The organism is Serratia aquatilis, from assembly GCF_044865145.1.
GTDB lineage: Bacteria > Pseudomonadota > Gammaproteobacteria > Enterobacterales > Enterobacteriaceae > Chania > Chania aquatilis.
In genome coordinates this window covers 2,075,210-2,132,880 of the sequence record NZ_CP173186.1, presented here as the reverse complement: position 1 = coordinate 2,132,880, position 57,671 = coordinate 2,075,210, and the positions used below count along the sequence as shown (strand labels likewise).

Sequence of the window (57,671 nt, the reverse complement as noted above, 5' to 3'; positions counted from 1 at the left end):
CCCAGTAACCCCCGTCCAACCATGTAGGTCAGATAATCCGGCGCTATCGCGATAATCATGCCGGAGAGCGCCATTAACAACGTCAGCCCCAGCAGCAGGATCTTACGGTCAATATTCCTGGCAAGTGCAGAGATCGACAGGCTGGTCAATACCGCCAGCGCACCAGAAATCCCAATTCCCTGCCCCGCTAAACCTTCGCTGACGCCCAGTTCCCGAGCGATGGGGGTCAGCAGGCTGACCGGCATAAACTCCGATGCCACAAGAACAAACACGCACAGTGTCATTGCCAGCACGCCGCTCCAATAAGTGGTTGGCTGTCGGGCCGATATCTCGTTCGCTAATGGAGTCATAACGCTCTGTCTCTCTTATTCCGGTGTACAAGTTCAGGCAAATCAGATCTGCGTTTTTACTTATAGGAGCAAAATTCAAGTATTAGAAAATTAATGAGGAAACGCGGGCACGGAATTCATTGACCCGCTTTGCGCTATCGATGGATGAAAATTCTACACGTGTGAGGCATTCTGACTATCTAATGAATACTTAATGGGCTTATAAGTTACAATTATGAATACCGACAAGGAGAGGCGATGAAACGCAACATTAATGATCTGATCTCGTTTATAGCAGTCGCGCGCGAGGGAAGCTTTACCCGAGCCGCCGCGCAACTTGGCGTCACGCAGCCGGCCCTCAGCCAGGCGATCACCGGTTTGGAAAATCGTCTGAAAATCCGTCTACTTACCCGTACCACACGCAGTGTTTCCCTCACTGCCGCCGGGGAGAGACTGTTGCTGGCGATTGGCAACCGCTTTGATGAGATTGAAGCAGAACTGGACATGCTGACGGAGTTACGGGATAAACCCGCTGGCACAGTGCGGATCACCTGTGGACCCAATGTTCTGCATTCCCTGCTACTGCCGAAATTGTCCTCGTTACTGCGCGACTATCCCGACATAAAATTGGAATTCGATGCCAACCACGGATTCCGTAACATCGTGGCCGACCGGTTTGATGCAGGCGTCCGGCTGGGGGATACCATTGATAAAGATATGATAGCGGTGCCGATTGGCCCGCCATTGCGCATGGCAGCAGTGGCATCCCCCGACTATTTTACCCGTCATCCGCAGCCACAAACGCCAAACGATCTGGTTCATCACAACTGTATCAATATGCGTATGACAACCTCTGGTGGGCTCTATATCTGGGAATTTGAAAACCAGGGTGTACCGGTCAACGTGCGTGTCGACGGGCAATTAATTTTCAATACCTCAGCTCATATGGTCGATGCCGCAGTGGCTGGACTGGGTATTGCCTTTCTACCGGAAGAAGAATTTGGCTCACATATTGTAGATGGGCGGTTGATAAGCGTCTTGCAGGAATGGTGTGCCCCTTTTCCTGGTTATTACCTTTATTATCCTAGTAGAAAGCAGCCTTCCCCAGCATTTTCGCTAGTCGTTGATGCGCTGCGCTACCGGGGCAGCAGCCGTGATTGAACTGGCCTATCTCAGCCAACGGGACGAAATCGTTTTGCTAGCGCGCGAAAATGTGCCTAGGTTGTGTTTTGAAACGGCCTGAGACTGATACTGGGCGAGATTTGGAAAATTATTCTATTTATCCTTTTGTGACTAGTATCGCACCGATGATGAGCAAGGGAAGAAATTAAAAACCAACTAATTGTAATTTATAGATTTTATATTTCTTTCACTGTTTTTTTACATTTTACACCAAGAGAATAAAATTCCCATGAAACGTCAAATGAAGAGAAAAAATGAAAAGTATTTCTCTCGTTTAAATAATAACATTGAAGGCAAATAAACCAATATTTAAATAATGAAAATGCAAAAAATAACCTATCAGCAATTGCTTAATTGGTTAAAGAAAGAGGTTAGGGTTTCATTAGGTTGTACGGAACCAATATCTATAGCCTTTGCCGCTGCGGTGGCCGCCAAGCACCTTAAGGAACCGGTACTAAAAATTACGGGGAAGATATCTGAAAACCTGTATAAAAATGCTATCGGTGTTACCATTCCTGGAACTCATTATTCAGGAGTGAATCTTGCCGGGGCAATAGGTGCTATTGGTGGTAATGCTGATGCCGGACTAGAAGTTTTGAAAGGGATCACTAGCTCACAAATTTCCGAGGCTTATTCGCTTAATAAATCAGGTAACGTATGTATATCAGCGATAGAAACGACAGATTTTATCTTTATCGACATTACCTTATATAGCCAAAGCGAACAGTGCCGAGTTATTATTCGAGGCAGTCATACAAACGTTACGGAAATTTATATTAATAATATTCAACAAACTGTAGCGAAAGACTTAATTACCGAGCGTGACAATGATTCATTACCTCATTTTTCACTCAGCGAGGCTTTCAACTTCGTTAATCATGTTGCCGCAGAAGACATCGCTTTTATACTGAAAAGTGCAGAGGTTAATACAGCACTTTCCAACGAGGGTCAAAGGAAAAGCTATGGCTTAAACGTCAATGGTTCATTATTGCAAGCAAGGAAAAATGGCTTTATCAGCACAGACGTACTGAGCCAGATGTTAATTAATACGACCGCTGCTTCAGACGCTCGCATGGGCGGAGCCCCTTTGCCGGCGATGTCGAATTATGGCTCAGGTAATCAGGGTATTACCGTAACGATGCCGGTAGTAACCCTTGCCAGACATCTGAAAACTAGTGATGAAACACTGGCCCGGGCGTTAACATTAGCCCATTTGGTAGCCATTTCCATACATGTGCGTTATACCCGATTGTCTGCACTGTGTGCAGCCTCTACGGCGGCTATGGGGGCTGCTGCAGGTATGAGTTGGTTACTGACCAAGGATTATCAGGCTATGTGTTATGCTATCGGTAATATGATCAGTGATATCAGTGGGATTATTTGTGACGGTGCATCAAATAGTTGTGCTATGAAAGTCTCCACCGCAACAGCCTGTGCGTTTAAATCAGTACTAATGGCTCAACAAAACAGTGCTGCTGACGAATGCGATGGGATCGTCTCCTGTAATATCGAAGACTCCATCAATAATTTATGTAAATTAGTTTTATCCCCGATGAAACAAACGGATAAGGAAATTATCAGCATAATAATGAATAAGTAAGTATTGATTCATAAGAAAATCGCAAACCACAGCCGATATAAATGTAGCTATTTATAATAAAATTTCAGGAACATAAAAATGAAAAAATCGAAATCAATTGCAACGATTGTCATCCATGGTGGAGATCAAGTTGACCGTGGTAATAATGCGATCCCCCCCCCATCACCACCGCCAGTTCTTTTATTCAACCTAACCTAGGAGAGGAAGGCGAGTTTTGTTATTCCAGGTGCAGTAACCCAACAAGATATGCGTATGAAACTGCTTTAGCTGATTTAGAAGGCGGGATTTATGCGACAGCAACAGCTTCAGGCATGGCGGCAACTGCTCTTATATTGGAATTGTTGCCAAAAGATTCCCATATCTTGGTAATGAAAGGGGTTTATGGCGGTACTTATCGATTGTTCGAGAGACTGCGTAAACAAACATCCGGTATCACATGCAGTTATGTTGATCTGAACAATCTAGAGGCCATCAGTAGCCATATTGAGGAAAATACCCGCCTAATCTGGATTGAAACCCCAACTAACCCGCTTTTAGAGTTGGTTGATATTGAGGCTGTTTGCCAAGTGGCGAAAGGCCGAGGCATTATTACCTGCGTGGATAACACCTTTGCCAGCGCCTGGAATCAACGGCCACTGACACTTGGCGCCGATATTGTCATGTTGTCGACCAGTAAATATATTGGGGGACATTCCGATTTAATTGGTGGCGCAGTTATTACTAATGTCAAAGAGATTGCTGAACGGCTAGACTTTTGTAAAACCACTGTCGGGGCTATTGCTTCTCCGTTTGATGCCTATTTGGCCTTGCGCGGTATGAAAACCCTAGATGTACGTATGGAGCGTCAATGCAGTAATGCTTTAGAAATTGCCCGTTATTTAGCACAACATCCAAAGGTGCTTGATGTTCATTATCCAGGGCTGGAATCGCACCCTCAGTATCAATTATGCAAAAAACAGATGCGGTCAGGTGGTGCAGTCGTAAGTATCCGCCTGAAAGGCGACACCGCTGAGGTAAAAACCTTTATTGCCAAATTGAATTATTTTGTTTTAGCCGAATCACTGGGTGGCGTTGAGAGTATGGTTAACCATTCCGCATCGATGTCCCATGGCACTATGTCTCAGGATGAAAGAGAGGACATCGGTATTTACAACACCACGCTTCGGCTCTCGATAGGCATCGAAGATATCAATGATTTAATAGCAGACGTAGAGCAGGCCCTTGCCTTTATACAATAATTAAGAGGGTAATAACATGCATGATTATGGTGTGTGGACAATTATAACTCCATTAGTTACCATTTGCTTGGCAATATTTACCCGGCAGGTAATACTGTCGTTACTCATGGGGATCGTAGTTGGGTTTACCGTTATTAATGGCCACAATGTGTTTCACGGAATAAGTGGCACATTAAATGGTATTATTAATACATTTGCTTCTGCAGGGAATACCCGCACCATCATTTTTATGGTGATGATTGGCGGGATCATGCGTCTAATTGTGGTTACCGGGGGCGTAAGAAGTTTAGTTCGATTATTAACCGAAAAAACTCAGTTTGTAACGAATAAAAAAGCAGTCCAGCTCTTGGCAATGGTCATTACTTCAATCATTTTTATTGAGAGTTCAATTAACCAACTCATTGCCGGAGCATCAACTAAAGATTTAGCTAAAAGATATGGCCTATCACCTGAAAAAATGTCTTACATCATTCAGACGTCGTGTGTCTCTGTCTGTTCATCAGCAATGATTAACGGTTGGGGGGCTGCAATGATGGGGGTTATCGGTGTTCAGATAGCTAAAGGCTATCTCGACGGTCAGCCATTTGGAATTCTGGCCAGTTCTATGGTGTGGAATCTGATGGCGTGGTTTTCATTAGCCTCGGTGTTATTTTATATTTTCTCTGGCGCATCATGGGGGCCAATGAAGAAAGCTGAAACCAACTTCATCAGAGAAAGTGAACATCATGCTGAGCAACTAGAAGATGAGGTCATTGACCATCCTGCCAGTAATTCATTGCTGAACTTCCTTATTCCAATCCTTTCAACCGTGCTGGCGGTACCCATTGCACTTTACGTAACAGGAGACGGCGACTTTACCAAAGGCAGTGGCTCTATGTCGGTGTACAGTGCAGTTATGCTTGGCACCGCAGTTTCGTTCGTATGGTTCTGTGGCCGAAGGCTCCTGAATATAGAGTCGTTCTTTAAAGAATTATATATCGGCTATGCCAGCATGATAAAAATCAGTTCGATCATGGTATTGGCATTTTTGATGGGTGATGTTTCGGCTGACCTTAACACCGGGCAATATATCGCCGCAATCACTTCAGGGATCATCCCTCCAGGGTTCTCCATTGGTTTTATATTTATAATCAGCGCGATCATGTCGTTAGCGACCGGAACATCATGGGGCACCTTTGCCATTATGATCCCGATTGGTGTCCAGCTTGGCGTCTCCGTTGGAATGCCTGTTGAATATATGATTGGCGCCGCCATTGCGGGGTCTATTTTTGGGGATATGACGTCACCTATCTCAGGTGATGCCATTGTGGCTTCTATGGCGACAGATTGCGATCATATTGAACACATCCGAACACAAATGCCCTATGCCATTGCCACAGCCAGCATTGTACTGGCAATTTATCTCTATCTGGGGTTCACGGTCTAATCAATAAACTTCAATCTGCAGGAACGTAGTTTCAACGGCCCACGGATGGGCCAAATAGTAACACCAACGTCGATTTAGTACGGTGTGAAATGGAGTTGCTTCAGTTGCAATCATTCTTCGGGGACAATGCAGTTTCAGCAAGAACATGAATTCATTCTTCACAGCCTGGCGAAAAAACTCAGACGCTGTCCGTAGCAAAACGATTATACCCAAAATAATTCGAGTGGCATGACAAAAACGCAATGCGTTTTTGAACAGCGCTTGCGCTGGCCCCGCAGGGGCGAGGCCCAACATGGGCCGAGTAACGCAGCCAACAACCAAGCAATTTGAAGTATGAAGGGTATAGACATCTTATTTCTACCAGCCAGATATTGCAGGATTTCATCAGCAAAAATTCCGTTTTCCAAGCGGTCCTCAGCTTCATTGACACGGTTCAGTCCTCTGGTACTATCTGAATCCTCACAAGCCAGTCGACAGGATTACAGTGTTGGAAATCTTTTTTTAACCCACTGAAAAATATAGATTAAATATTTTTCACATATAAAAAATTATGGCCCGCTTAATGCGGATCCGATTTTGTATGGGTTAAAAAAGGCATTGTATGAAAGTAACATGGACCGTCAGCCCCGTAGGGTACCAGCTCATTGCAAAACGCTGCCCTGCGTGCAATGTAAAGCGAAACTTTACACCTTCAGGGGCATTCAGAATCAATTCACAGAAAAAAGTTCTCGATGTCTGGAGCATCTATAAGTGTACTTTTTGCGAATATACTTGGAATATCAATTTGTTCTCACGCCTGCCCGTCAGCAAAATTAACCACGAGCTCTACGACCGGCTTATCGCGAATGATGAAGTCACAGTACAGTATTTTTCTCATGATCATCAGCTCCTGAAACGTAACGGTGCTGAATTGTCTGGTAAGTCTGACTTTAGCATTCAAGAACGATGGCTAGTAAATATCATCATGAGCCAAAGCATAAGAGTCAGCATCCAGAGCACTTGTTCTTTTCAGGTCAGCTTGTTATCCACTCTGAAAAAACAGCTTTCACTGAGTTCCGGAGAAATTAAAAAATTGATTGATACAGGGGATATTCGTGGTGTAACTATGAAGGAACTCAAATCCCGGAAGCTAATGCCTGCGGGATATGAACTTCTGATGTCTACCGAGTCTTTTTATGCCCGAAGACGGATCGTTCTGAAGCATAGTTAAAAATCGTCAATACGGCGGTAATTCAAAGGAACGACGAATACGCTACATTGGTAACCCGATCCATATTGGGAAGCTGCTTAGCCTAGTACAAAAGAACCGCCGTTATTGGCGGTTCTGACTGTTTGTATTTGAATAAGCTTTATTAAAAATGTGATTTTCGTTCAATACTGCGATTCACATCTGCCGTGTTAGTCCGAAGCGGAAAACCAGCAGCAGCCCCGATAGAATAGCCACCATCCCTAACAGGCTGAGCATCGGCAACACATTCCCCAGAAACAGGTAGTCCATGATGGCCGTCACGACAGGCACCAGATAAAACAGACTGGTCACATTAACCAAGTTTCCAGCACGGATCAGCCGATATAGCAGCAGCTGCGCCCCGACCGAGATCACCAATCCCAACCACAACAGGGGAAAAATAAACCCAACGCCCCACTCTATTTCGAAAGGCTTGAAAGGTACAAAAAGCAGGCAGAGCATCAGGCTGATAAGATACTGGAGTGGCAGGGCATTCAGTGGCGGCTGTTGCACACGCTTTTGCAGTACGGCTCCGGTTGTCATGCTCACCAAGGCAAGCAAGGCAAAAGTGAGCCCCAGCATTGAAACATTGGCAAAGGTTAGGCCTTGGAACACGACCAACGTCAAACCACCCAATGCCAGTAATAAACCGGCAAGACGAGTCGGCGAGAAGCGGCGTTCTATGAACACCAACGTCAGGATAGGTTGTGCGCCGAGCAGCGTTGCAAGCACTCCGGGCGTGATCCCATACTCCAAAGCCAGGAAGTAACAGATCGAATATCCACCGATAAGCAGCACACCTGCCAAGGCAACCTGCCAGCGAGTCCCAGGCTGCGGCAATAGAGTGCCATGGAGAAGCGCAATGCCAACCAGCGCGAACAAGGCGAGCAAAAATCGTAAGGTAAGAATGGCGAAGGCTGAGCTGTGGTCAAGGCCCCAGCGTGAGAATATCGCGCCGCTGCCCCACAGCAGGACGAACAGAGCGGTCGAGCCATAAGAGGCCCAGACATTTTTGGTAAGCGTCATATTTAACCTGTCTAAATCGTTTTCGTTGAACAACGTTCAGACGTACCGGGCTCGCCAAAGGCAAGAAAGGTCGAAGCCGAACGTAAGTAGCGGAACGGTTGCTAGAACGGGCTAATGGGAGGCGGTGGCGATACGCTGAAAATGCGCATAGCAGAATGTGCCGACAAGTGGCCGGACCCTATTCTGCGATTGTATGCATCTTGAACCATGAGCGTATCACCGAGTATTGAAGTTGCGTCAAAGCTATTCTTTTATCTACACCAAGTCAAACAGGTAAAACAGTACCAGAGGTTGTTTGTCCGTTCAGTTAAGCTGAGGCTGTGTCCCTATTCCCGAGGAATAACCAGTTTCTGTGAGCAAATTAACCGTCGTCTGCAAAAAACAGGGCATGAGCGTTTCAATAATGCGCCAGTCACTTTTTGTTAGTTCATCGGCGAGGCTTTTACGCAGCCGAATCAACGCATGACTGAGCGCAGACGTACTCAATGCCAAGGTAGCGCGGCTAACCGAACGCAGGCGGTAAACTGCCTCAGACACCAGTAACAGATTAAGATCGATATGTCATAAATCCAGATGCATAATATTCATTATCTATTGATAAAAATGCAGTTTATACAATATTAGCCAAGTATTATGCTGGCAACCAGGTTCACTCACTCTCTTTAGGAAACATAATGACGATTAGCATTCGCCCAGCAGAAAGGTCTGATAGCAGATTAATTCTGGATATGATTATTGAACTGGCAGTATATGAAAAGGCCCGCGATGAGGTCCTCACCAATCAGCTCGAGATAGAAGAAAGTCTGTTTGGTGAGAACGCTTGTGCAGAAGCATTGATCTGTAGTGTGAACGGTGAACCGGCAGGCTATGCAGTTTTCTTTATGAGTTATTCGACCTGGCTGGGCAAAAATGGGATTTACCTGGAAGATTTATATATTGCACCCAAGTTCCGTGGCGCAGGGGCTGGCAAAGCTTTGTTGCGTCACATAGCCCAACTCGCCTGCGAGCGCCGTTGTGGGCGTTTGGAGTGGAGCGTGCTGGATTGGAATCAACCGGCCATTGATTTCTATCTCAGCATTGGTGCCGCGCCGCAAGATGAATGGGTGCGTTACCGCATGGAAGGAAAAGTGCTGGAGCAATTCGCCAGATCCTAACTTGGCCGCGACTTTGGTCCGCTAAGTTGCGGCCAAGAGTTGTCTGGCTGACGCCTCAGGCGGCTGAGTTTTCAGCTAATGCCGCCGTTTCGAAAATACGAAATCCACTTTCAACGCACCTGATATCCACGCTGCTGAATGATTGACTGTAGACCGGTTAAGCGCCGGTCGCAACGGCAGGCAGTACTATGCCCCTTTGCACCGCCGGTCTGGCGGCCACTCGCTCGTGCCAGGCACTCAGATGTTGGTATCTGCTGAAATCGAAGCTGATGACCCGCGCAATATGCGTCCAGCCAAAATGAGCGATAAGCCCTGGCCTGCACGGTTTGCCTACTATGTGGTGACAAATCCCGATGCCAGGTGGCGACCAGAGATAAAGGCTTTCATAGATTGGGTGATGGAAGAAGTGCAAGGCATGCATTAATTGTTAAAAAACCGATCCCAATTGTAGGAAGAGCGCCGGGTTCGTCAAACTCAGCCCTTACCTGTCTACGCGCCTTATGGCGCTGAGTCTGGAAATGTCTTCATCCTGTCACCAAGTTAAAATCCTTAGATCACGCTTTCAATATTTAACATGAAAAGTACAATTTTTTACCTGAATGTTACATTCCATTAAAATATTTTTCCCACATACTCACCAGATAACCACGATACAAGGCTTAACACCTGCTCATCTCCCTGTCCGCTGTGACAGGCGGTTGGTCAAAGGATTAAAAGCCGCCTATTCACCCTTATTGAGGGAATCTGATGATGAAAACCGTGAACCCGCTGTTGGAAAAGTTGCTGCCTATTCTACCTCTGATTGCTGCAAATGCTGCCGAGGCAGAAAGTGAGCGAAAAGTACCAGAGGAAAATATCCGTCTCTTGAAACAGATAGGCATGCACCGTGCCTTCCAACCCAAAAAGTTCGGTGGTCTGGAAATATCGCTGCCTGAGTTCACTGATTGTGTTGCCGCTCTGGCTGGTGCCTGTGGCGGGACAGCCTGGGCTTTTAGTCTGCTATGTACCCACAGCCATCAATTGGCGATGTTTTCCGCCAAGTTGCAGCAAGAGATTTGGGGTGAAAACCCTGATGCTACCGCCAGCAGCAGTATTGCCCCCTTTGGCCGGATCGAAGAGGCCGAGGGCGGCGTCTATCTGAGTGGCGAAATGGGTTGGAGCAGCGGTTGCGATCATGCAGAGTGGGCAATTGTTGGCTTCCGCCGGAAAAATGCCAGTGGCGAACTGATTTACAGCTTTGGCGTACTCCCGCGAAGCGATTATGAAATACGTGATGATTGGTATGCCGTGGGAATGCGCGGCAGTGGTTCCAAAACGCTGATTGTAAACAACGCCTTTATTCCCAATCACCGTATTGAAGCCGCTCAAGACATGATGCAAGGGCGCTCTTCCGGCTACGATCTTTACCCGGACAGCAATATTTACTACACGCCTTATCGCCCCTACTTCGCCTGCGGTTTTGCCGCCATCAGCCTGGGCGTGGCAGAGCGCATGCTGGTTGCCTTTAAAGAGAAAACCAAGAATCGGGTGCGTGCCTATACCGGAGTCAATGTTGGCACGGCAACGCCTGCGTTGATGCGTCTGGCTGAGTCGACCCACCAGGTTGCAGCAGCAAGAGCCTTTCTGGAGAAATCCTGGCAAGAGCAGGCCGAACATGGCAGACGCCATCAATATCCTTCCCGCGAGACGTTAACTTACTGGCGAACCAATCAGGCTTACGCGGTAAAAATGTGTATCGCGGCGGTAGATCGCCTGTTCAGTGCCGCAGGGGCAACCAGTTGGATGGAAAATAATGAAATTCAGCGTCTGTTCCGCGATTCCCATATGACAGGGGCGCACGCCTATACCGATTACGATGTTTGTGCCCAGATCCTGGGGCGCGAGTTAATGGGATTAGACCCCGATCCGACCATGGTGTAATACGCCGGAGAACTTATTGAATGACACATCACTCAGACGCTGCATTGGATCCCCGCGCATTTCGTCGTGCGCTCGGTAATTTTGCTACCGGTGTAACTGTTGTCACAGCCGCGACACAGCAGGGAACCCGCGTTGGCGTAACGGCCAACAGCTTTAACTCTGTGTCGCTGGATCCTCCACTGGTGCTGTGGAGCATAGATAAACGTTCCGGCAGCTACCCTGTATTTGAGCAGGCTGACCACTTTGCCATCAATATTCTGGCCGCCGATCAGGTAGAGTTATCCAATCGATTTGCTCGCCCTAGCGAGAATAAGTTTGCCGGGATTGAAATCGACATTGGTGTGGGTGGCGCCCCCATGTTTGCTGACTGTGCCGCTCGTTTTCAATGTGAGAAATACCAGCAGATTGACGGCGGCGATCACTGGATCCTGATTGGCAAAGTGGTGGCATTTGACGATCTCGGCCGTGCACCTCTGGTTTATCACCAAGGGGCTTACTCCATGGTGCTGCCTTATCCGCAATTGTCTGAACGCGTTACGGATAGCTCAGCGGGCAGCGCACGGCAAGAGCGCCTTAATCAAAATGTCTACTATTTGCTTACTCAGGCGCTGCGCAGTTACCAGGCCAGTTATCAGCCCAAGCAGCTCTCCACCGGGTTGCGTATCAGTGAGGCCAGAATGCTGTTGGTATTGGACAGCAATGCTCGCCTCGATATGCCGGGCCTGATGGCAGAAGTGGCGATGTCGAGCCGAGAGATTGAAGAGGCGCAAGAAACGCTGTGCCGTAAAGGTTTTGTTTCATGTACTGACGGCGGCTACCACTTGACTACCGCAGGAGAACGCCAGGCCGATGTACTAAGAGATATCGCCGCCAAGCAGCAGGAGCAGATGTTAGCCGCCTTTAGCGAAGATGAAGTGGCGATTTTGAAAAAGCTGTTACGCGGTATTGTTGCCAGCGCCGATTGAGGCCTGCCGATCCCCCTGCTCCATCGGTCAGCAGGGGGATTCAGCTAATCTGGGGTTTAGATCTGATGCACTTTCGAGCGTAAACGGCTGACAGACATACGTTGCCCTATCCACCCCAGCGCAGCACAGACCGCCATAACCAGCGTCATGGCAAATGGAGTATCATCCTGTAGCCATGAAACCGCCAGGCTAGCCAGCGCACCGGCACCAAACTGCAGCGAGATCGCCAAGGCGCTAGCACTCCCCGCATGTTGGCCTCTTTGCTGCAACAACAGCGACAGGCTATTGGTCCCAATAGCATTCACCAGCGACATAAATAGCACCACCAGAATAACCAGAACGCTCAAACTTTGTTGATGAAAAAACAGCAGCAACAGGCCGAACAGTACCTGAGCACTGCTTTGGATCATTAATAAGCGAGGTAAGCTGTAAACTTTTAGCATCCGAACGTTGAGTAACAGCACGGCGATCATACCGATGATATTGCAACCAAACAGTAGCCCGTAATACTGCGCAGGAACCTGAAAATAGCTGATGTAAACAAAGGGTGAACCACTGATAAAGGCAAACATCCCCGCAAAGGAAAATGCCAGCGTGGCGATAATACCCATCGCCTCTTTGTCCTTCACTAACACGCCGTAATTGCGGAATGCTTTCAGTATGTTACCAGAATTCTCAGACTGTTTTTTTAATGTCTCTGGCAATATCCATAGCACGATTAATCCGCTGATACAGCCAACAACCGCCAGCAGCATGAAGATGGCTTGCCAGTCGAATACCACCAGCAAAGCGCCCCCTAACAAGGGAGCCAAAAGCGGTGCGGCCATTGTGACCAACGTCATTAACGACAAAACGCGGGGTAAATCTTCTGTCCGGTACACATCCCTGGCAATCGCACGCGCCATCACCACCGCAGCTCCGCTACCAAATGCCTGTAAAGCCCGCAGCACCACCAGTTGCTCAACGTTAGTGACTTGCGTGCAGAGTACGCTGGCAATCACGAATAGCAACATGCCACTTAGCAGCAATTTTTTCCTTCCCAGCCAATCGCTAAGCGGCCCATACAACAGCATACCAATACAAAAACCGGCGAAAAATGCCCCTAGCGTATGCTGCATCTGGCCTTGCGTGGCTTGCAGTTCCAACCCCATCGCGGGTAGCGCGGGCAAATACATATCAATCGAAAGCGGCCCAAAAGCCACCAGCGACCCGAGTAACGGGATCAGCCAGCGCGGTGGACGTTCGGCAAAAGCAGACGGCATAGTACAGCTCCTTACAATAGCAGGTGCAGATATGAATCATTATTTGTTAATATGTTAACAATATACCTACCCAATAAATACCATTCAATCAAATTGCAGCAACCCTTTTATCCGTGCTGCCGCTTTTTGATGAATATGCGCAGAATTCAATTTGAAATTATAAAGTTAACCAAACAGGAAGAGTCACAGACTGTGCGGGAGGCAGGGGAAACGTGGTCAACTGAGGGGGGCACGGTGCCCCATTGTTGGAAACAAACTAATGTTTCAGCGTTTTTTTGCCCACAACGCCATTACCATCATCGTTGATCAGGATGTAGCTAACGCTGTCGGGGCGCCAAGTAGCATCACCACCGACATCCAGGGTTTTATTACTGAAGGGAGCCAGCATACCGATCGGCACCTCTTGCGATTTACCGCCGCCAGAAATCTTGGCAGCACCGAAAGTAGCAAAATAGGGAGACGTATTTTCAACTTTCAGTTTTAACGTGCCAGGTTGCCGGATCAGGCTGAACTGTTGCAGTGCGGTCAGTTTATCAACAGCCGGCTTCAAGCTCTGAGGCCGATAGAACAGCTTCAACTGTAGGCGTATTGCCACTTTGATGGCAGAAACGCCCGGCGGTAATTTTGCATCCGTTGGCGGGATCTCATAAACATTCAACCAATACAGTGATTCACGATCTTGCGGCTGCTTTATCTGAGTCGCCAGCAAACGTAGATTTTTCCTTTCACCAGGCTCAAGCCGGAAGATCCCCGGTAATGGCAGGACGGGAACCTCTCCCGCAGTTTCCGGCGTGCCATTCGGCGCACCGTCGTCTACCCAGGTCTGAACAATCACAGGATACTCATTGGCGTTCGACATCAGCAACGAACGTTCACGGTCAGCCGCCGAGAACACTACGCGCGATGATTCAATCATTACCCCGGCCTGCGCCCAACTACTGAGTAATAACCCACCTGCAATACCTAAACCGATTAACTTTCGCATTATTGCACCTGAATAATGACCTGAGCTGTTGCAGTGACTTTACCCGCAGTGATCGTTTTGCCAGGTAAGGCTTTCAGCGTCGCGTTGAGATTTTTGGTGTAGGTGGTCACACCGCTGACAGTAGTGCCCACAACGGCATCGTCCAACACCGGATACCAGCCAGCAGCGGTACCGCCAAGTACCGTACCACTTAACGTACTGAGCAGGTTCAACACTGTGCCATTGGTACGCGAAATCTGGATACCAACGCCGGTAGCTATCGCCGGGTTTGTACCGTAACCATCAGACAGCAGATAACTCACCCCCGAACCGGCGGTGCCAAACCCTGCCGAGACGGCTGCTGCAGCATTGGCTGGGTTCACCAAAATACCCATTGCAGTCTGGTTAGCCCCAGTGCCACTGGCAATCGCCGTCACACCAGTATTGGCTGGTGCCCCCATTTGGCAGCCAAACTGAATGGTGATCGGCGCCTGACGAGTGACGCCAGACTTCAGTTCCGCCACCGTAATAATGGGGAAAACAACGGTGGGCGTCACATTGGTCACCGAACAGGTGGCTGAACGACGGATGTAGATGTGGTTATGTAGGTTCACAGCACCGGGCCAATAGGCGTACCAACCATAGTATATTGAGCTGGAATCAGCCCCATTGCTCAGCCCCGAAGAGAGAGAGCCGCCCCTGAATGCAATATAAGTAGCAGGTTGTGTCCAAGACAACATACCAGTCCCGGTCCAGGAACCAACCGCGCTGGTTAGACGGAATAGCTCAATCTTGGTATCACTGAAGTTTTTGGCCTTGACCAGTATCCAACCTTGCGAGTCGGTATCCAGATTGGTCAATGGCCGGGATTTCCAATAGCGGGAGTAATATTCCCCGGTTACAAGGTTGGTAGCACGCAAAGCCATGCCATTGGCATAAGTCTGGTAAGACTCTGGCAGGCCATATGAAGCACCAACCTCGCTATAGCCTGCGTAAATCGAGTCACCATTAGTGGCATAAAATTCAAAAAGTTTACCCGCCTCACTCGCCGTACAGCGAAACAGAATTTGATCGGCGTTATACGGTTGAGCACCAGCATTTATGAAACTTACCGTACCGCTGGCAATGAGTGTTCCATTGGGTTGAAACGTAGTGTTGTTGATATTGATTACTTTTGGCAAGGTCCCCGTTGAACCAGAAACGTCAGTAGATCCCTCCCAAAAGGCGACTGTTCCTTTACCTGCCTCGGTGTAATAGGCAGAACTGGGGGTATTGTTGACCGCTGTGATCTTGTAACACTCTGCCCAACTTGGGGTGGCCAGAGCTATCCCGGCCAGTGTCAGCAACACTGTGGTAAGTTTTTTGCTCATCTTAAGCTCCGATTTTGGCTTGAGCATCAGTTGCTGTTGCATGAAAGCTCCAGGCGGTAGAGTGACTGATTCATATCCTTACCCCTTAAATCGTAGTTCAGCGTACACTGTTCTCCGGCACTATCACCCCATTTCACGCGTAATTTTCCTTGTTTACCCGCCGCGCGTGCATAAATCTGGTTACCTTGCCCCACTAGCCCCACGACGGTGTCATTACTGTCATAAACGTTGCTCCCCAGTGGCAAGCCGCCTTCCGGTGAGCTCAGTAATTTGATCAATAACGCGTAGCCTTCCAAGGTTTTGAAACTCACTTTGACCGCTGAACCGGCATACGGCGCGATGCGTTGCTGGTTTTCAGTAAGCTCTGCGCTCTGATTCTCGATCCCTTTAGCATCTAGACCGATCTCGTTATAACGGTATGGCACCAATGAAGGAACGATCGCATAACCAAAACTGTTGATCTTGGCCCCCATGCCATTCATCACTTGAGCACCTTTGACCCCTTCAGCCTCAACCAGAGCGAAGGTATCGCCAAGATATGGACCGAACGTCACGCCACCGCTGTGAATTACCGCTGCCCCACGCGCAGTGGCACCACCCTGGGTATAATTGCGGCCTTGCGAGAAACTGCCGCCCACGGTTACAACAGGCAGTTGTTTAACCAAACCGGTACCAAAACTGCCACCTTCCCCGCCCGAGTTGAAGGCACCGTTGACGGCATAGCTCAGGGTTTGATCTTCTCCCAGCGTTCCGGCAACTCCGGTCTGGTAATTGGTTTGTCCATTGCCACTTGTCTCATGAGTCGCGCCCGCAGAAATAAACGGCGCTCGCGGACCATTCCCCCAAGGGACAGAAACCGAGAACGATATGACGTTCTGTGTTGTGCCGTTATTGGTGTTTCCGTCAGATACCACGCCGGTTGGGATACGCCCAGTTTGTTGACGACCAACCGATAGGTTGTAGCTGAAGCTTTTGAAACTGTTCGAATAGGCCATCTGGTATTGGGTATCACGCCCGCGGCCACCGCGATAAGTACTGGTTGAACCCGAAAAGTAGAGTTGACCGTAGCCACCCAGCCCCTGGCTGATCGTGGCAACAAATTGGTTACTCTGCTGATAGGTGTTGGATAACCAGACTTCGTTGGTGCCATGCGCTTCCCGCAGGCCAAGCACATCACTCAAATCGCGATAGCCATCAGTAGAATAACGGTAACCGGCCAGAGCGAGCGTCGTGGACGTTGGTGCGAAAGTACGGCTGTAAGTCGCCCCGACGCGCCAACCATCAACGGTGGTATCCCACATGTCAGCGCGTGAATAGGTAGCATTGACGCCTAGCGCACCTAACTCACTGGCGAAGACGGCGCCGCCAAGCAACGCCTGGTATCCGTCAGAAACACGCACGCCGGTATTCGCCGTAATAGCGTTGCTCAGCCCTGCTTGATAGGTGAGATCGGTAAATAGAGCATCGCTGTTACCAATATTACGCACCTGCCCGGCAGAGAAACTGACACGTGATTGCCCCGGCCGCATCGAATCAGACACCGCAGAGAATGGCACAGTAAATGAAGAAACGCGGCCATCTGCCTCCTGCACCTCCACGACCAAATCCCCCTGATAGCTGGTCGGGAATAAATCATCAATCACGAAAGCGCCGGGGGCCACCGTAGTTTGATAAATCTGCACGCCGGACTGGCTGACGCTGACTTTAGCGGTCGTGGCCGCTACACCACGAATAGTCGGTGCATATCCGCGCTGCGATTCAGGTAGCATACGGTCGTCAGTTTCCAACTGAATGCCACGAAAACCCAGGCTACTGAACAGAGTGCCTGCAGTAAAGCTGTCCCCTAGCGTCATCTGGCTGCCAATAGACGGCAAAGGGCGTTGAACGTAATTACGTATGGAGTTCCACTGGGTATTACTGGGGCTGTTATCGCTGGAAAATCGGGTAAAAGTAGACTGTTGACGAAACTGCCACAAGCCGAGATTCAGGCCCGAATTCAGACCCAGATAAGTCGACTCGGTGGTGCTGCCAGAAGCCTTGGTTCGATAGTAGTTAGTATCATAGTTGGCAAATGCCACCGTCTCCCCTACGGATAAATCACCAACAGATACCGCTCCCCGCGCCATACGCTGCATTAATGCCTGCGGCACATACAAATCAAGACGTAGGCGGCTGAAGTCAAAACGGCTGGATGCTCCTTCGACCTGCTGTTCCAGGTTAAGGCATTGTGCCTCATCACTGGTTTTTTCCTTGATGCTGTCGGGCAGAATACCTGCCTTGAGCAACATATCCCGGGTAAAACAGGCCGAAACACTCCCCCGCTCCCCAGCAGCAAACTTCAGCGTTTGTCGAGCCAGGAAGGTGCTATTGATAAATATATCAACCTGATAGGTACCGGCTTCGATGGCGTTAGCCTGGTTAAAACGTGCAATGGTTTTTTGTTCTTTAGCACTGCCTACCAGCATACTGTCATCAAATTCATAAGCGTTCCCATTCTCTGCCGCAAAGACCTGAGGAATGCTCAACCACAGTAACAGCGCCAACGGCTTAACCCGGGCACCGGGCAGAGAAATTAAAACTGAGGCCATCCTTTGGCAAAGGTCAGGATAGAAGCCGTTTGGTGTCATTTTTACTTGCATTACTACAATCTCTTACAACGGCGTTCAGGGTGCCTGAGAAAACGGATCCTGAATCAATTCAATGTAGCTTCCGCGCGACTGTGCCCGCCGTAGTCATTGACCAACGTAAAGGTTACTTTTCGCGCTCCGGCGGGGGATGAGGCCCCTTTGTCCAATTTCCAACTTGCCTGGGATTTAGGCGCTACCATATCTGCCTTGAAGGGAACTTGCTTGTCACCCACCATCGCAGCAGCCTTGATAAAAGAGGCGTGAAAAACCGAGTCGTTATTAACAGTCAGTACCCATTGCCCACTCTGTTGCTTGAGTGAGAAACGAAGTTGCTCAGCTATTTTTTCAGGTTCGCCGGTAATCCCTTTTGGGCGATAGAAGATTTTCACTCGATTACGTAGCACCACCATCATCTGATTCTGTTGCGCTCCGGCGACATTTTTTGGTGGAATTTGCACGCTGTTAAGGTAAAAAACGGATTCACGATCCTGCGGCAGATCTTTTCCCGTAAAGACCAGGCGCACTGACTGGCCTGTTTTAGGCTCGATACGGAATAATGCTGGCACGGCAACAAAAGGCCCATCAGCTGTGTCAGGTGTTGAGGATGGATTATTGATGTCCGACCACATCTGAACTACATAGGGAATGCTGTCGTTGTTAGTCAGTTGTATCGTCTGAGATTGTGCACCCGCCGGGTAAATGACACGGGTATTGAGCATCACGACACTGGCCATGACTGGTGTAGCCACCAATAGAAGTAACGCGGATAAAGTGCTAATCAACATACCGGAACATTTGGTTTTCACACGAAACATCCTCGCTTAATGTCACTATTACGTCCCCTCCTGCGTATGGGGAGGGAGTGATGTATAACTGTCGTGCTCAACGCCCACTGCACTTAACCTGATGTCACTTACCACGAAATACTCGCCAATAAAATGGGGTGACGAGAGCTATCAGGCAACCACGAAGGCCATTTATTTAGTTTCACGTTAATGGCTAATCTTAAAATAAGTATAGGCAAATGCTTGAACTCATCGTTCTCAGTTACTTAAAAAGATTAATCAATTTCGGCCAGTTTTCTGCTACACCATCGTTTCTTTGCCACAGGCGAAATCTGACACCCTTAACCATGAAAAAGCTGGCCAATCATTAACTATCGATTGGCCAGCTTTGAAGAGAACAGCCCTAGCTATTACTGGTAAGAAATAGCGTACTGTACGCTGCCCAGAACAGAACCAGCAGTAACTGCAGATTCAGCGTAGTATTGAACAGCAAAATCATGGCTCGCAGTGGTGGCTGCAGCAGCCAGTTTCAGACCAGGTGCGCCAATTTGGCCGGTAAGATCCAGAGGCACAGCGGCAGAGGCAGGGTCAACCAGTTGCAAAGACACATTGCTTGCCGTACCAGTATTGCCCATACGGTTAGTGCCCGTTAGGTTATTACCAACAAACACGGTCTTAATCGCTGTCTCGCTGGCACCCGGAGTACAACCTGACACACTGATAGTGAACGACGTTTGACCAGCTGTACTACCCGCTGTGTCTAATGCTGTTGTCGGTACAGTTGGCAACAGAACCAGTGGGCTTGACGTGCTACCGTTAACACTGACGTCGCAAGTTTGTTCGGCTACTTCACCCTGGAATTTAATGATGTTATCGGCCAATGCAGTGGTAGACAGAACAAGGCCAGCAACTAGAATCGCAGTTTTATTCATTTTCATAATATTTAATTACCTTTAAATTCAAGCATAGGCGAGTTAGCTCAGGGGATAGAGCACTCCATTCGCCTTGCGGTGTTGTTTTAACGTTTTCTCTACGTTTCCATCGATGGCAGGATAGGTTCCTTGCCAACAGAAAACCCGACCAAGCTGATCGTTTGTCAGCCAGCCAATCCCTGAAAATGCGTTAGGTGCGTTTACCGATTAGCCCTGCTTTGACGAGAGATATTCTATCCATCCGAATAATAAATAGAATCATTAACTATCAAAAAACAATTATTAAGATTTAAATTCCAACATTAAGGTTTATAATTTACTTTTTAATGTTTTAGTTCTTATTATGTCTGCATGGTAGGATAGTTGGCTAAGATAATTCTCAAACATTAGACATTAAGACTAATCTTGGGGTGGAGAGAAAGTTCTTAAGTCTGGTTTTTTAGCATTCAACCATTTCGCGGCATGGCTAAGATTTATCTCATTCAGCGACGCGCATCCAACTTGATCGCAGTTTCTTAAGCTTCACCAACCCACTCTCAGCTTTGAGGCTCAGAGTGCTGTTGTGCAAGATCACTGTCAGTTGCCTAGGCTGTAGCCTTTTACTCAATACGCGTATTGGCCTGATCGGCAGTTGCAAGCTAGCCAACCTATTCAGTTATACCCGTCGCCCTTCGAGCCGCATAGGTGTTGGCTGCGTTACTCGGCCCATGCTGGGCCTCGCCCCTTCGGGGCCGCTGCAAGCAGCGTTCAAATCTGCTCCCGGCAGATTTGTCGCTCTGTGGCCGCCTACATGCAACTTGAAGTAACTTGGGTATATCAAGAAAAGAGTGGTGTTTTATTCGGAAGATTCGGCTGAAAAACATCTGTACAGAATATGAGGTGTTTTGAGTACTGGCTAATGGGAGCTGCCTTGCTCCCATTGTTGTATCAGATTTGATGCTGCAGACGCCGTTCACCACGGCAAACACTCAGCACACTCCAACTAAGGGCAATCAGGACGAGTGGTGCGCCAACAAAGCCGATATTTGACATTCCAAAATGCAGACTGACCAGGTTCCCTAGCAATGCACCGCCCCCTATTCCCAAGTTATACAATCCGGAAAAAATCGCCATGCCAACGTCCGTAGCATCTGATGCCAAACTAAGTACTTTAGCCTGCATAGCCAGGCCGAATGCCATAATCGCCATTCCCCAAACCACGCAAAGCAGCGTCAAGGTAGCTTCATTAACGGATGCTGGCAGCAGCAATAGTAGACTGGTCGCCAACAGAGCTAGCGCACCAATAAAGAAACCCGAAGGAAAGCGTTCGCTGTAGCGACTGAACAGCAGGCTACCGATAATCCCAGCGGCACCAAACAGCAGCAGCATCATAGTGGTAAAGTTGCCGGAAAGGCCCACTATATTCTGGATAAAGGGTTCAATATAACTGTATGCGGTAAAATGGGCCGTCACGACAATGATGGTCAACATATACAATCTGACCAATGTTGGGCGTTTGAACAGTAAAGGGACGCTGGACAACGAGCCTGAATGTTCACTTTTCAGTTCGGGCAGCAATCGCCACAGCATCACCAACGCAAAGCTGGCGCAAACGGCGATACCAATGAATGTCATGCGCCAACCGAGCAGTTGCCCTACTATTCTGCCTAAAGGTAAGCCAAGCACCATTGCCAGTGCGGTTCCCCCAGCCAACATGCTCAATGCCTGCGCACGCTTGCCCGGCGGGGCGAGGCGAATAGCCAGTGATGCCGTGATCGACCAGAATACTGAGTGCGCTAACGCCACTCCCACGCGCGAAATCACCAACGTAGTAAAGTTCCACGCAACAGCAGTGAGTACATGGCTGGCGATAAATAGAACGAATACCCCGATCAGCAACTTACGCCGCTCAATCTTGCTGGTAAGCAACATGCAGATTAACGACGCCACAGCGACGATCCAGGCGTAAATAGTAATGATCAGCCCCACCTGCTCTGTTTGCATCTCAAAGCTTTGGGCAATATCACTTAATAGTCCAATCGGGATAAACTCGGTGGTATTAAAAATAAACGCCGAAATGGCAAGCGTGGCCACACGCATCCAGGCAACAGAACGGGAAGTGCTGATTTCTTCCATCAAGGGATATTCCAGTACGAAAGGTAATGGCGATATGTTATCCAACACGCGGAAAAAACTCGACACAGATCACATTTATTTTTCGTGTAATTTCTCAGCAACGCTGCTAGTCGGATTTGCTATACCCTAAAAAATTCGAGTTGCTTGTAGGCGGCAAGCTTACGAGGCCCCAGGAGCATAGATAACTATGTGACTGGGGTGAGTAAGCGTAGCCAACACCCAAGCAACTTGAAGTATGAAGGGTATATGGGCAAGAAAGAAAAATGCCCTCAGAGGAGGGCACTTGCGCGGATTACTATTTTCCCGGAACGACTGAGAAATGCGTTATTGCAAGTTATGAAGCAACAACACGCTCAACCAGCGCACGCGTCAGATCGGTGCGGATAAGGTTGCAGGTTTTAGTAATACGGAATTGATAAGCCGCATCCATTATTTGGTGAATATCCGGACTGACGTTGTCACGAACACGCATATAAAGTTTGGCCTCGGCTAAAATATTGTTCAATTCAGTACTGCGGCTTTGATACAACTTGCTATTTACCTGTTGTAGGGCATTCAACTCTCTCATGCACGTAACCATGACAGCATCAGTATCGGCCGAAATCATCGGCTGAGCTGGCTGCGCAATAACTGGGTTTGGCGTTGCTGCCGGAACCGGCTGAACAACAGCCTGGTTTTTTGTGGCCGCCGGAGCTGGCTTGGTTTTAGCACTATCATTTGCATTCTGGCACCCTGCCAGCAACACACACAATGCCGCTATTGCGATTGCTTTATTCATCACTAAGAAACTCCGGGAAACTAAAGAACAGTAAGATTTACTACTGTAAAAACGACTTGGCGTAGCATAGAGGAATAAACACCGTGTTGACAAGGCTTAGCCCCCGAATAGTCCAAGCATTTTAAGACGGCTTTCAGAGTAGCATAGAAAAGCTCAAAAAATACCTGAAGGATGATTGAGCTAAAGTTATTTAGCTGATTAGTAAGGTTTTTTACAATTGACATCACTTTAAATTAAAATGAAAAACCAGATACCTATCACAGTTGCACCCTAAATAATTCGAGTTGCTGGCAAGCGACAACACAGTGGCCAATCTATTGATTCTCCGTTCAGCTTTACGAAGAGCACCTAACAACTGACTTCTTCGCTAATGGAGTAGTTCAAAACGTCTTCAGTATTACCGCTGTCGCCAACCTGCCACTTAAAGTGATGTGGATACATGTCGCTCAGCCTTACCGCTACCTACCCAGCCGCCTCTATCCAAGCAGCAGAGGTAAAAAACAATTTTTCAGGTGTCTGATTGAGGATAAGTGTAGAAAAACGAGTCAACATGCTCAATCTGACAGCAAACGCACTTTTTCCCTACTTTAGTGCTTTGACAAACTCATGGTACCCCGCTATTATTCGCCCCGTTCACACGATTCCTCTGTAGTTCAGTCGGTAGAACGGCGGACTGTTAATCCGTATGTCACTGGTTCGAGTCCAGTCAGAGGAGCCAAAAATTCAATGCCATGGACAGCCATTGTTGTCCATGGTGTCTCAAAGTAAAATCCTCTTTTCTCAAACCTAGCTACACTCTGTTCCATACTCGTATATTGAAATCCAGCATTTTTGGGGGCCTCAAAAGGACTCGAATCGGCAAGATTATGTATCTTGGGTATACACCTCTGTTAATCTCATAAAGTGGCTCGTGAGCAACTATTACTTTATAAAATAATACCTGCAAAGATATTGTCTTGGCGGATTTCTCCAACCTCGGATTCACTGAATATGCAGCGCTGATGGTGTCGGTTAACTTGGCCGCGATTGCCGCCACGCTGGTGATGCTGCATCTGTTTTTCCGCAAAGACATTCCGGCAGTTTACGATCTGTCCCTGCTGAAAACACCGAAAGAGGCCATCCGCGACCTAAACTGATCAGCCGCCCGATAGTGCTCACGCCACTGGGAACCAAACTGTGCCGACCCTCTGAAGTGATACTGGATATTTTGTCCGAGGCACAACGCGGCGCCTTCGCCAAGGAAGACGGTGAACGCGTGGTGGATGCGCAAGGCAAACGTGTAGAGAAATAGAAAGATAATTCGTTGAAGGCACGCGTTGTAATGGCATGCCTTGTATCGCTGAATATGTTATTCGCTGTCAGCTAACCTTTGTAGCTGGACCAACCCGACAGGGTCTGCCGACTGTTGAGGAACAACAGCGATCCGGTGGCCGTATTTCTTTTCAACCTCAGCAATCAGAGGCAGTTCCCGATTTGAAAACCAGAACCTCGCTTAAGCGCGTGTCCATTGTTCGTGGCTAAGATCACTATTACCCTAATCATCAATATGTTGTACTTGCTTTTCACAAGTCTTTTTTTACTTACCAAACGGGTTTCTTGCAATCCTCACGTTTCGCGTGCCACGTCATTGGCAACTTGAGCAAATATGTCCCTAAGCCAAGCATGTCCCTTATCGTATTCTGATCTAGGGTGCCAGATAAGGCTATATTCAAAAGTTCCGGGCCCGAATGGAGGCTCTATGAGGTCAAGTTCACTGTGTTCAGTAAGAGAAGCAGCAAGGCGGTAAGGTAGGGTCAAAACCATATCTGTGTTTACAACAGCTCTTGCAGCAACCACATAATGAGGTATGACAGCGGCTACCCGGCGTATAAGCCCTTCTTTTGCTAAAAATGTGTCTACCTCTGAGTATGTTCCGCTTAATGGTGAAACAACCATGTGCGGCATGGCTGCGTATGCCTTCATGGACAAATTTTTTTCGTTCGATAATTTATTTTTCTTGCCCACTAAGCAAATAAGTCGTTCCTGGAAAAGGTGTGTGACCCGAAAATCCTTATATGCTGAATCTACTACACAACATCCGCAATGAATGCTTCCATTTGTAAGCTGGGCAGCGATGAGATGATGCTCAGATGGGGTAAACACCACATCAACTCCTGGGGCTTCTTGCCGGATCCGTGCAAGTAACGGAGACGCGAGAAGGTATGTCCCGTAGTCAGCTATAGCGATACGAAAAGTCCGATTCATTGAAGATACTTCCCAGTGATCAGAACCGTTAAAAACCTGATTGGCGTGATGAAGAGCCAGTTCCAAGTTATTTTGTAGCTCAAGAGCTTTTGTTGTGGGTGTTATGCCCCGCCTTCCTTGCACAAACAATTCATCTTCAAGAATATCCCGTAATTTCGCTAACGCATGGCTCACCGCAGATTGACTCATCGCCAGTTTTTCAGCAGCACGAGTTACATTTTGTTCCAACAGCAGCTCACGAAAGACCACTAAAAGATTAAGATTGATGTTCCGTAAGGTATGCATGAAATTCATCCCATCAATGAAATATTACCATTAGGTATGTACTCCATAGTTGGCTACTCTGCAATCATAAGGAACATAAGAAGCAGTGGAGATAATATGCAAAAACGTACGGTATTATTTGTTTTAATCTCAGATTATGCGGATTGGGAACCCGCTCTTTTGGCTGCTAGTTTGAAGGGGGGATTCGGACTGTGGAACAGCGAGTATGAAGTAAAAACTGTTTCTATTTGTGAAGGACCGGTAACTTCAATAGGTGGTTTTACTATTGCACCTGACTATACCATCGATAGAGTTCCGAAAGAATTCGCTGCATTGATCCTCGTCGGTGGCACAAACTGGCATGGTGAAGAAGCAGAGAAAGTTATTCCCCTGCTGAACGAGGCAGTGACAAAGAAAATCATTGTAGGGGCAATTTGTGACGCATCTTTGTTTTTGGCTAAAAAAGGATATCTGAACGATATCTCACATACTTTCATTGAGTTATCTGTACTGAACAATGAAAAAAAAGGGATTTACTCAGGAGAAAAAAACTTCGTAAACGGTCAATCTGTACGAGACGGGAATATCATAACCGCCAAACCAACAGGATATGTTGAATTTACCCGAGATGTGCTCTTGGCATTAAACGTGGCACCAGAAGACAGAATCAATACTTTTTATACCATCTGCAAAACAGGAGACTGTTCGATTTTACTCGAAACTATAGCGAGGTAAGATTTTTTCGCGCACTCCGCATAGATGGAGTATTTAATAAATTCGAATACCTTTGGGAGTGCCACTTCTATCTTGCAGGGCTGCATAAAACGTTAAAACTAAGTTGACAAGGGCTGCACCTGCGTGTTTAGAACTGCATCTGGAGAGAAAACCCCGAACAGCCGACAGGGTCAAGTGACCGCCCCAAAAGTACCACGACGGTAGGCCACACTGGCATCCAGGATAGTGTTCCTGATGAATTCCCGTGTCCTCTCTGTCTGACCTCACACAAAGGTTGGGGGCTTTTCCCATTTCAGGAGTAAATCATGACACCCAATCTCCGTTATTCTGACGGCCCCCTTTCACAGCTAATTTTTTCCATCATTAACGTCAACTTCATGGGGCCGCCAGACGTCGCGCTGCCTCTATGACGGAGGCTCGGCGTCTAGCATGTTCTTTCGTGCTATCGGGCCCCGTTAACATGCGCGCTACCTGTGGAACAGCAGACCACCATCCGGCCAGAGCTAAAACCAAAAATGCCAAATGATCGGCCTCAATGGCTTGGGTAACTATTCCTTCACGCTGCCCATCAGCCACGGCCTGGATCTTGTATCCATAGTATTCGCGTCGTTGTTCTTCGTCCGGCACCTCATCATTGAAGGTCAAGCCTTCCCAGCGCATGAGTCGACTCAGTTCTGGGTTCTCAAGGTGATAATCGTAGGCACGACCAGCGTAATCGCCAATATCTTCGACCGCAAAGGACGTAATGGGCAATGCCAATGCCACCTTGGCCAACTCACTGCGTAACACGGCCGAGAACAGCGCCCGCTTGTCGCCAAAATAATTGTAAACACGCTCCTTGTTGACACCGGCCAACTTGGCAACCCGTTCAAGAGTCGTGCCATCAGGGCCGAATCGGGCAAACTCGGTCATTGCCGCATCCAGAATTTTGCGTTTTGTCCCCTCTGTATCCCAAGCCATTTTTCTGCTCTCTCATCTATCGGTTGTTGTTATCGCGTAATCATACTATAGTTATTTCCAACTAAAACGTTGGAGTTGTAATTTTACCTTATAATCGGAGTCTGAATTATGAAAAACACCATCCTCATCTGTGGCTATGGCCCGGGTATTTCCCATGCAGTCGCTCGCCGTTTTGGTAAGGCGGGTCATCCCGTTGCCTTGATTGCGCGCAATGTTCAGCGTCTCGCTGATGCGGTCGCGGAATTGACCGCCGAAGGCATCCAGGTTCGCACTTTCCCGGCCGATCTGAGCGATGTCAAAGCGATTAGGCGCGCCGTCACGGACGTACGTGAAACAATGGGGCCTATAGGCATCCTGCACTGGAACGTCTTTCTCGATATCGAGGGTGACCTGCTGTCCACTCCCCCCACGGATCTGAGCAAGAGTTTCGATCTCCGCGTTGTTGGCTACATCACTGCAGTACAAGAGAGCATGAATGACCTTGCGGCATCAAAAGGTACCGTACTGGTTACCAGCGGCGTTATGGCGCTTGATGAACCTAAAATCAATGCGTTCGCCATCGATTATGCTGCGATTGCCATCAGCGTGGCAGCTCAACGTAAAACCACCCATATTCTGGCGCATACCCTCGCGCCACATGACATTCATGTCGGTGAGGTGATCGTCAACGGCTTCGTTGAGGGAACACCGGGCGGTCTGGGTAAAAGTGATACCGTCGCGCCAAAAGACATCGCTGATCAATTCTGGGAACTGCATACCGCACGTCAGGTACATTCCGCCATCGTTGGGGGTGCTGTACCGATATCGGAAGCAGGCTTCTATGGTTGAAAACACGCTAGTCTCCGGCAACACCACACACCTCGGCTCCATTCACTCTGCGAGTGGACGGGGGATCATGCTGTTGGTCGTGGTCGCACTGTTAGTACTAACCCAGCTTTACCTGGCTATCCCTTTACTGGCACATGTCGGGCAGTCTTTCAGCCCGGCAAATCCGGGGGGCGTCGCGTTCGCACTGGCCACCTGTTTCAGCCTGGCCTATGCTGGCGGGTTTCTGCTCTGGGGGCCGCTATCGGATCAGTACGGTCGTCGGCCAGTGATGCTGGTTGGACTGGGTGCACTGTCGATTGCCACGCTTGCCTGCGCCTTCGCACCTTCGCTGCCATGGTTGGCGGGATTGCGGATGCTGCAGGGACTGGCAGCGTCCAGTTTTGCCCCCGTAGCGCTGGCCTATCTTGCGGAAGCGGTGCCGACACATCATCGAGCAACCGCCATCGGGGCCATGTCTACGTCTTTTCTCGTGGCGGGTATCCTTGGGCAAGTATTCGCTGCCTGGGTGGCGTTACGATGGGATTGGTTCTGGGTATTTCTGTCCACAGGAGGCAGTCTTGTGGTCATGCTTCCATTAATTGCATTGATGATCAAAGAGCCTACACGCACTGCCGTTGAGGGGCATCTGGGCCACCGCTTCGTGGCATTGGGCAAGATTGCCGTGCGGCCTGCCATTGTGCTGCTGTCATGCGCGCATATCACACTTCTCTTGTCTTTCGTTGCGATGTATACAGCTTTGGGGCCGCATCTGGCGGGGTTGAATCTTGATCCTGCTGCAGTGATTGCACTGCGCCTGGTTGGATTGCCAGGGATGTTCATGGCCTTGCTGGTCGGGCCGCTTGCTACTCGGATCGGAATGCCAGGCGTTGCGGGTACAGGTTATCTGGTTGCGGCTGTGGGCCTGGCCCTAGAAGCTGTTTTATCGCAATCGCTGACCGGTATTGCCATTGGGAGTCTGGTCTTCGTTGTTGGAGTTGCACTCGCTATCCCGGCAATGATCACCCAGTTTGGCGATCTGGCGGTACCTGACCGCGCAGCGGGCATGGCTCTCAATGGTTTTGTCCTGTTTATCGGTGCCAGCATCGGCCCGTTTATCGTGTCCTGGGTGCCTGGTTTTGTCCCGCTATTGATGGGGCTTGCGGTGGCACTTTTACTGGCCGCTGTCTGCGTTGCAGGCAGTGTATCGCTTGCTTCATCCACGAGGAAACCATGAATTCTACCCACCCTTCGCTCTCTACAGTCCAGGCTTCCTGGATGAACCCCTGCAGTTGGATCCTGATGCTCCGCATCATCCTTGGGCTTACCGCTGCTCTGCCTGCTTTCGCGTTGCAGGCGGCTTCCGGTGTGGTTGGGGATAACCCGATCAGCATCCCGGACACTCATCATCAAACCAGTCAGCGTTCGGTCACTCTGGATGGTCAGCCCGCAACCCTTAGCCGTTATGAGCGGCGCGATGGGCGCAATGCTTTTCTGGAGGGAGAACACTTTAGTACGGTGATCGCCAACGATGGCACACTCAAAGGTTTTGCCAACATCTCGCTCGACCTAGTGGGAAAACCTTTACCGTCTCGTGAGCGCGCAGAGCAGATTGCTGCAGAGTTCCTGCGTAAGGCTGCGCCCGACTTGCTAACTAGCCTGCGGAGAGCGTCCGTTACCCCTCATGATGAACCTATTCTCCTGTCACGCGCAGGCCATAACGAGACCGTTCAACTCACCGGTTTAAAATTCAAGGCACGCAGTCTGGCTGATGGGCGCTGGTTCTGGGTCATCGTCGGTAGCGATGAGAAACCGATGCTGTTCGAGCGCGATCTGGAATGGGCAACCCTGCTCGCTCGCCGCAAAACAGAACAATGGTTGCATGACCGATGGATAAAGGTCCAAGATGCTCAACAGATCGGTAAACCAAGCCGTTGGAGTCTGCCATGGACTCATTAACTCAGATCGTTCTTGGCAGTAGTGTCGCTGCACTTGTCGTCCCCCCGAATCATCGACGCCGGGCAATACTGGCGGGTGGAGTACTCGGTACCTTGCCCGATCTGGACGTGCTCTGGTTCAACGTGTTCAGCAGTGATGTGGTTACAGAGGTGACCTGGCACCGAGGTCCATCCCATTCACTTTTGGTGCTAACGGTGTTAGGGCTATTGCTTTGGTTCTTGCTCAAATCTCGCAGCAGCCTGATCCAAGCCTCCCCGTTGCGGTGGCTGTTGGCGATCTGGCTAGCCTTGATAACGCATCCGTTGCTGGACGCCTTTACCGTCTACGGCACTCAGTTGTTATGGCCAATGAAGACCCCACCCGTCATGTGGGCGACAATCTTTGTCATTGATCCGTTGTATACAGTGCCCTTGCTGATAGGGGTTATTGCTGCCTGGCGACTTTCGCCACACAAAACCGCGCAGCAAGCGAGTGGCTTAGGCCGAGCCAGGGCGGCACGCAATTGGTTGATAGCAGGCTTGCTTGTGAGCTCGGCCTATCTGGCTTGGAGTGTCGCCGCCAAATCTCTGGTTGACCGGGTAGCCTCGCAAAGCCTGGTTGCCCTGAATTTGCAAAGTGCCCCACGTTTTTCTACACCGCTTCCGTTCAACACGCTGGCTTGGCGGGTGATTGTGATGGTACCGGGTGGTTACTGGCTCGGTGACCGGTCTCTTGTCGCGGATCAAGGAGCGATGCAATTTACTTTTCACGCAAGCGACAACCAGGCGTTGGCGCAGTTGGCATCCATACCGCAGTTGAAACGTCTATTGTGGTTCACACAAGGGTTTGTCGCCGTTCACGCGCAGCGAGGTGACGATGGCGAGCTTCGGTTGATCCTTGCCGATCTGCGAATGGGGTTAGAGCCCGATTATTTTTTCCGCTATGACATTGCGGCCATAGACGAACATGGCGGTTGGGTTGCAGCACCCGAAATAACCCTAATGCCTGAGTCAGGTGATCTCGTCAGGACGCTAAATTGGGTATGGAAACGTATCTACAACAGTAAAGCTACTCTGTGAGTAATAAATGGAATTGCAATACTCTAGGCTGCGTCCCTTAACTGGACGCGAGCGCCGTCGTCGGTCATTTGCGCACAGGGCAAGGCGTGAGCCGCGAGGTTTGGTGGACCCAATAAGCGGAGAATAACGCAGCAATGCGTACAAATGGCCCCCAACCCTACGTGTCGCCGCAAAACGGTGGATGTAACGTTATCCTATGTCGCAGCTTATCGTTCCCACGTCAAACCGGGGCTGCTCCCCAACCTGACGTGGTTATTATAGATACACCAGCTCAAGAGTGGTGAGACCATCCAAAAGAACAGGTTTGGTCAGGTCCAGAGCTGAGGCTTTGTTGATATAGGCCTGAACGCCCAGTTTACCTGCCAGAGTGGTGAAGGCGACCGGAGTTGTGGTGCCCGTTGCAGCCCAGGTAGAATAACGCGGGCTATTTGCCACGTGCAGGCTACCCACTGCGGTTTTACTCCAGGTAACCATGTCGCTACTGGAAAGGCTGTCCACGCTCACGCCATCGGCGGTGATGGTACCGGCAGCCAGGCGAATACCGTACCCACCGATTTTTGCAGTGCCGTCCAACCCGAGGCCATTGACGCCTTCACTTCCTGCCGTCAAACCAAAAATACGTGCGGTAGTGACGTCCAGGTTCCCGTTGGCATTTAAACCCGGAGCTGTATTAGGGCGGCCTTCAATCGCTTTCAGCGCGATTTTTGCCGGTGCGTCACAGGTGATAGTAAAGTCCAACTGTTTTTCAGGCAGCACGGTGTATGCATCTGCGGCCAGGCTTTTGCTATTGATTGAACCGTAGTCAACCGTGCCACCACCCGACAGCGCCGGGTGACAGCCTGGGGGAGTAATGGTGCCGATAACACGTACGTCGATGCTTTCAGCCGACGCAGGCAGAGAGGTGGAAACCAGAACAACCAGAGCAAAAACGGTTTTTTGCAGGTGATTCAACATCTATTTTTTTTCCTTTATTTCAATATATACTCAAAATAATTCGAGTTGCTTGTAGGCGGCAAGCTTGCGAGGCCCCAGGAGCATAGATAACTATGTGACTGGGGTGAGTAAGCGCAGCCAACAACCAAGCAACTTGAAGTATGAAGGGTATAAACGTTCATACATTCTGGCTGGGCTATTTTTTTGAATCCCATAGATCATGGTGATGCTGTATTAAGCCCTTTCAGGCATTTATTCAAGTATTCAGATGCGGCGTTAAGACCCAAATACCTAATGGCTTTTACAGATAAAGCTATTAGTGCATTGACGCAACAATCGGTTAAAATCAATTCTGTCAATATTCATAATTAATACGTGCAATATTGTCAGCTGCCGTTGTTGATTCTTTTAAAAAGACCATGATGTTTATGATTCTACATAATAAAACCCAAAGCTTTAAATTTTTTCTAACAGCCCTAGCTCAGTAATTTATTATCTGACCCTGAATCTATGGGGTTATCTTATCTCTATCTAACAGTCTATGTAGGGTGATTGCGTTGTTCTTTTGTTTTCTTTTGTACAACTTGTAAGAGAGTGTAACAGCAAGAAATCAACCTCGAATAAATAGAGTTCCTATTAGGCTGTGTCCCTTAATTGCACGCGAGCGCCGCTGGCGGTCATTTGCGCACAGGGCAAGGCGTGAGCCGCAAGGTTTGGTGGACCAAATAAGCGGCGAACAACGCCGCAATGCGCGCAAATGGCCCCAGCCCGAAGGGTCGCGCCCCAAAAGCCCGTTCGAAGTAAAGTCGGGCTTGAACAGAGGGCCACTCTGCCCTTCACCCTCCGCCTTGATAACGGGCTTTTGGGTCTGCGACGGCACCACGGGCAATTAAGGGACACAGCCTAGCTATTGGGACGAGTCTGTTTGGTACACTCGTATTATTTAGCGTATATTTCAGTTCTTTCTCAAACTTGAAGCAAGTATAAGTGACACTGCCTCATACCCCGTAGCATCATTTCCTTATCTTCGTTTTGCTCTTCTTGCGGTGGCTCGCCTTTAAGAGTAAACGCCGGAATGTCGGACATTCAAGATGTGATGGTGCTGGGCAATCGGCCACATGACGCAGCGCGTTTTTCAAAACCACGAGATTGCGTATCTGGCGTTCCAGCTCATCCGCTTTGGCGTGCAGATTTACTCGCGGCAGATCGGGCAATCCATCCTTGCCAAACATGCCGGATATTTCTACCAGCGAAAAACCTGCGGACTTACCGAGTGCAATCAATGAGAGTTTTAACAGAACGTCCGTATTGAACTGCCGCCGTAATCCATTCCTGCCCACAGAGGCGATCAGGCCGATTTCTTCGTAATAGCGCAGTGTTGCGGGTGACAAACCTGACTGTTGCACCACTTCACCGATATCAAGGATTTTCATGCTTGACCTCAAGTTGACTTGAGTTTGTAAGATGCCTTAACACGCAAATTCTTGCAACAGGAAAGCAGATCATGAAACAAGCCCCCACCCCCCCCAAAAAAGCCGTCTGGCAAGATCTACGGGCTATCGCTCTTTTGATGGCGGCAAGTTTGACAGTTATGGCGAATGCAACGATCAGCCCGGCGCTGGCAGGGCTTGAGGCAGCTTTTTCAGACACACCCAATGCGGAAATACTGACACGCCTTTTGGTGCCAGCCCCCTCTCTTAGCGTGATCTTATTCGCCCCACTTGCAGGCATTTACGCCGATCGTTTTGGCCGGCGCAGGATGCTACTGGTCGGCGTGATCCTGTTCATCATCACAGGCAGCGCCGGTCTCTACTTACCCACTCTGCAGACGATTTTTGCCAGTCGTCTGGCGTTGGGGATCGCCGTGGCACTCATTATGACATCGGCAACGGCGCTGATTGGTGATTACTTCACTGGCGGCCAGCGCAGTGACCTGGTGGGGCTTCAGGTATCAGCGAGAAATTTCGGCGGTTTTCTGTTTATCTCTCTGGCGGGGTACATTGCGGCAATCTCACCACGGCTGCCATTCGCCATCTACGGCCTAGCGGCCTTTTTCCTACCGCTCATGTGGGCGGTGATTACCGAGCCTGACAGATCGACCTCACCCGCAAAAATGCCAGAAAACGCAGGGCATCCGGCATGGAAATTGCGCATGACTATTCTGGCACTTTTGCAAATGTTGACGAATATGCTCTTCTTTATCATGCCGACACAACTGCCCTTTTTCTTCAATGTACAAGGTTACGACAGCGCCATGATGACCGGTTCAGCACTGAGTGTATTGATGTTGACAGGCGGCTGCGCGGCATTTCTCTATGCGCGAATGAAGCGTGCGATTGGTTTTTTCGGTAATTACACCTTGGGTTATGCCATGATGGCTCTCGGATTTATGCTGGTAAGAACGGGAGTAAAACCCTGGATAGTCTTTGTTGGCACGGCAGCAATCGGCGCAGGTTACGCAATAGTTTCACCGAACTTTGTTGCCATTGCGCTCAACCTTGTTCCGGACCAGCACAGGGGCCTTGCCGGAGGGATCCTGACCACATCAATATTTCTTGGTCAGTTTATTTCCCCTTTACTCAGTACCCCGTCGATTTCAGCATTCGGATACGATGAAACATTTTTTAGCATCTCAATGCTTCTTGGTGCGATGGCCGTAACGATGGGTATCACTGGGGGAACAATGTTAAGAGTTAAATACAATTCCTAGTGACATTTTTCCTCTTCAATTGGCTCTGGGCTAGGCTGGAAGATATAAAAAGGTAGCAAAGCCAGTCCGCCCTTTCAAACCGCAAAATCAAGCCTGAGCCCAACACCAACTTCATTAATCTTCACATAATTCGCCAAGCTGATCTTTGCAGCGAGATCGGTGCAATGGCATGGGTACAGGGTTTCCGGGGCCAGATGCTTAAGATAATCCCCGGTCTTGGACAACGTTTCCTCATCCGCATTTTGCAGGTGAAAACCACCAATAACCGCAGCAATGCGCGTTTCTCCGGTGACCTGCTTGGCGTAATCGATAATATTGCAGATACCCGCATGGGAGCATCCTGTCACGATAACCAGACCTGTTTTTGTTTTAACCGCTACAGCAGAGTCATCCAACACATAATCGTCCATCAGTTCCCCGTTCTGATCATGTGTGTGACCAACAGGCTCTGTTGCCTCAAAACTATTATTACGTGGGATTTGCCCAAGAAATGTAACATGTTCAGATACATTTAATGGTTCCCTGGTACAAATTCTTGTGAAGAAAAAATCGTGCTCATCCTGCCGATGGTTTAGCCCTATAGGTCTTGAGTGATAGTATTTAGGTATTAACGCAGCCGGGTGTGAGATCAGGTTTATTTTCTTTTGCGGATCGGCAATCGCGCGGTCGTAATATTGTATTAAATGGTTTAAACCCCACGTATGGTCGTTATGTCCATGAGACAAAATGACATCATCAAGATCGGCTAGGTCGATATGCAGAGTCTGGGCATTCTTTAAAAGAACATCAGAATAACCAGCATCAAACAGTATCTTTTTACCATCACACTCAATAAGGTAAGATACGCCGGGTTCGCCGATTAAATACCTGTCTATTAATGTGTTATTGTCGACCAGAACAGTTAATTTCATTATTGGACCTATTGTAATTTCTTGCAGAACTTTCGCGAGAATAAACCTTCGCATGGACAGAACAAGTTGATTTTCATCATATTTCAAGCAGCAGTTTTAAGCAACTTATCGCAGGTCTGTCAAAATACGGCTACCGGAGCAGCGTCAACAACGCCCGGCATGTGTCATCGATGCAAAGCTCAAGGAGTAGGCTGTGTCACAGACGTTACTCACTTTGGCGTAAGGCTTTAACATGCGGATAACGGGGTTGATACAGATTTTGAGGGCTGCCGCCACGTCGCCAACACCAGCTCAGTAAAGAAGGCGTTTCTAAGCTGCGGGTGAGCTGAGAACAGAGCGGGAGTGAAATGCGGGCTATGGACCTTGGGGTTGGCTGTGAACCATCGGATTATACAGCAGATTCAACCTATTGAAGCCGTCACCAATAATCTCTTAACAAGCAATAATTCGCTTAATACACTTTAATTAAGACCAATAAAACCATATTACCCAAGTTTATTCCTAAAAAAATAACAGAAAATAATTGTGCTTCTTTTTTAATCCACATATAATCTATCCACTCTAATCATTCAGTATCGATGCTCTCGCTCCAGCCACTATTCCGTAATCAAACCAGGTGCTTGGTGTAAGAGTTTCGATTTACACTACAATTAAACCAGAAAAAGTCTGCTCACCGACACCCCGAATTCATAATATCTTTCAAGCATTAAAATAACATTCTGCAGTTGCTTTAACATCGAAAATTTTCGTTTCTCGTTATTTACCTGCGTTACTTAGCAACATTATAAATACATACAAAATCAATTAATTTACATCACTTCAACACCAGGAAAGCCTTATTATGGATATACGTTACTTAGCCACACCCCACCCATTAAATAAACGTCGTAATTGCCAAAACTTTGCAATTACTGACACTTCTTCAAGAAATATTATGTTTCGGCAATCATATCTTTCGGTAGCCCTTGTATGCGCTATTCTGAATACGCCTTTCGCCTTCGCAGAGACGATTGATGGCGGCCAGACCGTCACGGTTCCCGATCCGCAATCTTCACCTTGGAATACCAGTAGCCTGATCATCGGCGACACCAATAGTGGCACATTGCTGATTGAAGACGGGGGAGTTGTAACCACCACCGGAGCTGGCTATCTCGGCAATACGGTCGGCTCAACGGGTATGGTCGAAGTTTCCGGCATCGGGTCTCTGTGGACTAACAGCAATAACCTCTATGTTGGCAACTCCGGTAATGGCTCACTCACCATTAGCGATGGTGCCGTAGTCAGCAACACAGTTGGCTATATCGGCAGAAACAGCGGTACCACAGGCATTGCCGAAGTCTCCGGTGCGGGGGCTAAATGGGTTAACAGTGGCACCCTCGCTGTCGGCAACGCGGGTAATGGCTCACTCACCATTAGCGATAGCGGCACTGTCAGCAATACCGCTGGCTATATTGGCAACTTGGCCGGCTCGACCGGTGTGGTCGATGTATCTGGCGGCGGATCATGGAATAACAGCAGCTACCTGTATGTTGGTTATGCCGGTAATGGCTCACTGGCCATCAGCGATGGTGGTGCCGTCAGCAATACCGATGGCTATATCGGTAACGTAGCCGGAGCAACAGGCTCTGCCGAGGTGTCCGGTAGCGGCTCGCATTGGAATAACAGCAAAACACTGGTGGTAGGCAACTATGGCGATGGCTCGCTGACGATCAATGATGGCGGCGTTGTCAGTAATACAACGGGCTTTATCGGCTACGCATCAGATATTACCGGCACTGTAGAGGTGTCCGGTGCTGGATCACAGTGGAATAACAGCGCCTACCTCTATCTTGGTTATTACGGTAACGGCATGCTGACGATCAAAGATGGCGGCATTGTTAACAATACTATGGGCCTGCTCGGCCAGAGCGCTGGAACAACCGGTGTGGTAGAGGTTTCCGGCGTCGGTTCGCAGTGGAATAACAGCAACTCCCTGTATGTGGGTAACGCCGGTGATGGTTCACTGAGCATCAGCGATGGCGGTTCTGTCAGCAGTGCATCCGGTTATATTGGTTCGGCCACCGACGCGGTAGGTATTGTCGCGGTTTCCGGTCCTGGGTCGCAGTGGAATAATCGCAACAGCCTCTCCGTTGGTAGCGGCGGCAATGGCACGCTCGCCATTAGCGATGGCGGTGTGGTGAATAATACTACCGGTAGTATCGGTGCCAGCGTCGGTTCAACCGGCGTTGTCGAAGTATCCGGAACCGACTCGCAATGGAATAACAGCGATGACCTGGCGATTGGCCGTTCGGGTGATGGCACGCTGACCATTACCGATGGAGCTGAGGTTTCCGCCAGATATATCACTATCGCTAATAATGCAGCCACCCAAGGCACATTAAATATCGGTAACGGCAATCTGGGCGGCGCGCTCAATGCATCCTACATCCGCAGCGGTGCCGGTTCAGCAACGGTAAACTTTAATCATACTGATAATATCGACTTTTCACCGCGCATGTCCGGATCATTGACCGTAAACAAAGTGAATACCGGCATCACCACGCTGAAATCTGCGAGTGATTATTCGGGTGTTACTACCGTCGATTCAGGAACCTTAAGAGCCGGAACGGCTAGGGCCTTCAGCTTTAACTCAGACTTTGTCATCAAAGCCGGTGGAAAGCTGGATCTGGCCGGTTATGATCAAACTCTGGCCAGCCTGGATAACGCCGGTATGGTGAGCTTGAACGGTGCTCCGGGTACGGTATTGACCGTTGAGGGTGATTATAGTGGTAACAACGGTTTATTGAACTTCAACACGGTACTGAATGACGATACATCGGCAACGGATAAGCTGGTGGTAAACGGTAATACCTCTGGTACTACATTGGTCAGCGTAACCAACGCTGGCGGCAGCGGAGCTTCAACCCTTAACGGGATTGAGCTGGTGCAGGTGGAGGGTGTTTCTGATGGTGAATTCGTTAAAAATGGCCGTATTGTAGCCGGTGCTTATGACTACTCTTTGGTACGCGGTACTGCCGCCAATGCCGGTAATTGGTACCTGACCTCGGCCACGGATCCAGTAGCACCACTGCCACCAAGCCCAGAAGTTGAAGTGATACCTGAATCAAAGCCAGACGAAACTCCGGCACCCCTGGTTGAGCGTCCTGAAGCCGGTGGCTACAGCGCTAACCTGGCTGCGGCCAACAACCTGTTCGTAACCCGTTTGCACGATCGTCTGGGTGAGACGCAGTATATTGATGCATTAACCGGCGATCGCAAAGTGACCAGCCTGTGGCTGCGCAACGAAGGCGGCCACAACCGCTCTCGCGATAGTGATGGCCAGTTGAACACCCTGGCTAACCGCTATGTGTTACAACTGGGGGGCGATATTGCCCAGTGGAGCAATAGTGATCAAAGCCGTCTGCACCTTGGTCTGATGGCCGGTTATGCCAACAGTAAAAGCAACACGGTATCAAGCCTGTCGGGTTACAGTGCCCGCGCATCTGTTGATGGCTACAGCGCCGGTTTGTACGGCACCTGGTATTCCAATGAAGCCGACAAATCCGGTTTGTACGTTGATAGCTGGGCGCAATATAGCTGGTTTAACAACACCGTTGATGGCCAGAATTTACAGAGCGAGAAGTACCAATCCAAGGGGATTACTGCGTCAGTAGAAAGCGGTTATACCTTTAAAGTCGGTGAAAATCCGGCCAAAAACGCAATTTACTTTATCCAACCGAAAGCGCAAATCACCTGGATGGGTGTGAAAGCAGACGACCACCAAGAAGCTAATGGTACTAATGTCTCTGGTGAAGGCCATGGCAATATCCAGACCCGTCTGGGGGTGAAGGCCTTTATTAACGGTTATAGCAGTCAGGATAAGGGCAAAGATCGCGTATTCCAGCCATTTGTCGAAACCAACTGGGTCCATAACACTAAAGACTTTGGTACCTCAATGGACGGCATCACCGTGAAACAAGACGGGGCGGCCAATATCGCTGAACTTAAAGTCGGCCTGGAAGGGCAGATCAATAAGCAAGTGAATATTTGGGGCAATATCGGCCAACAGGTCGGGAACAAAGGCTACAGTGATACCGCAGCGATGTTTGGGGTTAAGTATAATTTTTAAGGTTATACCGCGGTAAAAAACCCTATGCAGTACTGGTAGTTAAAAATCCCCTCAGAAGAGCCTCTCTGAGGGGATTTTTTTGAGGTTTCTTTCTGTAAACGCCTTTTCCTCTATAACCACGTGACGCAAGATGCCCCCCGCGTCTTTAAAAGCAACGGGTGTATAAACGCGACCGGGCATGTTTCTTCCCATCCAGGAACGTCGGCACAAAATAATTGCTGCACTGTTTTACTCCCGCTTATCAGGCATACTTTATCGGAGCCAATCTGTTTAACGCGTGACTGAACAATGACAATGCTGTCATTTTCAGCAGGATCCATTGCAGCCAGCCATAGGCCCACTAAAATGGCCTGGCCAGATTATTGTGTCGGAGGGTGCGTGAAATTATTGGTGGTAGAGGACGAGGTGAAAACGGGGGAATATCTCTGCAAAGGATTAACCGAAGCCGGGTTTGTCGTCGATTTAGTGGATAGCGGCATGACGGGTTATCACCTCGCAATGACGTCGGATTATGACCTGCTGATCCTGGATATCATGCTGCCGGACATCAACGGGTGGGATATCGTCAAAATGCTGCGTTCAGCGGAAAAAGGTATGCCGATCTTGCTGCTCACGGCCCTTGGCACCATTGAACACCGAGTAAAAGGCCTCGAGTTGGGAGCTGACGATTATCTGGTTAAACCCTTTGCCTTTGCCGAGCTTTTAGCACGGGTAAGGACGCTATTGCGTCGCGGTGCCGCCGTTATTGTAGAAAGTCAGTTTCAGGTTGCAGATTTAACCCTGGATCTGGTCACTCGGCGGGTAACGCGCAGCGGTATAAAAATCACGCTGACCAGTAAAGAGTTTACCCTGCTGGAATTTTTTATCCGTCACAAAGGTGAAGTCCTGCCTCGCTCCTTGATTGCCTCCCAGGTTTGGGATATCAACTTTGACAGTGATACCAATGCCATTGACGTTGCCGTGAAGCGTTTACGGGCGAAAGTTGACAACGATTTTGAACCCAAACTCATCCAGACAGTGCGCGGTGTCGGCTATGTCCTCGAGGTGCCTGATGCGGATTAAGCTTGGCCGCCGCCCTTTCTCACTGGCCTCTCGTTTAACCTTCTTCATCAGTCTGACGGCGATTGCCGCCTTCGCCGCGTTCAGTTGGGTCATGATCCACTCTGTCGAAAAGCATTTTGAAGAGCAGGACATCAGGGATTTAAAACAGCTGAGTACCACACTGAGTACTATTCTTGGCAAAGAGAATGAACCTGAAAATATACGGGTAGACAAACTTATCAGCACGATAGCCGATCATGGGAATGTTTTTATTTATCTGCAAAACGACAATAAAGACGTTATTTATGAATCCGCCGACAGTCTTGATTTCAAGCAGGTACTGGCCGCGCCACTTTTCCATAACCGCCTTGGTAGCAACGAAATTATACTGTGGCACGCCCCTGCTTCTGCCAACTCGGATCACGATAATAAAAAAATGGAGCAGACCAGCTATCGTATTGTTGCCCTGCCTATCGATACGTTCGTTGATGGTAAAGCCACGACTTATACGCTGCTGATTGCCCTGTCTATTGACTTTCATCTGCATTATCTCCAAGAGCTGAAATATAACCTGGTGATGACCGCATTCATAATCAGCTTGATCATTATATTTATTGTATTGCTGGCGGTATATCAGGGGCATGCGCCGCTACGAAATGTCAGCCGCGAAATACAGGGGATTACCTCTGATAATTTACATGTACGATTATTGCCAACAGATGTTCCCATCGAATTACAACAGCTTGTCGTCTCTTTTAACCATATGATTGAGCGCATAGAGGGTGTTTTTACTCGGCAGTCCAATTTCTCGGCCGATATCGCCCATGAAATCCGCACGCCGATCACTAATCTGGTGACTCAGACCGAGATTGCCCTGAGCCAGGCGCGTTCCGCCAGCGAGTATGAGGATGTTCTGTATTCGAATCTGGAGGAGTTTACCCGCATGGCCAAAATGGTCAGTGACATGTTATTTCTGGCTCAGGCCGATAATAATTTGCTGATCCCCGAACGTGTTTCCATCGATCTTAAAGCTGAAGTGATCAAGGTGTTTGACTTCTTTGAGGCGTGGGCAGAAGAGCGTGAGGTTAATCTTCACTTTGTCGGCAACCCGGTAGCAGTGAATGGCGACCCTTTAATGTTGCGGCGCGCGCTCAGCAACTTACTTTCTAATGCGATACGTTACGCTCCGGTTGGAAGATCCGTCACCGTGAGCCTGCGCGAGACTTTATCTGATGTTGAGTTGACCGTTGAAAATCCGGGTGTGCCAATACCCGCCGAACACCTACCGCGCCTGTTTGATCGTTTCTACCGCATCGACCCTTCAAGGCAAAGAAAAGGCGATGGTAGCGGCATCGGGTTGGCTATTGTGAAATCCATTATTGGTGCACACCGGGGGAAAATATCGGTTACCTCTGATTCGGTATCCACCAAATTCATCATCAGTCTGCCTAAAGAGTGATTTTCGCTAACTGGGCAGTGCTGGTTAATGTGCCCATGTTTTCGTCGCGGCTATGTCAGCGGTATGCACCATGACAGCAAAGCAGTTGCATTAACATTTATGACTGAATTGTCATCATCCTGTCACGTTGCCAACAGACATCAAACCCTATAATCAAACCCTGTCTGACAGATATTTCTATCGATAATTTTTCTGCCAACCAATTCACCTTGAGAGATAGCAAAATGAACAAAAAAATATTGTTAGTAACCGCCCTGTTAATCTCCCCTATCGCCGCTTTGGCGGCTGACAAGGCCATGAAGATGGGCGATCACGCTTCAATGTCTGCAGCCTCCCAAGAATTGATGGCCGGTATGACAAGCATGCATGACGATATGATGGCCGGAGTGATGTCCTCCGACCCCGATGTCGCCTTTGCAAAAGGGATGATCGCCCACCATCAAGGCGCCATTCAAATGTCTGAAACGCAGCTTAAATTTGGTAAAGATCCTGAAATGCGCAAACTGGCCGAAGAGATTATCAAAGCCCAGCAGCCTGAAATTGACCAGATGCAGAAATGGGTAAAAAGCCATGAGAAGAAATAGCCACGTTTGAGCTGCAAAGCTCCTGGAGGAGATAATGACGAATATCGGTCAAGCGGCCAAGTTCTCCGGCGTCTCAGCAAAGATGATTCGCTACTACGAACAGATAGGTCTGATCCCCAAAGTTATTCGTTCTGATGCCGGCTATCGCAGTTACAGCGCGTCTGACATGCATAGCCTGCGCTTTATCCGCCGCGCCCGCGACCTCGGGTTTTCTGTCGAACAGATCTCGAAACTACTGGTTTTGTGGTACGACAGCGACCGCACCAATGCCGACGTCAAAGAGATAGCCCTCTCCCATGTTGTCGTACTGAAGGCGAAGATCGCCGAACTGCAGGCGATGACGCAAACCCTTGAGCATCTGGCCGCCCACTGTCACGGCGATGACGGCCAGGATTGCCCTATCCTTGCGGATTTGGCTACGCAAACTTCAACCCAGCAGCCGAGTTCACCGGATCCTCATAAAACGCCGCGATTTGGTGTCGATACCCCCGCCTCTTCACTCCACCGCGCCGCCACGAAAACTCTCTCGTAAACACAGGTGAGTGCGCACACATTTTCTCATTATCGCTGTTACCTCACCGAGGACAGCGATTTTTGACGACCCTCTCTTGTCGGCGGCGCATTCAGTGCCGGGACAAGAGTTTGAACATTGAAATCAAAGTCAGAAATTTATTTGTAAAGCGTTTGACCTTGTCACGCTGTCAAGCCTGCTAGTGGTCCTACACACGAACCAGGATAGCGCGATGCCTCGTTTCCTCATCTCCATCAGCGGCGGTGCCAACCCCGTCAACAAAGCTCCGCTGAGTGTAAATCCATCAGCCAGCGTCGAAACAGCCCCGCCTACGAGTGAGTTTTGGGCCGATAACCCCCGTTCTCCTCGCAACCCCGGATCCCTGGTCGAGCAACGGCCGCCCTTAGTCACCTGGTCAGGAGATCCCTGACCTCTCGCTTGTAGCCAATAGGTGTTTTCATGAATAAGACGCGTACAGCTAACGATACGGAAAACCCAGAGTTTGTTTCTGGTCAAATGGGAATTTACAACATCAGCGCATCGCCGCTGTTAGCCGAAGCGCTGAAGCCCGGCGCAACCTATTCTCAGGTTACTCTCGCACTCGAAGCGCTTCTCAGGCTGGCTTCAAAAGGTCTCTCTGGGGACACAACCGCCTACGCACAATACCAGTCGGAACTCTTGAACCTGCATCTTCCCGGCGAGCCTCACACCGAACCAACCCGGCGCTGGTTGGCAAGCCAGGTATACCTGATGGAAGACAACTTCGCGCCAGCGCTCACTGAATTCAACGTACTGCCAGTTGAACAGTTCCGGGAGAAAGTCGATGCAGAGATTGCTGCGCGAACCCGCGTGAAGCACCCGATGTCGGTGCATCTGTTCCAGGGAGCACCTCCACGCCAGGATGTGCGTTTCTTCCTGAAGCACCACTGGATCCGCTCGTATAACTTCTACACCCTGCTGGCCGAGCTCGCGTTTCACTTCGAGGCAATCGAAGACGCCTCGGTGTTTTATCGCAATCTATATGGTGAAGCTGGGGCCGAGGTTGCTGAACGCTCACATCCGGCACTGCTCTCACACCTGATGACCTACTTCGATATTCCGCAGCGTGTCGATTACTCGGCGCTTCACCCCCTGGAAAAAGCCTACCTCAATAACCGGATCCGCTGTGTCCGCCATACGGATGTCGCGTGGGGACTGGCCCTGCTTTATGCCATTGAGTCGGTGAGTTGCGTTAACCATCGGCGGATCTACGAGCTGTTACAGAGTCTGGGCGTACCAGAGGAAGCCAGCGAATTCCATCGCCTGCATGGTACACAGGACGAAATCGATACCGAAGAGATGTGGCAACTGATTGCCAAGCTAGCGCCAGGCGAATCGTTCCAACGCATGTTCATGCAGTCACTGGCACGCCACTTCGCAATCAATCAGGCGTACTTCGATATGTTGTGGCAAGAAATGCAAAAACAATCCAACCACAACCCCTGAACCGCCAGAATGCCGCTAGAACGGCAAGGAACAACATGATGAATACTCCCAACTTTTCTCTGCACCGACTCCAGGGCCTTGACACCTCGAATGCTCGCACCGTCGCCAAGGCGTTGGCGCTAGACGCTTCGCCGATCCATATAGAAGCCGCGGCCAAAACGCTGTACCAACTAACAGAATCGGCTCACCAGGGCAATGCTTCAGCTTGCACCGAGTACCAACAACTGCTCTATATCCTATCGCTGAGCGACGATGTGGCGACTTCTACCACTCGTCGTTGGCTGTCCAATACCGTCCACCGCTTGGAGGAGCGTTTCATGCCTTCGGTGGAACTGCCCGCACCGCTTTCTGAAGAGGATTTCCAGGCGCGGCTAGAGCAAGAGATTTCCTCGCTTTCGCGCGAGAAACACCCCATGTCGCAGTATGTGTTCGGAGGCCACGCCTCGCGGGCACAGCTCCAGGTATTTCTGCAACACCAGTGGTTCCGTACCTTCCGTCTGTATAGAGAAGCGGCAGATTTGTTGGTGAATCTGACCGATATCGACGAGGCTGCGGCACTCAGTCGCTACCTCTATGGCGAGTTGGGTGAGGAAGATGAGACACGTTCACACCCGCGACTATTGGCAAAGCTGCTCAATGCCGTGGGGCTGGAAGAAGACTTTCAGGCCATCTCAACCATGCCTGAGGAGATCGCATACCTGAACAACCGTGTGCGCTGCTTCCGCAATCCCGATGTTGGCTGGGGGCTGGCCGTTTTCTACGTTACCGAACTTGTTGTGCCAGGAAATCACGAAAAACTCTATCACGCACTACTCCAGGCCGGCTTAAGTGAAGACGCTGCCGAGTACTACAAGATCCACGTCAGTCTGGTGCCACCTCGGGCCAAGCGCGAATGGCAGCTCATCTCGAAACGCATTCCAGATCGCGCATTTCAGAAGTCTTTCCTTGCTTCGTTGTCACAGCACTTTGCTATCGAAAAAGCTTACTACGATGCCGTCTGGGAAGAGATGCAAAACGTGGAATGACCTTCCCCTGAGCCAAATCGAGAGACAGAACATGCCGAGTCATATAACAGAATCTCGTATCTATGGGGGCGCTTACTCCGCGCCCGAATTCGCTGCGATCTTCTCTGATTCCAATCAGGTACAGAGATGGCTTGATGTCGAGCGAACCCTTGCGGCAACCCAGGCACAGCTGGGTATCATCCCTCACGAGGCGGCACAGGAGATCGCACGCGTGGCGAGAGTGGAACTGTTCGATCTCGACAGGTTGGGCCAGGAGAGCGTGGCGACAGGACACATTCTGGTTCCTACTATCCGGGCGCTGGCCAAGTCTTGCTCGGGAGAATGGGGGGAGTACGTGCACTACGGTGTAACTACACAGGACATCCTCGATACAGGCCTGATCCTGCAGATCAAGGAAGCGTGGGTTCAGGTACTGAGCCGCTTACATTCGATCCGCAACCAGTTGCTCACCCTCGCCCTGCGCCATAAGCACACACCGATGGTCGCGCGCACCCATGGTCAGCAGGCGCTTCCTACCACATTCGGCTACAAAGTTGCGGTATGGATAGATGAAATAGACCGGCATCTGGCGCGCTTTGACGAGGCTTATGCGCGGGTGATGGTCGGCAATCTGACCGGGGCAGTGGGAACCATGGCAGCGTTTGGTGCACGGGGTTTCGAGATCCAAAAGCAAACGCTGGCCAGACTCGGTCTCAACGTTCCGCTAACCAGTTGGCACAGTGCGCGAGATCGGGTACTGGAGGCTGCATGGCTAATGGTCCAGACCTCGTTGACGCTGGGCAGGATCGCCAACGAAATCTATCACTTGCAACGGACCGAGATCGACGAGGTTCGTGAGGGAGTTCGGCCAGGACAGGTCGGCAGCAGCACCATGCCCCACAAACAGAACCCGTCGACGGTCGATTTGATCAGTGCGCTGTCGCGTCTGGTACGGGCACAAATGGTCGCGCTCACCGATGCAGCGTTTCAGTTACATGAGCGCGACGGCACAGCCTGGCGCATCGAGTGGGCGGCGTTACCGGAGCTGTTTATTTATACCGGCGCGCTGCTCTGTCGTATGGATGAGATGTTAATGGTCGGGCTGGAAATCCGCGAGGATCGGATGCGTAGCAATCTTGACTTGCTTGGCGGCCTGATTCTGTCGGAGCGGATCATGCTGGCGTTGGCGTCTCAGTTCGGCAAGCAGACTGCCCATGACCTGGTACACGAACTCTCTCTGGAGGCACAACGAAGCAACATCTCGTTCCGCGCCGCCTTGCTCAAAGACCCACGTCTGCGCGGTTGCTTTACGCAGCAAGCGCTGGACGAACTACTCAACCCCGTCACCTATGTAGGGCTGGCGGCGGACATGGTCGATCTGGTCACTGGTAATGCCGGAAACCACGCCCCAAGCGTGGGCACTGGCAAGACCCCCGACATCCCACTCAATCTCAGCCCGTGATGGAGGATTTATGATGGAATCACAATCGTTAAAAGCGAGAGCCTCTTCTTCTTTTTCTTTTACCGCACGCCCAGAGAGGAGTAAAAAAGCTCGCGCCCAAGTGGCGGATTGCCAGCACGAACACAGCCATATTCTGGACTCGAAAACCCACGGGGGTGGCTATGCGGGCGTTGTCAGCCGGAAAATCTTCTGCAGTCACTGCCGCCTACAGCGGTGGCTGGATGTGGAAGCTGCGCTGGCCTTGGCTCAGGCGGATGTCCACATGATCCCCCTACAGGCTGCGCTCGATATCGAGCGCGCGGCAAATATTTCGACGATCAATGTGCAACAGGTTGCCGATGGCATCACCACCACCGGGCACTCGCTGATGCCACTGCTAAACGCCCTGCAGAAAAACTGCACTGCCAGCGCCAGTGAGTACGTTCATTACGGTGCCACCACTCAGGACATTCAGGATACTGCCCAGTCGCTCGAGATGCGCGACGTGCTGGATGCGCTGGAACCCGCACTTGATATTCTGCTGGATAAACTCACGGTGCTGGCAAACGCCCACCGCAATTCGCTGATGGTCGCCAGAACGCACTCGATCCCAGCGTTGCCTACCACGTTTGCGCTGAAAGTGGCTGGGTGGATTGACGAGCTGTTACGGCATCGCGAACGCCTTGCAGAAGCACGCCAGCGGGTACTGGTAGTGCAAATGTACGGCGGCGTCGGCACCATGGCGGCCTTTGGGCCTGAAGCCATAGCGATGCTGGAGTGCTTCGCGCATCGGCTGTCCTTGAAAGTCCCTTTGGCCGGCTGGCACGTCGCTCGCGACCGTGTCGCGGAGTTCGTGAGCACGCTGGCAATGATGACCGCCTCCCTGGCCCGCGTGGCCGATGAGATCCGCACCCTGAATCGCTGGGAGCTTGGCGAAGTTGAGGTGGGTTGGACGGAGCAGCAGATCGGCAGCAGTACCATGCCCCACAAACGCAACCCTGAGGGATGCGAGCAGATCGTAGTGCTGGCGCGCCTGGCCAAGGCTCAGGTGATGCTCGCGCTGGACGCGATGATCCTGGAACACGAGCGGGACTACCGTGGAACTCGCCTGGAGTGGTGTGCAGTCGCCGATGTCTCCCACTATGCGCTGATGGCGCTGGCACTACTGACGGAGACGATCGACGGGCTCACGGTCAATGACAAGACGATGGAGCGCAACGCACACGCCTTTGGCGATGCCATCTGCACCGAGGCGGTGATGTTCGAAATGGCAAAAAAGCTCGGCAAGAGCAGTGCGTACCAAATTATCTTTGAGCTCAGCCAAGCGTGCCAACGAGACCGGGTGTCGATCCGCGAGGCGGTCGAGTCCGATCCTCGGGTGATCGCCGCCATAGAGCCGGGAGCACTGGCTCAGTTGTTCGAACCCAGGACGCACCTCGGCATGTCCGAAAACATCATTGACAACGTGCTGGCCAAAGTTGGCAGCCGCCATAACTGAAATATCAACCGCTACAGGCGGCCATATTGTAAATTTTGGAGAGAACAATGTCAGAAGCTATCAAGATAGATACCGCGAAGGTTGAGCAATTTTCCGCACGCATCATGGAGGATTACGGCAACACCCTGCGGGGCGCAATGCTCTACATCGGTGACCAATTGGGCTTGTTTAAAGCGCTAGCATATGCCAAGCCGATAACCGTGGAGGAGTTGGCTCAGCAAACCAATCTCAATGCGCGTTACCTACGTGAATGGTTAGGTAGCATGGTGACCGGCAACTACGTGACCTACGACCGGGAAACCAAACGTTATCAGATGCCGGACGAATATGTTCCTGTTCTCGCCGATGAGGACTCCCCCTACTTTGCCGGTGGGATCATCCAGTTGAGCGTTCCGTTCGTCAGCATGGCCCCCAAAGTCGTTGAGGCCTTCCGCCACGGTGGCGGTGCTCCGGAAGAGTCATTCCCGATTGAGACATGGGAAGGCATGGAGCGTATGACGATGCCCTGGTACAAGCATTTTCTGGTCCAGCACTGGATCCCGTCGCTTACCGACGTCAAAGCAAAGCTGGAACAAGGGGGTAGCGTGCTTGATTTTGGCTGCGGTAGCGGGCTGGCAGCGATCACTATGGCCAAGGCGTTCCCGGAAGCACACATCTTTGGCTGTGATTTCCACCCGCCCTCTATCGAACGAGCACGCGCGAATGCGGTGGCCGCAGGAGTCAGTGATCGGGTGCAGTTTGAGGTCAATGATTCCGGGGCTCTCGCCGGCAAGAAGTTCGACTTCGTAACGACTTTCGTCGTGATCCACGATGCCACCGACCCGCAGCAGATGATGAAGGATTTACGCGCCTCGACCGCCGACGACGGCACCTTCCTGATGGTGGAGCTCAACCTTTCCGAAGAGCTCGACGAAAATATGAACCTGTTTGGTCGAATGATGTACCCGCAGAGCACCCTCTATTGTATGACCTGCTCGTTGTCGCACGGCGGTGCCGGGCTTGGGGCCTGCATGGGTGAGGGTCGCGCGCGGGAAATGGCCGAGGTCGCAGGGTTTAGTCAATTCCGCAAGGTTCCCTCCAACCGCCCCGCGTTACCCGCACTGTTTGAACTCAGGCCTTGAGCCGAGTTCGGCGATAACGGCTTGATTGATGGAAAATAGCCTTTAGCTTGGCAACGGATCGTAAAAAAAACCGATTTAACGTTTATCGGTTTTTTTACGCCTTGAATGCAGCACCGCCCTTATTCCCTCACTGCGCGACATAAGCCGCAATATAAATGCCCTAGCGCAAGAGAGTACCAGTCAACAACACAAAACAACGGGACGCTCAAATCCCAAAAATAACGGTTGACCTTCCAAACGTGGCAAGTCGGATAAATGCAACAGGAGCTGCTTCGGCTCATAAAATCCAGGTCGACGCCAGTCGCTAAAGGAAAAAAGATGAAGGTCAAACACCTAACCGTGATCGCTGCGACGATGGGCGTCGCACTCGCTATCGCCGGATGTGAGGAGACAGCGTCCTCTGCCGCTCCCGCGACGCCACCCACTGTGCCAGTGGCCGAGGTGGTCGTTCGCCCGGTGACGCCATTTATCGAGTTAACCGGATCGCTGACCGCAGTCAAACGAGTGGAGCTGCGTCCCCGGGTTGCAGGCTACATCCAGGAAGTGAGCGTGCCCGAAGGACAGTTCGTCGAAAAGGGTAGCGAGTTGTTTCGTATTGATCCACGGCTATTCCAAACCGCATTGAACGCCGCCCAGGCACATTTACGCGAGGCTGAAGCGGCATCGCTGCTGGCCCAGACGGAATTTGCACGCACCCGGCAGTTGTTCAACCAGAAGGTCGTTGCTCGTGAGCGCCTCGACATCGCAACCGCCTCGTTGAATGCAGGTAAAGCACAGGTCGATGCCGCCAAGGCGGCGTTGGAGGCGGCGCAGCTTGATATGAGCTTCACCCGCGTCACCGCACCAATCGCTGGCCGAGTCGGCCAGGTTCTGGTCACCGAGGGCAACTATGTCACCAGTGGCGTGACGCCACTTACCACCATCGTCTCAATCAGTCCGCTCCACGTTTATTTCGATGTCGACGAACGCACCTATTTGCAATCCCTCGCCGCAGGCCGCGCCAGCGCTACGCTACAAGGGCAGCAGGCGGCCAAGGTGAGCGTAGCTCTGCTCACCGATAAAACCTATTCACGGCCAGGGCGTGTCGATTTCCTCTCTAACACCAGCGATCGTGGTACCGGGACGGTACGTGTCCGCGCAGTGATCGACAACCCCGATGGGCAATTGACACCCGGCCTGTTTGCCAAGGTCAAACTGGAAACAGGAGCGCCGCAAGCCAGAGTGCTGGTCGCCGATCAATCGATTGGTACCGATCAGGGCCGCCGCTACGTGCTGATTGTTGGTAAAGATGACAAGACGGAGTACCGGCCCGTCGAGCTTGGCCCGGTGATCGACGATCTACGGGTTATCGAACAGGGTGTGCAGCCGGGCGAGCGCATCGTCGTCAAAGGGCTGGTCGGCCCTGGTATGCAGATCACACCACAGTCAGCTTCGATTGACGGTACTCCCATCGTGATGCCGCAGACTGCAGGAGCCGCGCCATGACTTTCCCTCGCTTCTTTATCGACCGCCCGATCTTTGCCATCGTCCTCTCGATTCTGATGGTGCTTGCCGGGATCGTCGCCTTCTTCCAGTTACCGCTTAGCGAGTATCCGGCTGTAACACCGCCGACCGTGCAAGTAACTGCCTCCTATACGGGTGCCAACCCGCAGGTGATCGCTGAAACGGTAGCCGCGCCGCTCGAGCAGGCAATCACCGGGGTCGAGGGCATGCTGTATATGTCGTCCCAATCGGTAACCGATGGCCGCATGATCCTTACAGTCACTTTTGCCCAGGGGACCAATGCCGATATGGCACAAATCCAGGTGCAGAACCGAGTTTCACGCGCGTTGCCACGCTTGCCTGAAGAGGTTCAGCGGCAGGGGGTCGTCACACAGAAAACCTCACCAGACATTCTGATGGTGGTGCATCTGCTATCACCGGACCAACGCTACGATCCCCTGTATATCTCTAATTACGCCTATCTTCAGGTGCGTGACGAATTGTCCCGCATTCCGGGAGTCAGCGACGTTCTGGTATGGGGTGCCGGTGAATACAGTATGCGACTGTGGCTGGATCCAGACTTGATCGCCGCACGCGGGCTGACGGCGGGTGATGTGATTGCCGCAGTGCGCGAACAGAACGTTCAGGTAGCGGCCGGTTCTGTCGGCCAGATGCCCAACTCCAGTGCCGCCTTTCAGGTAACGGTAAACACGCTCGGGCGTTTGACCGACGAAGAACAGTTTGGCGACATCATCATTCACACCGGCAGCAATGGGCAGATCGTGCGCTTGCGTGATGTTGCACGCATTGAAATGGGAGCCGATGCCTACGCACTGCGCAGTTTGCTTGACGGCGAATCGGCGGTCGCGTTGCAGATCGTTCAGAGTCCGGGTGCCAATGCACTCGACGTTGCACAACAGATCCGGGCGACCATGCAGCGGCTCGAGGGCAACTTCCCGGAAGGATTGAATTCGCGCATCGCCTATGATCCAACAGTTTTTGTCCGTGCCTCGCTCGAGTCTGTGGCGACCACATTGCTGGAGGCCATCTTTCTCGTCGTCATCGTCGTGGTGTTATTCCTGCGCAACTGGCGAGCGTCGCTGATCCCTCTGATGGCAGTACCCGTGTCGCTTATCGGTACCTTCGCCATCATGCATCTGATGGGATTCTCACTCAACACCCTGTCGCTGTTCGGCCTGGTACTGTCAATCGGGATAGTCGTCGATGACGCCATCGTGGTGGTCGAGAATGTCGAACGGCACATCGAAAATGACGAAGATCCCCCGCAAGCCGCAAGGCGCGCCATGGACGAGGTTACCGGCCCTATCATCGCCATAACCTCGGTGCTCGCCGCTGTTTTCATCCCAACCGCCTTCCTGAGCGGCCTGCAGGGTGAGTTCTATCGCCAGTTTGCACTCACCATCGCCATCTCGACCATCTTGTCGGCGATCAATTCGCTCACGCTCAGCCCGGCGCTCGCCGGACTATTGCTTCGACCACGCAAGGTAGGGGTCGTACATAATCCACTCAGCCTGCGTGGCCGTGCCGAGCGTGTGTTGCATAAACTTGGCCGGCCATTCCAGCGTGCACCAGAGGCTTATGGCAACACGGTTCGTAAAGTCGTGCGGGTCAGCGGCATCGTGCTGCTGGCTTACGGCGGGCTGCTCGCACTGACCTTCTTTGGGTTCCAGGCCGTTCCGCCAGGCTTCGTGCCGATACAGGATAAATATTATCTGGTAGGGATTGCCCAGTTGCCTAACTCGGCATCGTTGGATCGCACCGACGCCGTTGTCAGACAAATGTCGAAGCTGGCACTGGCTGAACCCGGCGTCGAAAGCATCGTGGCGTTTCCAGGGCTTTCGATCAGCGGCTTCGTCAACGTGCCGAACGCCGCAGTCATGTTCATCATGCTCGACCCGTTCAAGGATCGTGCAACGCCCGATCTCGCTGCGACCGCCATTGCCGGGCGTCTGCAAGCGAAGTTCTCCAGTATCCCAGACGGCTTCCTTGGCGTATTCCCACCGCCACCCGTGCCCGGGCTTGGTGCTACCGGTGGCTTCAAGATGCAGCTAGAGGATCGTGGCGGTGCCGGGCTTGATGCCTTAGCTCAACAGACGAAAGTCCTGATGACCAAAGCCACCGAATCTGGACAGGTGGCCGGGCTTCTCACTAGCTTTGATGTCAATGCGCCGCAGCTCGACATCGCCATTGACCGAACCCAGGTCAAGAGCCAGGGGGTCCGTCTGGCGGACGTATTCGAGTCACTGCAGGTCTATCTTGGTTCACTCTATGTCAACGACTTCAACCGCTTCGGTCGTACCTATAAAGTCACGGCGCAAGCCGATGCTGAGCACCGCATGCAGGCTGAAGCCATTGGCCGCTTGCAGGTTCGCAACGCAGCCGGGGATATGCTGCCTTTATCCTCGTTTGTCAGCGTCACGCCCGGCTCTGGCCCAGACCGCGTGACCCACTACAACGGTTATCCTTCTGCCGATATCTCGGGTGGGGCGATGGACGGCGTCAGTTCAGGACAGGCGGTGGCGCTGATGGAACGTCTGGCGCAAGAAGTCCTACCCGAAGGGATGAATTTCGAATGGACCGACCTCACCTACCAGCAAAAGCTGGCCGGGGATTCAGCGTTGTTTATCTTCCCGCTGTGTGTGTTGTTGGCCTATCTTATCCTCGCCGCGCAATACAACAGTTGGCTGCTACCCTTGGCGGTCCTGCTGATCGTGCCGATGTGTCTACTGAGCGCCATCATTGGCGTCTGGCTGGTAGGCGGCGATAACAACATTTTCGTCCAGATCGGACTCATCGTGCTCGTCGGTCTGGCCGCAAAAAACGCGATCCTGATCGTCGAATTTGCCCACAACCGGGAAAACGCGGGGGCAAGTACCATTGACGCGGTGATCGAGGCTTGCAGGCTGCGGCTGCGGCCTATTCTGATGACCTCGCTGGCCTTTATCGCTGGCGTGGTGCCACTGGTACTGGCCAGCGGGGCCGGTGCAGAGATGCGCCAAGCCATGGGGATTGCGGTCTTCGCAGGCATGCTCGGCGTAACGCTGTTCGGCCTGTTCCTGACGCCGGTCTTTTATGTCGCCATGCGCGGCCTGGCAACCGGCTTCGAGCGTTACAGGTCAAGAGTGAAGGCGCGTACCGAGGGGCGCAAGTCATGAGGAATTTCTATCAAGCCATACTGTTGCCCCTGAGTGCGCTGCTGCTGACCGGATGTGCAGCGGTCGGCCCCGACTACTCGCCGCCTGAGTCTCGCCTGCCCAGCAGCTTCGGTAAACCCATCGCCGGCCTCAATTCGGCAGCGGTCGAGGTAGCGTGGTGGAACAACTTCGACGACCCGGCGCTTGCCACCTTGATCCAGCAGGCGCTCGCGGCGAACCATGATATCGGGATCGCTGCCGCACGGCTCGACGAGGCAAAGGCGATACTGCGCGGCAACTATCAGGGCTTCCTGCCTAGCGGCGGTCCTGCTCTCAGCTATGAAACCCGTCGTTTGAGTGAGGTCGAGACGCTACCAGGGCAACCACGTAGCAGCGAAACCTATCGCGGCGCGGTTGACGCTGCCTGGGAAATCGATCTCTTTGGCCGCGTGCGGCGGTCGGTGGAGGCAGCACAGGCGCAAGCGGGTTCCCGCGAGGCGCTGCTGCGAGGTGTACAGGCTGGCGTTACGGCGGCCGTGGCCGCCACCTGGTTCGAGCTACGCGGTATCGAGGCGGAATTCGCTGTCGCCACTGATATTACTCAAAGCCAGCGTGAAAGCCTGGCGCTGGTCGAGCGTCTGGTGAATAACGGATCTGCCAGCGAATTCGACCGACTGCGTGCCGAAGCCTTGTTACGCAATGTCGAGGTGACCCTACCCGAATTGGAGCGCCGTCGTGCGGGTTCTGCCAATGCCCTGGCAATCCTGCTTGGCATTGCTCCCCAAACGTTCACGCCACCCACTGGCCAGCCGCTGCGCGAGACACTGGTTATTCGAACCATCGCCGTCGGCGAACCCTCGGCGCTTCTCTCACGCCGGGCCGATGTTGCGGCGGCCGAACGGGCCCTGGCTGCGGCGACCGCACGGATTGGGGTAGAAACTGCCGGTCTCTACCCCGAGGTGCAGATACAAGGCTCCATCGGACTGGTGGTAGGTAACCTGGATGCCATGAATGGTGCGGGGTCGTTTGCCAGTTTCTTAGGGCCGGTAATTCGCTGGTCGCTTCTCGATCACGGGCGCATACGCGCTCAAATCGCCGCTAGCGAAGCGCGCACGAAACAGGCGTTGATCGTCTACGACCAGACCGTATTACGTGCACTGCAGGAAACAGATGACGCCTTTAAAAGCTATGCAGCCGCTGGCAGTACGCTGGAACTGCGTCTGTTGGAGTCAAACGCCAATCGTCAGGCGGCACGTCTTGCCCGAATACGTTTTTTAGCCGGTGAAGGTCTGTACCTGGAAGTCCTCGAAGCCGAACGATCCGACTTCACAAGCCGACGTGCGCTGACGGTCGCTCGCACCGATCAGCGGCTTGCCGTTGTCAGCATTTACAAGGCGCTAGGCGGCGGCTGGGAAATTTGCACCGAGGCAGATCGCAACTGTAGCGGCACCGACGGCACGCCGAACCTGAGCATTGCGAAATAAAAACCAACAGCCCTTGACCTTCCCGCGGTGGGAAGCTTTAAGCTTTTCTTCCTCAGTCACATTCAAGGAGTACAACAATGGCTCTCCAATCAGGCACTAATTCATCCGCGTCTGTGGTCAATCGCCTGAGCCTGCCGGTCGAAGGCATGACTTGTGCATCCTGTGTCGGCCGGGTCGAACGTGCGTTGAAAGCTGTCCCCGGTGTGCAGACGGCGGCAGTCAATCTCGCCACGGAGCGCGCCGACATCACTTTCAGCGGCCAGGCCGATCCGCAGGCGGCAGCCAGCGCTGTTGAAGGCGCAGGCTACGCCGTCCGCGAAGAAACCACCGAGCTCGCCATCGAAGAAATGACCTGCGCATCCTGTGTAGGCCGGGTCGAGAAGGCGCTCAAGCACGTTCCCGGGGTGCTTGAAGCCAACGTTAACCTGGCAACAGAGCGTGCACGAGTGCGGCACTTGGCCGGAGTGGTCTCCACTGCCGATCTTGAAGCGGCGGTGGAATTGGCGGGTTATAAGGCCCGTCGCTTGTCGGCCGAGACGGCCAATGCCAACGATCAGGACACCGAGCGTCGCGAAAGCGAGGCGCGGGCACTACAGCGCTCATTGTCGGTTGCCGCCGTCCTCACCCTGCCGATCTTCATCCTCGAGATGGGTTCGCACCTGATCCCCGCCATACATCAGTGGGTAATGATGGTCTTGGGGATGCAAACGAGTTGGTATCTTCAGTTCGCACTTACCACCATCGTGCTGTTTGGTCCGGGTCTGCGCTTCTTTCGCAAGGGCATACCCGCGTTGCTGCGTGGTGCCCCCGACATGAACTCGCTGGTGGCGGTCGGTACGGCGGCAGCCTACGGCTATTCGGTGGTCGCAACCTTCGCCTCCGCTGTACTGCCGGAAGGTACCGCCAACGTCTATTTTGAGGCTGCGGCGGTTATCGTCACCCTGATCCTGCTAGGACGCATGCTCGAGTCACGCGCCAAAGGGCGAACCTCGCAGGCCATCAAGCGGCTTGTCGGGCTTCAGCCCAAGACTGCGCGCATTGAGCGCGACGGCCAGACGGTAGAGATCCCGCTCGATCAGGTCACGACCGGTGACGTTGTGTTCGTTCGCCCCGGCGAGAAAGTCCCGGTCGACGGCGAGGTTATCGAAGGTGCCTCTTATGTTGACGAGAGCATGATCACTGGTGAGCCGGTGCCCGTTTCGAAGGGCGTTGGGGCCGCAGTGGTCGGTGGCACGATTAACAAAACGGGCGCTTTCAGTTTCCGCGTCACCAAGATCGGTGCCAATACCGTGCTTGCGCAGATCATCCGTCTGGTTGAGGAAGCGCAGGGTTCCAAGCTGCCGATCCAGGCCCTGGTCGACAAGGTGACCATGTGGTTTGTACCTGCGGTAATGGCTGCAGCTGCGCTGACCTTCCTGGTGTGGCTGATCTTCGGGCCAGCCCCGGCGTTGACCTTCGCGCTGGTCAATGCGGTCGCGGTGCTGATCATCGCCTGCCCTTGCGCCATGGGGCTGGCCACGCCAACCTCTATTATGGTTGGCACAGGCCGCGCCGCCGAGATCGGCGTGCTGTTCCGCAAAGGGGAAGCCTTGCAGGCACTGCGCGATGTGAGCGTCATCGCGCTCGATAAAACTGGTACGCTGACTAAAGGGCGCCCAGAACTGACCGATCTCTTTCCCGCTGAGGGTTTCGAATATAACGAGGTGCTCGCACTGGTTGCAGCGGTCGAAACCCGTTCCGAACACCCGATTGCTGAAGCGATAGTGGCGGCGGCAAAGCAGCGGGATATCACACTCGCGCCCATCGAGGATTTTGAAGC

Annotated in this window: 43 protein-coding genes, 1 tRNA gene and 4 pseudogenes (2 of these 48 running past the window's edge); 32 read left to right on the top strand and 16 right to left on the bottom strand. The window is 51.3% G+C overall.

Translation table 11 applies throughout. The features are described 5' to 3' along the window. Positions 1 to 350: the 5' portion of an MFS transporter gene (locus SAQUA_RS09470; RefSeq protein ID WP_380672911.1), read on the bottom strand. 847 nt of this gene lie to the left of the window's left edge; 350 of the gene's 1,197 nt are visible here — the first part of the coding sequence; its start codon is at positions 348 to 350; the stop codon falls past the left edge of the window. Between the two features lie 237 nt (positions 351 to 587). On the opposite strand from SAQUA_RS09470, the gene SAQUA_RS09465 reads away from it, so the two are divergent. The 5 genes and pseudogenes from SAQUA_RS09465 to SAQUA_RS09445 all read left to right on the top strand — a co-directional run bounded on the left by SAQUA_RS09465 (position 588) and on the right by SAQUA_RS09445 (position 6,985). Next, positions 588 to 1,490 carry a LysR family transcriptional regulator gene (locus SAQUA_RS09465; RefSeq protein ID WP_380672909.1) on the top strand — a complete coding sequence of 301 codons (903 nt, stop codon included), beginning with the start codon at positions 588 to 590 and terminating at the stop codon, positions 1,488 to 1,490. A 343-nt stretch (positions 1,491 to 1,833) separates the two neighbouring features. After that, entirely contained in the window at positions 1,834 to 3,111 is a 1,278-nt protein-coding gene (locus SAQUA_RS09460) for a serine dehydratase subunit alpha family protein (protein WP_380673624.1), read from the top strand. A gap of 78 nt (positions 3,112 to 3,189) precedes the next feature. Then, positions 3,190 to 4,349: pseudogene (locus SAQUA_RS09455) on the top strand (trans-sulfuration enzyme family protein). A gap of 16 nt (positions 4,350 to 4,365) precedes the next feature. Then, entirely contained in the window at positions 4,366 to 5,775 is a 1,410-nt protein-coding gene (locus SAQUA_RS09450; protein WP_380672907.1) for a Na+/H+ antiporter NhaC family protein, read from the top strand. A 601-nt stretch (positions 5,776 to 6,376) separates the two neighbouring features. Continuing rightward, entirely contained in the window at positions 6,377 to 6,985 is a 609-nt protein-coding gene (locus tag SAQUA_RS09445; protein ID WP_380672905.1) for a DUF1062 domain-containing protein, read from the top strand. A 174-nt stretch (positions 6,986 to 7,159) separates the two neighbouring features. Here SAQUA_RS09445 and SAQUA_RS09440 read toward each other — a convergent pair whose 3' ends face one another. Then, the gene (locus SAQUA_RS09440) at positions 7,160 to 8,029 is read right to left on the bottom strand and encodes a DMT family transporter (RefSeq protein ID WP_380672903.1); all 870 of its coding nucleotides are present in this window, start codon (positions 8,027 to 8,029) and stop codon (positions 7,160 to 7,162) included. 423 nt (positions 8,030 to 8,452) lie between these two features. Further along, positions 8,453 to 8,587: pseudogene (locus SAQUA_RS09435) on the bottom strand (LysR family transcriptional regulator); the annotation flags it as partial. 116 nt (positions 8,588 to 8,703) lie between these two features. Here SAQUA_RS09435 and SAQUA_RS09430 point away from each other — a divergent pair. The 4 genes from SAQUA_RS09430 (at position 8,704) to SAQUA_RS09415 (ending at position 12,068) form a co-directional block, all read left to right on the top strand. Continuing rightward, the gene (locus SAQUA_RS09430) at positions 8,704 to 9,183 is read left to right on the top strand and encodes a GNAT family N-acetyltransferase (protein ID WP_380672901.1); all 480 of its coding nucleotides are present in this window, start codon (positions 8,704 to 8,706) and stop codon (positions 9,181 to 9,183) included. A 241-nt stretch (positions 9,184 to 9,424) separates the two neighbouring features. Then, complete coding sequence (locus tag SAQUA_RS09425) at positions 9,425 to 9,607, top strand: hypothetical protein (RefSeq protein WP_380672899.1); 183 nt, start codon at positions 9,425 to 9,427, stop codon at positions 9,605 to 9,607. A gap of 323 nt (positions 9,608 to 9,930) precedes the next feature. Next, a complete protein-coding gene (locus SAQUA_RS09420) occupies positions 9,931 to 11,103 on the top strand; it encodes a p-hydroxyphenylacetate 3-hydroxylase oxygenase component (protein ID WP_380672897.1) in 1,173 nt (390 codons plus the stop codon). Between the two features lie 20 nt (positions 11,104 to 11,123). Then, positions 11,124 to 12,068: a p-hydroxyphenylacetate 3-hydroxylase reductase component gene (locus SAQUA_RS09415; protein ID WP_380672895.1), complete on the top strand. Its 945-nt coding sequence runs from the start codon at positions 11,124 to 11,126 to the stop codon at positions 12,066 to 12,068. 56 nt (positions 12,069 to 12,124) lie between these two features. On the opposite strand, the gene SAQUA_RS09410 is transcribed toward SAQUA_RS09415, so the two are convergent. From SAQUA_RS09410 to SAQUA_RS09375, 8 genes are all read right to left on the bottom strand, one after another. Continuing rightward, the gene (locus tag SAQUA_RS09410; protein WP_380672893.1) at positions 12,125 to 13,330 is read right to left on the bottom strand and encodes a Bcr/CflA family multidrug efflux MFS transporter; all 1,206 of its coding nucleotides are present in this window, start codon (positions 13,328 to 13,330) and stop codon (positions 12,125 to 12,127) included. A 256-nt stretch (positions 13,331 to 13,586) separates the two neighbouring features. Then, positions 13,587 to 14,315, bottom strand: a complete 729-nt coding sequence (locus SAQUA_RS09405) for a molecular chaperone (RefSeq protein WP_380672891.1) — start codon at positions 14,313 to 14,315, stop codon at positions 13,587 to 13,589. Continuing rightward, complete coding sequence (locus tag SAQUA_RS09400; RefSeq protein WP_380672889.1) at positions 14,315 to 15,664, bottom strand: fimbrial protein; 1,350 nt, start codon at positions 15,662 to 15,664, stop codon at positions 14,315 to 14,317. Before SAQUA_RS09400 ends, SAQUA_RS09405 begins: the two co-directional genes overlap by 1 nt. 26 nt (positions 15,665 to 15,690) lie before the next feature. Next, positions 15,691 to 18,303: a fimbria/pilus outer membrane usher protein gene (locus SAQUA_RS09395; protein WP_380672887.1), complete on the bottom strand. Its 2,613-nt coding sequence runs from the start codon at positions 18,301 to 18,303 to the stop codon at positions 15,691 to 15,693. A gap of 53 nt (positions 18,304 to 18,356) precedes the next feature. After that, on the bottom strand, positions 18,357 to 19,097 hold the full coding sequence (locus tag SAQUA_RS09390; protein ID WP_380672885.1) for a molecular chaperone: 741 nt from the start codon (positions 19,095 to 19,097) through the stop codon (positions 18,357 to 18,359). Positions 19,098 to 19,486: 389 nt separating this feature from the next. Then, positions 19,487 to 20,008 carry a fimbrial protein gene (locus SAQUA_RS09385; RefSeq protein ID WP_380673623.1) on the bottom strand — a complete coding sequence of 174 codons (522 nt, stop codon included), beginning with the start codon at positions 20,006 to 20,008 and terminating at the stop codon, positions 19,487 to 19,489. A 927-nt stretch (positions 20,009 to 20,935) separates the two neighbouring features. Further along, complete coding sequence (locus tag SAQUA_RS09380; protein ID WP_380673622.1) at positions 20,936 to 22,123, bottom strand: sugar transporter; 1,188 nt, start codon at positions 22,121 to 22,123, stop codon at positions 20,936 to 20,938. Positions 22,124 to 22,457: 334 nt separating this feature from the next. Next, a complete protein-coding gene (locus SAQUA_RS09375) occupies positions 22,458 to 22,901 on the bottom strand; it encodes a hypothetical protein (RefSeq protein WP_380672883.1) in 444 nt (147 codons plus the stop codon). 642 nt (positions 22,902 to 23,543) lie between these two features. Here SAQUA_RS09375 and SAQUA_RS09370 point away from each other — a divergent pair. The 3 genes and pseudogenes from SAQUA_RS09370 to SAQUA_RS09360 form a co-directional block, all read left to right on the top strand. Next, positions 23,544 to 23,619 (top strand) — tRNA-Asn (locus SAQUA_RS09370). A 229-nt stretch (positions 23,620 to 23,848) separates the two neighbouring features. Next, positions 23,849 to 24,034: pseudogene (locus tag SAQUA_RS09365) on the top strand (ArsB/NhaD family transporter); the annotation flags it as partial. After that, positions 24,028 to 24,192 (top strand): annotated as a pseudogene (locus SAQUA_RS09360) (arsenate reductase); the annotation flags it as partial. The pseudogenes SAQUA_RS09365 and SAQUA_RS09360, both read left to right, overlap by 7 nt. 314 nt (positions 24,193 to 24,506) lie before the next feature. Here SAQUA_RS09360 and SAQUA_RS09355 read toward each other — a convergent pair. Then, positions 24,507 to 25,430, bottom strand: a complete 924-nt coding sequence (locus tag SAQUA_RS09355; protein ID WP_380672881.1) for a LysR family transcriptional regulator — start codon at positions 25,428 to 25,430, stop codon at positions 24,507 to 24,509. A gap of 96 nt (positions 25,431 to 25,526) precedes the next feature. Between SAQUA_RS09355 and SAQUA_RS09350 the strand changes: the two genes are divergently transcribed. Further along, positions 25,527 to 26,144 carry a DJ-1/PfpI family protein gene (locus SAQUA_RS09350; protein ID WP_380672879.1) on the top strand — a complete coding sequence of 206 codons (618 nt, stop codon included), beginning with the start codon at positions 25,527 to 25,529 and terminating at the stop codon, positions 26,142 to 26,144. A gap of 375 nt (positions 26,145 to 26,519) precedes the next feature. On the opposite strand, the gene SAQUA_RS09345 is transcribed toward SAQUA_RS09350, so the two are convergent. Further along, positions 26,520 to 27,104 carry a TetR family transcriptional regulator gene (locus SAQUA_RS09345; protein ID WP_380672877.1) on the bottom strand — a complete coding sequence of 195 codons (585 nt, stop codon included), beginning with the start codon at positions 27,102 to 27,104 and terminating at the stop codon, positions 26,520 to 26,522. Between the two features lie 108 nt (positions 27,105 to 27,212). Here SAQUA_RS09345 and SAQUA_RS09340 point away from each other — a divergent pair, with 108 nt between their 5' ends. From SAQUA_RS09340 to SAQUA_RS09325, 4 genes are read left to right on the top strand one after another with little or no spacing between them, the layout of a single operon-like run. Next, the gene (locus SAQUA_RS09340) at positions 27,213 to 27,932 is read left to right on the top strand and encodes an SDR family NAD(P)-dependent oxidoreductase (RefSeq protein ID WP_380672875.1); all 720 of its coding nucleotides are present in this window, start codon (positions 27,213 to 27,215) and stop codon (positions 27,930 to 27,932) included. Next, the gene (locus SAQUA_RS09335) at positions 27,925 to 29,145 is read left to right on the top strand and encodes an MFS transporter (protein WP_380672873.1); all 1,221 of its coding nucleotides are present in this window, start codon (positions 27,925 to 27,927) and stop codon (positions 29,143 to 29,145) included. The genes SAQUA_RS09340 and SAQUA_RS09335 overlap by 8 nt, the downstream gene beginning before the upstream one ends. Continuing rightward, complete coding sequence (locus SAQUA_RS09330; RefSeq protein ID WP_380672871.1) at positions 29,142 to 29,867, top strand: hypothetical protein; 726 nt, start codon at positions 29,142 to 29,144, stop codon at positions 29,865 to 29,867. Before SAQUA_RS09335 ends, SAQUA_RS09330 begins: the two co-directional genes overlap by 4 nt. Continuing rightward, on the top strand, positions 29,855 to 30,925 hold the full coding sequence (locus SAQUA_RS09325; RefSeq protein WP_380672869.1) for a metal-dependent hydrolase: 1,071 nt from the start codon (positions 29,855 to 29,857) through the stop codon (positions 30,923 to 30,925). Before SAQUA_RS09330 ends, SAQUA_RS09325 begins: the two co-directional genes overlap by 13 nt. A 255-nt stretch (positions 30,926 to 31,180) precedes the next feature. Here SAQUA_RS09325 and SAQUA_RS09320 read toward each other — a convergent pair whose 3' ends face one another. Both SAQUA_RS09320 and SAQUA_RS09315 read right to left on the bottom strand, forming a co-directional pair. Further along, positions 31,181 to 31,879, bottom strand: coding sequence for a DUF1120 domain-containing protein (locus SAQUA_RS09320; RefSeq protein WP_380672867.1), 699 nt, complete (start codon positions 31,877 to 31,879; stop codon positions 31,181 to 31,183). 992 nt (positions 31,880 to 32,871) lie between these two features. Beyond that, positions 32,872 to 33,291 carry a helix-turn-helix domain-containing protein gene (locus SAQUA_RS09315; RefSeq protein WP_380672865.1) on the bottom strand — a complete coding sequence of 140 codons (420 nt, stop codon included), beginning with the start codon at positions 33,289 to 33,291 and terminating at the stop codon, positions 32,872 to 32,874. Between the two features lie 71 nt (positions 33,292 to 33,362). On the opposite strand from SAQUA_RS09315, the gene SAQUA_RS09310 reads away from it, so the two are divergent. Further along, positions 33,363 to 34,568 (top strand): MFS transporter, encoded by a 1,206-nt coding sequence (locus SAQUA_RS09310; protein WP_380672863.1) that lies wholly within the window; start codon positions 33,363 to 33,365, stop codon positions 34,566 to 34,568. Between the two features lie 74 nt (positions 34,569 to 34,642). Here SAQUA_RS09310 and SAQUA_RS09305 read toward each other — a convergent pair whose 3' ends face one another. Beyond that, positions 34,643 to 35,479 (bottom strand): MBL fold metallo-hydrolase, encoded by an 837-nt coding sequence (locus SAQUA_RS09305; RefSeq protein ID WP_380672861.1) that lies wholly within the window; start codon positions 35,477 to 35,479, stop codon positions 34,643 to 34,645. 934 nt (positions 35,480 to 36,413) lie between these two features. On the opposite strand from SAQUA_RS09305, the gene SAQUA_RS09300 reads away from it, so the two are divergent. The 14 genes from SAQUA_RS09300 to SAQUA_RS09235 form a co-directional block, all read left to right on the top strand. Then, positions 36,414 to 39,587: an autotransporter outer membrane beta-barrel domain-containing protein gene (locus tag SAQUA_RS09300; protein ID WP_380672859.1), complete on the top strand. Its 3,174-nt coding sequence runs from the start codon at positions 36,414 to 36,416 to the stop codon at positions 39,585 to 39,587. A gap of 378 nt (positions 39,588 to 39,965) precedes the next feature. Then, on the top strand, positions 39,966 to 40,649 hold the full coding sequence (locus SAQUA_RS09295; RefSeq protein WP_380672857.1) for a copper/silver response regulator transcription factor: 684 nt from the start codon (positions 39,966 to 39,968) through the stop codon (positions 40,647 to 40,649). Then, a complete protein-coding gene (locus SAQUA_RS09290; RefSeq protein WP_380672855.1) occupies positions 40,639 to 42,087 on the top strand; it encodes a Cu(+)/Ag(+) sensor histidine kinase in 1,449 nt (482 codons plus the stop codon). Before SAQUA_RS09295 ends, SAQUA_RS09290 begins: the two co-directional genes overlap by 11 nt. A 224-nt stretch (positions 42,088 to 42,311) precedes the next feature. After that, the gene (locus tag SAQUA_RS09285) at positions 42,312 to 42,671 is read left to right on the top strand and encodes a DUF305 domain-containing protein (protein WP_380672853.1); all 360 of its coding nucleotides are present in this window, start codon (positions 42,312 to 42,314) and stop codon (positions 42,669 to 42,671) included. A gap of 34 nt (positions 42,672 to 42,705) precedes the next feature. Then, positions 42,706 to 43,203, top strand: coding sequence for a Cu(I)-responsive transcriptional regulator (gene cueR / locus SAQUA_RS09280; protein ID WP_380672851.1), 498 nt, complete (start codon positions 42,706 to 42,708; stop codon positions 43,201 to 43,203). Between the two features lie 438 nt (positions 43,204 to 43,641). After that, a complete protein-coding gene (locus SAQUA_RS09275) occupies positions 43,642 to 44,667 on the top strand; it encodes an HOASN domain-containing protein (protein WP_380672849.1) in 1,026 nt (341 codons plus the stop codon). Positions 44,668 to 44,702: 35 nt separating this feature from the next. Further along, the gene (locus SAQUA_RS09270; protein ID WP_380672847.1) at positions 44,703 to 45,692 is read left to right on the top strand and encodes an HOASN domain-containing protein; all 990 of its coding nucleotides are present in this window, start codon (positions 44,703 to 44,705) and stop codon (positions 45,690 to 45,692) included. Between the two features lie 31 nt (positions 45,693 to 45,723). After that, positions 45,724 to 47,133, top strand: a complete 1,410-nt coding sequence (gene purB, locus SAQUA_RS09265; RefSeq protein ID WP_380672845.1) for an adenylosuccinate lyase — start codon at positions 45,724 to 45,726, stop codon at positions 47,131 to 47,133. A gap of 10 nt (positions 47,134 to 47,143) precedes the next feature. Next, a complete protein-coding gene (locus SAQUA_RS09260; protein ID WP_380672843.1) occupies positions 47,144 to 48,610 on the top strand; it encodes an adenylosuccinate lyase family protein in 1,467 nt (488 codons plus the stop codon). A 47-nt stretch (positions 48,611 to 48,657) separates the two neighbouring features. Beyond that, complete coding sequence (locus SAQUA_RS09255) at positions 48,658 to 49,731, top strand: class I SAM-dependent methyltransferase (RefSeq protein WP_380672841.1); 1,074 nt, start codon at positions 48,658 to 48,660, stop codon at positions 49,729 to 49,731. A 255-nt stretch (positions 49,732 to 49,986) separates the two neighbouring features. Beyond that, positions 49,987 to 51,216 carry an efflux RND transporter periplasmic adaptor subunit gene (locus SAQUA_RS09250; RefSeq protein WP_380672839.1) on the top strand — a complete coding sequence of 410 codons (1,230 nt, stop codon included), beginning with the start codon at positions 49,987 to 49,989 and terminating at the stop codon, positions 51,214 to 51,216. Continuing rightward, the gene (locus SAQUA_RS09245) at positions 51,213 to 54,389 is read left to right on the top strand and encodes an efflux RND transporter permease subunit (RefSeq protein WP_380672837.1); all 3,177 of its coding nucleotides are present in this window, start codon (positions 51,213 to 51,215) and stop codon (positions 54,387 to 54,389) included. Before SAQUA_RS09250 ends, SAQUA_RS09245 begins: the two co-directional genes overlap by 4 nt. Next, entirely contained in the window at positions 54,386 to 55,852 is a 1,467-nt protein-coding gene (locus SAQUA_RS09240; RefSeq protein ID WP_380672835.1) for an efflux transporter outer membrane subunit, read from the top strand. Before SAQUA_RS09245 ends, SAQUA_RS09240 begins: the two co-directional genes overlap by 4 nt. Positions 55,853 to 55,929: 77 nt before the next feature. Continuing rightward, positions 55,930 to 57,671: the 5' portion of a heavy metal translocating P-type ATPase gene (locus SAQUA_RS09235; protein WP_380672833.1), read on the top strand. The gene runs 814 nt beyond the window's last position; 1,742 of the gene's 2,556 nt are visible here — the first part of the coding sequence; the start codon lies at positions 55,930 to 55,932; the stop codon falls past the right edge of the window.

Coding starts and splice junctions, on each gene's coding strand:
- SAQUA_RS09450 (WP_380672907.1), top strand. CDS start 4,366: ATGCATGATTATGGTGTGTGGACAATTATAACTCCATTAGTTACCATT.
- SAQUA_RS09290 (WP_380672855.1), top strand. CDS start 40,639: ATGCGGATTAAGCTTGGCCGCCGCCCTTTCTCACTGGCCTCTCGTTTA.
- SAQUA_RS09415 (WP_380672895.1), top strand. CDS start 11,124: ATGACACATCACTCAGACGCTGCATTGGATCCCCGCGCATTTCGTCGT.
- SAQUA_RS09275 (WP_380672849.1), top strand. CDS start 43,642: ATGAATAAGACGCGTACAGCTAACGATACGGAAAACCCAGAGTTTGTT.
- SAQUA_RS09445 (WP_380672905.1), top strand. CDS start 6,377: ATGAAAGTAACATGGACCGTCAGCCCCGTAGGGTACCAGCTCATTGCA.
- SAQUA_RS09385 (WP_380673623.1), bottom strand. CDS start 20,008: ATGAATAAAACTGCGATTCTAGTTGCTGGCCTTGTTCTGTCTACCACT.
- SAQUA_RS09345 (WP_380672877.1), bottom strand. CDS start 27,104: ATGGCTTGGGATACAGAGGGGACAAAACGCAAAATTCTGGATGCGGCA.
- purB (WP_380672845.1), top strand. CDS start 45,724: ATGCCGAGTCATATAACAGAATCTCGTATCTATGGGGGCGCTTACTCC.
- SAQUA_RS09425 (WP_380672899.1), top strand. CDS start 9,425: ATGTTGGTATCTGCTGAAATCGAAGCTGATGACCCGCGCAATATGCGT.
- SAQUA_RS09400 (WP_380672889.1), bottom strand. CDS start 15,664: ATGAGCAAAAAACTTACCACAGTGTTGCTGACACTGGCCGGGATAGCT.
- SAQUA_RS09335 (WP_380672873.1), top strand. CDS start 27,925: ATGGTTGAAAACACGCTAGTCTCCGGCAACACCACACACCTCGGCTCC.
- SAQUA_RS09405 (WP_380672891.1), bottom strand. CDS start 14,315: ATGCGAAAGTTAATCGGTTTAGGTATTGCAGGTGGGTTATTACTCAGT.
- SAQUA_RS09330 (WP_380672871.1), top strand. CDS start 29,142: ATGAATTCTACCCACCCTTCGCTCTCTACAGTCCAGGCTTCCTGGATG.
- SAQUA_RS09300 (WP_380672859.1), top strand. CDS start 36,414: ATGTTTCGGCAATCATATCTTTCGGTAGCCCTTGTATGCGCTATTCTG.
- SAQUA_RS09350 (WP_380672879.1), top strand. CDS start 25,527: ATGCAAAAACGTACGGTATTATTTGTTTTAATCTCAGATTATGCGGAT.
- SAQUA_RS09410 (WP_380672893.1), bottom strand. CDS start 13,330: ATGCCGTCTGCTTTTGCCGAACGTCCACCGCGCTGGCTGATCCCGTTA.
- SAQUA_RS09315 (WP_380672865.1), bottom strand. CDS start 33,291: ATGAAAATCCTTGATATCGGTGAAGTGGTGCAACAGTCAGGTTTGTCA.
- cueR (WP_380672851.1), top strand. CDS start 42,706: ATGACGAATATCGGTCAAGCGGCCAAGTTCTCCGGCGTCTCAGCAAAG.
- SAQUA_RS09420 (WP_380672897.1), top strand. CDS start 9,931: ATGATGAAAACCGTGAACCCGCTGTTGGAAAAGTTGCTGCCTATTCTA.
- SAQUA_RS09440 (WP_380672903.1), bottom strand. CDS start 8,029: ATGACGCTTACCAAAAATGTCTGGGCCTCTTATGGCTCGACCGCTCTG.
- SAQUA_RS09395 (WP_380672887.1), bottom strand. CDS start 18,303: ATGCAAGTAAAAATGACACCAAACGGCTTCTATCCTGACCTTTGCCAA.
- SAQUA_RS09380 (WP_380673622.1), bottom strand. CDS start 22,123: ATGGAAGAAATCAGCACTTCCCGTTCTGTTGCCTGGATGCGTGTGGCC.
- SAQUA_RS09255 (WP_380672841.1), top strand. CDS start 48,658: ATGTCAGAAGCTATCAAGATAGATACCGCGAAGGTTGAGCAATTTTCC.
- SAQUA_RS09245 (WP_380672837.1), top strand. CDS start 51,213: ATGACTTTCCCTCGCTTCTTTATCGACCGCCCGATCTTTGCCATCGTC.
- SAQUA_RS09430 (WP_380672901.1), top strand. CDS start 8,704: ATGACGATTAGCATTCGCCCAGCAGAAAGGTCTGATAGCAGATTAATT.
- SAQUA_RS09305 (WP_380672861.1), bottom strand. CDS start 35,479: ATGAAATTAACTGTTCTGGTCGACAATAACACATTAATAGACAGGTAT.
- SAQUA_RS09460 (WP_380673624.1), top strand. CDS start 1,834: ATGCAAAAAATAACCTATCAGCAATTGCTTAATTGGTTAAAGAAAGAG.
- SAQUA_RS09270 (WP_380672847.1), top strand. CDS start 44,703: ATGATGAATACTCCCAACTTTTCTCTGCACCGACTCCAGGGCCTTGAC.
- SAQUA_RS09375 (WP_380672883.1), bottom strand. CDS start 22,901: ATGAATAAAGCAATCGCAATAGCGGCATTGTGTGTGTTGCTGGCAGGG.
- SAQUA_RS09320 (WP_380672867.1), bottom strand. CDS start 31,879: ATGTTGAATCACCTGCAAAAAACCGTTTTTGCTCTGGTTGTTCTGGTT.
- SAQUA_RS09340 (WP_380672875.1), top strand. CDS start 27,213: ATGAAAAACACCATCCTCATCTGTGGCTATGGCCCGGGTATTTCCCAT.
- SAQUA_RS09285 (WP_380672853.1), top strand. CDS start 42,312: ATGAACAAAAAAATATTGTTAGTAACCGCCCTGTTAATCTCCCCTATC.
- SAQUA_RS09310 (WP_380672863.1), top strand. CDS start 33,363: ATGAAACAAGCCCCCACCCCCCCCAAAAAAGCCGTCTGGCAAGATCTA.
- SAQUA_RS09260 (WP_380672843.1), top strand. CDS start 47,144: ATGATGGAATCACAATCGTTAAAAGCGAGAGCCTCTTCTTCTTTTTCT.
- SAQUA_RS09240 (WP_380672835.1), top strand. CDS start 54,386: ATGAGGAATTTCTATCAAGCCATACTGTTGCCCCTGAGTGCGCTGCTG.
- SAQUA_RS09325 (WP_380672869.1), top strand. CDS start 29,855: ATGGACTCATTAACTCAGATCGTTCTTGGCAGTAGTGTCGCTGCACTT.
- SAQUA_RS09250 (WP_380672839.1), top strand. CDS start 49,987: ATGCAACAGGAGCTGCTTCGGCTCATAAAATCCAGGTCGACGCCAGTC.
- SAQUA_RS09465 (WP_380672909.1), top strand. CDS start 588: ATGAAACGCAACATTAATGATCTGATCTCGTTTATAGCAGTCGCGCGC.
- SAQUA_RS09355 (WP_380672881.1), bottom strand. CDS start 25,430: ATGCATACCTTACGGAACATCAATCTTAATCTTTTAGTGGTCTTTCGT.